The following is a 56,416-nucleotide window of genomic DNA, read 5'->3' as shown; positions in this document are numbered from 1 at the left end:
TGGGGGAAGATGCTTTTGTGAACCACAAAACACCCATCGACCTAGCCGCCTGGCCACGTCGGGAACATTTCGACCATTATCAAACCCGTGTTCCGTGCACTTACAGCGTGACGGTCCCGCTCGATGCGACCCTTTTTGTAGCCGCACTGCAACATACCGGCAGAAAAATCTATCCGGCACAGATCTGGGCGATCGCCTCCGTCGTGAACAATCACGAGGAATTTCGGATGACTGTCGACAAGGAGGGCCACCCGTCAATTTGGAATGTTGTGCATCCGGCGTTCACTGTGTTGAATCCCGACCGTGAGACCTTCGCGAGCGTCTGGACCGACTATAACCAGGATTTCTCACAGTTCTACGACCAGGCGGTGGCGTTGCTGTCGACACATCGAACGGCGACCACAATGTTTCCTCAAGGCGACGTGCCAGAGAACATCTTCGACATCTCAAGTCTGCCCTGGCTCTCGTTCAGTGGATTCGAGTTGAACATCGCCCATGGACACGACCATTACCTGCCTATCTTCACCCTCGGTAAGTACGTCGAGCGAGCGGGGCGAGTGACGCTCCCGTTCGCCCTGCAGATCCATCACGCTGCCGCGGACGGGTTCCATGCCGCCCGCTTCATCAACGAGCTTCAAGACGTTTTCAACGCCTCCGCAAACTGGCTCGCATAAGCTCAGACACCGCTTCCTGCAGAAGGTTCGGCTTACGGGCGGAAATGCGAGCCAGCCCGGGCAACCCAGGCGGATCGATGCTCACGTCATTCGCTATCAGTCGGGTTCTGTAACCAACCATGCTGCCCAGTTAATATTGACTCATGATCACCAGCGGGACCGTAGAAACCCAACACCTCTGTCTGCGGCCCGTCATCGAAGAGGATTCCGACTCGGTGTGGCTCTTGCACTCGGATGCGCGCACGAACAGATACAACCCAGCCGGCCCGATGACCGACCGTTCACAGGCTGAGGAGCAAGCACGAGCGTGGGCGGCCAACTGGGCGATTGACGGGCAAGGGTACTGGACTCTCGAAGAATTGCACGTGCCTCAGGTTGTCATCGGTTTTGGGGGCATTCGGGCGACAAATTGGCGCGGTCGCCAGGTCTACAACCTGTACTACCGACTGGCGCCGGCAGCATGGGGCAAAGGATTGGCCAGCGAGTTAGTTGCGGCCGCTGTCGAGCGATGGCATGAACTCGGCGAGCATCTCCCGCTCGTCGCTTACACGACGGCAGAGAATCTCCCCTCGCAAAGGACTGCACTCAAAGGTGGCCTGACGAGACGACGCGACCTGGACGAAGTGACAGGCGCGTACACGGATGTCGTATTCGCTCTGGGTCTGGACTAATCGCCCTACGAGTTCCCATTGAGGGAAGAGGAAAAACGCGCGACTCAGGAACTCCAGTCCCGTATGAGGTTCGGCTACCGGGACACCGTGTGTGCCGCGCGGTCGGGCCAGTCACGGTGAGATGCTAGTTCTGTGGAATTGAACCAGAGCACCGATGCGCAAGCCGTTGTCATCCGTCCCTATGGTCAAGCGGATGCCGCAGACACATTGGCAGTATTCCTTGCTGCGGTGACCGAGACCGCTGCCGCCGATTACTCGCCGGAGCAGATTCAGGCGTGGGCTCGGCCAGAAGCGCGAGATCTGCCCACCTGGCATGCGTCGATGCAGGAGCGGAACAGTTACGTGGCCACCGTGGATGGTGCACCAGCCGGCTTCTCCGATGTGAACCCTGCTGGTTATATCGACATGCTGTTCGTTGCCCCTCGATACCAGCGACAAGGGGTAGCACGACAACTGATCGGACGCGTTGAGGTCCACGCGCGTCAGGCGCAGCTGACAGAGCTGATAGCCGACGTCAGCATCACTGCCCGCCCCTTCTTCGAGCGCCGCGGATTCACCGTCGAGGTAGAACAGCACCCGGTGATGGGCGGCGTTTCGCTGACCAATTACAAGATGAAGAAGAAGCTCCTCGACAGCGCGGTGTGTCTGAGCGGGCAGCTTGTCTGCCATACCCAGGACCAGGCGAACACTGTCCGGGATCACCTACCACTGCACCTTGCCCTGACCCGCGCCGAACCGGGATGCCGTTCGTTTAACGTCACCGCGACGAGCGATCCGCTGGTGTGGCAGGTCGAGGAGCGCTTCGAGCATGCAGCCGCCTTCAAGGCTCATCAGGACCGTGTCGCCAGCAGCGAGTGGGGTCAGGCTACCTCAGGCATCGAACGCCGTTACTCCGTGATCGGACTCTAGCCCTTCGCCCGTCTCAGTACCTGATCCTGCACCGGGAACCGGACTTGTCCCGGTCAGCGTTCGACTTGCGGGACGGTTCAGAAGCTCTACGCGTATGACGTTTTGGCGCTGTTAAGAGGCGTACTCGGAACGTTACACCGTGCGTCAGCGGCGCGTTTCCTGCCCTCTCACGGCGGTTCAGGAAACCCTACATGGAAAGTTCGACGCCAACCGCAATCTGCCTCAAGGCTCGAATATGTTCGTCAAAGACGCCCTTTCCGTCGTCTGTGAGACGAAGCCATGTCATTCGCCGCGCGTCCGTCCGTGTCGCAGAGGCGATCTTTTTTGAGCTCACAAAGCCCGCTGTAGCGAGCACTTTGAGGTGCTTCGATAGGGCGGCGTCACTGATGCCGAGGGTGTCTCGGAGAACGGCAAAGTCGAGTTCATCAACAGCGCGCAGGAGACCGCAGATTCGCAGTCGTATCGGCTCATGAACAAGTTCGTTGAAAGAGCCTTCAGGGGGCATTGCTGACGCGTCCTCGCATGGAAGATGCTCCTAGCAGGGCAAGGCCCGTTGCGGCCACGAAGCCAGCGATCACAGGGGCCATGATCCACCAGGGGAACCCGCTGGCGGCAAGTCCCAGCGAGACACTGAAAAAGAACAGGGTGGTCACAATAGCTATAGCGAAAAGCGCACCTTCACGTAGGCGAAACCCTAGTAGCTTAATCCCAGTCACCCATTGATAGCCGAGCACTAGGAAGATGCTCATCATGACGAGGAAGGTCAATACGAACCCGCGGTTAAACGATTGCGGCAAGGCCGGAGTGGAGATGAAGATTGCAGCTATTGCACCGAGACCAGGGGCGAACCACCTCGTTTCCTTTAGTCGCTCAGTTAGGCCCGCGCGGTCGGACTTGAGACAACCTAGGAGAAGGGCAGCATCGTTCCGCTGGTCCGGTCGATCGGAAGGCAAGTTGTTTTCCATAGAGGCAAGTCTATAAGTGACTTCCTCTAGGGGCAAGTGAGTTGCTCGCATCGGACCCTGACAGCTGAAGAAAGTTAACAGAGAGCATCAAAGACGACTGCTGTATTTCTGTTTGAAGTGCTGTCCCGCAAGACGTTCCTGAAGCGAAACACGGTACGAGCGACGATCAGCCGGGCATAGAGCGCTTTCGCGGTTCAACCTTGCTTCATGATCGGAGCGCGCTGATTCACCGCAGTGTCGACGTTCGTCGGAGCAAAACGCGATGGAGTATCGGGTAGAGTGCTGGCCGCGCGGACGGGGAGAGGGCGCGAGCCCTTCAATGCGTCTCATCTCTCTCGCTCTGGAACGACCGAGACAAGCGCTGGGCAGCTCGCCTCTCACCACGCACGTGGGCAGTCCGGGTTAGCTGGCATCCTCGGATTCTGTGAGGTTCCCCAATGCCACTCTCCCGAGATTTCGAAACTTCGCCGAGTTGGTGCCGAACCCTGCGGCCGCAAACGTCCCGCTACCGGGCACCTTCCTCTGGCGAGCTACTGCCTAGGGCGGCCTGAATTCTCCGAATGATCGACCCGAGGATGCCCGACGCGAGAAGTCCTGAACCGAGTGGGCCCGCGGAGTCCTCACCAAGTGGTGGTAACTGCCGAAGCGCCGCCCTGACTGGGGCATTCATGTGCTCGAGTTGCCAGGAGATCTCACCGGAGACTGCCTTGGCCTGATCCGTGGCGGCCAGCCCGGCGGCTTTCGCAGCGTAAGCGGCTGCGCCGAGTGCGTGCGCGCCCATGTGAGCGACGCCGGCAGCTTGTCCAGCAGCCCGAGCGGCTGCCACTGCCGAGGGCGAGTTCACGGCTTGCGCGGCCCGGTCAGCAACGAAGCGCCTACGAATTTCGCCGGCGGTATCAAGTTCACCCTGAGCAAATGCCCGAGTACGAGCGATGGCATCACGTGGTCGGCCGTCTGTTGGGGCCTCCGTCTCAAAAAAGACCAAGACTCGCTCGGCACAGTCCGCGGCCCACGCTGTGACGAGGCGTCGGTCAGCTTCGCTGAGTGACTGCGGGGAAGGCATGTCTCACCTGCTCGTGCGGCTGTGCCCTGGCCGTCGTAGGCCGAGCACAATCGGGATGATGCCGACGATCGCGAGGATGAGCCCGATGGAAAGCCACATCCGGTTGCCCGTCATGAAACTTCCCGGGATCAGATTCAGGCCCTGCCCGCCCCAGACTCCACCAAGGATTAGAGCGATCACGCCGATGGTGATCAGGGCGATGCGTCCGCCACGGCTAGTTACATTGACCAACGTACCCTGACCGACTCACCCGTCGCCAGGGAGGGGTTCCCGTATTGGAGTTCGACGTAGACCTCGCGCGTGGGGGCTCGATCACGTCCGCTGATCTCGGATCGGTCAACGCAACTCGACCACTTCGGTTGCCGGGACAGGCCCGGACTGGGAAAATGCTTGCCTGCGCAAGGACGAAGTGGGCCTCATCAGCCCACTGCATTGTGAGAGGGAGGTCGAGAAGTGCGAGATGGGTTGCTCGGATCGATCTGGTTCCGTGCTCTGTCGAGCGGGGATGCGGCCTTGTTGCACGAGTTGCACGGTGATCCGATGACGAATGCGCACAATCCGCTCGGTGCCTCACCAGACCTCCGCGCGAGTGAGGAGATGCTCAAGAGCTGGTTGCAGCACCGGATGGATCATGGCTTCGGCTACGAACTGGCTTTCGAAGGCAACCGACTTGCCGGGATCTGCGGCGCTCGGCGTGATCTCTAGCGCGACATGCCGGTCATTAATCTCTATTGGCGCCTCCTCCCCGACTACTGGGGGAAGGGACTCGCAGGCGATCTCGGCTGGCACGCTCTGGACATTGCACGCTCAGTTACGCACCTGGCCGATGAGCTGATCGTGGCGAGGATGCTACCCGGAAACGCAGGCTCCGTGCGCGTCGCCGAGAAGCTCGGCCTCACCCGTTGCAGCGACTTGGACGGCGAGGCGTACGGTGTGCGCTGGATCCTCTACACGGCCGCCGTCATGGTCCCGTAGTTCCGTTGCTCGCGTCCGACCTCAACGGCGGGTGGCCTCTGCCGCATGCTGGCGCAACTGCTCGCGCGTGGGGATAGGCCCGTCGCCCACCAGCATGGCTTCGTTGACGGGTTGCCCCATAACGAGCCGGTTGAACATGGTGGCGGACCGGGTGGCGTCCTCGATATTCAATAGGCTCCTCTCGCGGAGGGAGGTGAGCGCGGCGGCAAGCGAGTCGATGGCGCGGCCTGGCCCGTTCTCGAACAGTGCACGCGCGCGGTCGCGGAACCGAGCGACCTCGTCCATCACGAGTCGGCGCAGCTGCAGCTCTTGACCACGCTCGGATGCCCGTAAATGGTACCGCTCCAACAGCAAACAGCTGAGGGGTCCCTCAGCAGACGCTGTTCGTCAACGTAGTTGCCCACCGGTTGATGTGCTGCGCGATTCGACGCCAGCAGGCGTGCGTGCGTTGCGACGGTTCGTTGAGCCACTTTCTCTGGTGGGGATGCGCGAATCCGATCGTCCGGTCCGTAGCCGTTGATGAACGCCGCGATGCGCACTGCAGCGCGGTGAGGTTCCATGGCCACGTCATTGAGGATGATCGTCTGTGCCGCGTATGCGAGATCCCAGAGCCGAGTGCATCGCTGGCAGCGGAACCTTGTATCGGCGGGGCGTAGAGATCAATCCAAAGCGAACTCTCGAAAGCTCGCGGCGAGTGATTGGCGGGGGCACCCGGCACGGCAGAGACGCGTGAGCGGTCAGTTCTATTGCGGGGGCGCTGCCGGAGCTGATCAGCGTGGCGCCACAGGTGCCGGAATTGGCGTAGAGGATGTGGGTTGAGGCTCAGTTCCAAAGGTTGGGGCAAGATCGCGTTCGGCCCCCGAGATGATCATCCTTAGTCCATGCTCGAAAACGTCTTCGCCCAGCGGGTCCCCTCCGGTCTGCATGGCCTCCACAAACGTGTCGAGCGTCGGGCCACTGAGTAGATCCATCGGATTCATCATGCCGGATGTATCGTTGCGTCGCGCATCGATAGCGGCCTGCTCTTTCAATACGAATTGCGAGGGGAATGTCTGGCTGACGGTGTTTCCGGCGATATTAGTAGGATTCTGCGGCCAGCGAGCGGTCTCGGAAGGTGATGACGAACGGGTTGAGAGCTGGCTTCTTTCGCATAGTCCACCGCATTCGACCGACCCTGGTTCTGCCGCACTGTGACTGTGGGCGCGGGACCTCCTCGCTAGAGTGTGGGCACGGCGCCTCATGCCCGTAAATCTGCCGGTGTCTGATTTCGTTACCGACTCCGTGATCGGGGTCGACGGGGCCAGCGACGATGCCCCCAGCGCGTGGCTGTCATGAGCGATGCCCAGTTCGTGGCCGGCAACCCCGACAGCGATCTTGTCGCAGGCGCTCGACGCACGCTGCAGGCAAATCGTGGCGGCAGACCCGGATGTCTTGTTTATCGACGGAGACTTCGTCGACAAAGGCTTTGTCGAAGATTTCGCCCTCGCAAAAAAATCCTCAACGAGAAACTCGACGGCACGACTTTTCCGTACTATTGCATTCCCGGCAACCATGAAATCATGCGTACCGATATGGCCAACTTCCGTTCGGCCTTCGGGGACACCTCCCGGGTGGTCGACCAAAACGGCACCCGATTCATCACGCTCGACTTCTCGACCGGGCGTCTGTCAGGTGACTTCACGCAAGTGCAGCTGCTACGCGCCCGACTCGATGACGCCGCCGTCAACCTCGCTATCAGTGGCGTCGTCGTGCTCCAGCACATGCTCATTAACGAACGGATCGTGAATAAGGCCAGCCAGCTCGCCAGCCGCCTCGACGCCGAAATGGAACAGGACTGGCTTGAGGATTTCCGGGAGGAGAGCGGTAAATCGGTCGCCTTCGTTTTTGGGCACGTCGAGGTTTTCCAAGCCTCCCGCGAAAACGGCATTTCATACCTGATCAATGGCAACTCCGGCAAAACACCGGCCGGTTCATCGTTCGGCGGCTTCACCGGGGGACCAGGCTGGGCATCGACCCGGCAGCGGGAGCGTGGCAAACGGCGGATGCGGCGTGGCTTGAATCCGACGTGTAACCGCACGTCAACGCGGTGAATATCACCACCCCGAGCACCTCACTTGAGTTGGGTGCGCGCTTTGACCTCGACCCCGCGATCGCCCAAGACGGCGACCGTACCGTCGACGTCGCCTGGCCGATGAGCTACTCCTGGCTGCGCACATCTGGTGTGCACGTCGGGGCCATAGATGATGCACCGACGGATACCACGGCATCGGTCGACCCGACAACCAACGTTTTGACTGCGCTGCGTGCGGGAACCGGTTCGGTAGGCCTTCCCGTCAATAGCGAGGTGGCATCGATTTCTTTCACGACCGTGGGCAGCACGGTAGATCTGACCGGCGACCCGACGTTCGGTCAAATCCTGACAGCCGACATCTCCCAGCGGGTTGGTGTTCAGAACGCGACCGCGGTCACCTATCAGTGCCTTCGAGCGGGCGAGCCGATCGAAGGCGCGGTCGGCTCGAGCTATGCCCTCGGGGTTGACGATGTGGCAACGGGGATCTCGGTACAGGTGAGCGTCGCGGCCGACTCGCGAGAGACAGTCACATCAACCAGCAGCGAGAGCACACCGATCGCCGCGGCAATTCTTGCTCCGGCGGTTCCGATCGTCACCGGAACGGCGCAAGTGGGAAGCGAACTGTCAACCGATCCTGGAGAGTGGACTCCGGCGTCGGTCGATCTGACCTACCAGTGGAACGCCGACGGGCAAACGATCCTGGGTGCTTTAAATGCCGCCTACCAGCCGACAGCCGACACCCTCGGCTTCGAGCTAAGCGTGACGGTCACCGGAACGAAGCCGGGCTACGCCACTCAGTCCCAGAGCAGCACAACGACCTCAGCGGTAGCGTCGGCCGACGTTGTGACCCGACGCTCACAGCGGAGTCCACACGCATCAAAGCCGGCGACGACTTGACCGTCGTGGAGAACGACTTCACGGCTGGGTCGCACATCGAGGTGTGGCTGCACTCCACTCCGGTGCTGCTTGGTCGGACCACCGTCGGCACAACTTGGTCGTTCAGCCTTACCGTGACGGTGCCGCTGACCACGCCGCCGGGAGCACACTCCCTCGTCGTTACCGACGGCGTAACCGGACTCGAGGCACGAGTCGGGCTCGACGTAGCTCCGGCAATCATTACCAGTCCAACCGAATCTGGGTCGGCCCCCGACGATCTGGTTTCAACAGGTGTCGATGCCAGTCTCGGCTTCGTGGGTGCCATCCTCTTGCTGCTACTTGGAGGTCTGGTGCTCATACGTCGGCGCAAAGCCACAACCAGACAGTTGTAGGGGTCAGCTCACGAAACGAAATAAATATCACGGTAAGAGTTGAACCCGCTCGTCCCTTGTTTAAACGTCATCGATGGCGTGCTGGAATCCAGCAGTAAAGCGTGGAGATTGAGACGCCGAGGTCTGTGTGGCGGCGTCGGTCGGGGATGAGCCGCTGACGAGAAGGTTTTTCGCTGATGCGATTTTGTTATCTGTCCTGAGGCGTTTCCGGCCGGGAAGGTGACCTCCGGCCCGAGCGGCGGCAAAGCCGACCTGGGTGCGTTCGATCCTGAGTTCTCACCCATTTATGCGAGCGAGGCCATTAGGCCGAAGAAGCACCACCCAACGCGTGTCGTGGTGTCGATCTGGTCAGTCGGCGAACAGAAACCCCACCATCAGTGTGGAGTTATTCGGTGAAGTCGATGAGCTTATTCCCCGTCCGACCGCATTGTTCCGCTCGTACTGGAGCCTCTAAGTGCATGGATATTTGATATCGGTCTGCGCGATAGGTGGAGATTGAATATTCGATGGGCGTGCCCTGTCCGGTGAAGGAGCTGCGGTGGAAGAGCAGTACAGGGGCGCCTGATTCGATGTCCAGTAGTGCAGCGGTTATTTCCGGCGCCGGAGCGGCTTCGACTGTTTGTTCCACACGTTGGACAGGGTGCCCGCTCGCGGAAAGGATCCGATATAAAGATCCGTTGAGGTTTTCTGACAGCAAATTGGGTAACAGCCGGATAGGCAGCCACGATTCGTCCACGCTGACTGGTGCGCCATTGCCTAGGCGCAACCTGCGGATGTGGTGGGCTTTGCTTTCTGGAGTCAATCCCAGATGTTCGGCGGCTGCCTCTGGAGGAATTGTCGTGGTGGCGGAAATAATGCGAGTGCTGGGCTCAATACCAGCGGCCCTCATATCTTCGTTGAACGAGGCGAGGTGCAAGGTAGAGCGCACCATTCCGTGGGAAACAAACGTTCCTTTTCCTCTGACTCGTACCAGGGCTCCGTCGTGCACGAGGTCGGAAATTGCGCGACGTACCGTGATGCGCGAGACCCCGAATTGTTCCTCAAGTTGCCGTTCACCTACTAGAGCGTCTCCTGGTCGCAGGCTGGCCGCCACCAGTTCCTGTAGTTGCCGGCGCACCCAGACATGTTTGAGCTCATTCTGTGTTCCCATCGATTCAACTCCCCACCAGTTCGAAGAGAAGTTCACCTGCTTCAACCCGCGATCCGATGCTGTCAGTGAGTACAGCACCTGGTTTGGTGTCCAAGACCACGACAGGGCAGCACGGGCTGAGGTTTTTCGAGATTATCAATGCGACATCGACGCTGATCATGCGGTCGCCAGCTTCCACCTGGTCACCCTTTTGGACGTGCACGGTGAAGCCTTCGCCTTTGAGGTGGACCGTGTCGATCCCGACATGGACCAGGACGGCTGGCCCGGAGGCATGCTGCACGATGTAAGCGTGCGGCATCACTTTGGCCACCCGACCGGTAATCGGCGCGACGGCGGTAAGCACGCCAGCATCACTGTCCGGCACGACAGCAACTCCCTCGCCCACCAATCCCGTGGCGAAAACCGGATCGGGTATGTCTGCCGCCGCGATCACCCGACCGGGCAAAGGCGAGACCACGTAGATAGCACCGTTCTGGGTCGCAGTGCTCACATCAAGTCCTGGATGTCCTCAGCCAGATTTTCAGCCTCGGGCCCGACCACTACTTGAACGATCGTGCCCGCTATCATCACGCCGTGGGCACCGGCAGCTTTCAGGGCGGCTTGATCGACGCGGGCGGCGTCCACTACTTCGGTGCGCAAACGCGTGATGCACCCTTCAATTTCTTCCACGTTACCCGCGCCGCCCAGCGCTGCCAGGATGACTTCTGCTTTGGACATGTTCTGCTCCTCACTTTCGTTGATGTGGTGTTTCGCTGTGCCGTACTCTTCTGCTCGAGCTCTGGGAGCCTGTCCGGTTGACAACAACCGCGTTTAGCCGTCACAGTGATTACAGCCACTGGTTATAACCAGCTAGTTCGACCGTACAGAGTCCGTTCGATCCACACAAGCACTGCACCTTTTCGAGATGGGAAACACCATGTCAACGGAAAACACCGGCAAGCCTGAGGATGCCGGCTCATCAATCGCACCCGACTCCGGCAAGGCCAAGGGCACCGGCAAGGCGCTGCAGAACCTGCAGCGTTTCGGGCGTAGTCTCATGCTGCCAATCGCCGCACTTCCGGCCGCAGCCCTTTTACTACGGCTCGGCCAAGATGACCTGCTGGGTCGGTTTGAGTCCCTGACTACGGCTGCCCAGGTCATCGGCGCAGCGGGCGGAGCGTTATTCGAGAACCTTCCATTGCTCTTCGCCATCGGCATTGCCTTCGGGTTTGCCCGCAAAGGCGACGGCTCAACCGCGCTTGCCGCCGCCGTCGGGTACTTGGTCATGATCAACGTGTTCGAGGTTATGGCACCGCTTGTCCTCGGTGCCGCGCCAGAGGGTGGCGAAGAGCCCGTCATCAACTACGGCGTCCTAGCGGGTATCATCATGGGCCTCACCACAGCGTTGTTGTGGCAGCGCTTCCATCGCACTAAACTCCCAGACTGGCTGGGCTTCTTTGCCGGCCGGCGCCTGGTACCGATTCTGACGGCTCTCGCCGGCATCGTCATCGGCGTCGTTATGGCACTGATCTACCCGATCTTCGACCGCGGTCTGACCAGCGTGGGTAACGCCGTCGCGGAGAACACAGTAATCGGCAGCGGTGTCTACGGTGCTCTCAACCGGCTACTTATTCCCCTCGGACTGCACCACATCCTGAACTCGATCGTCTGGTTCATCATCGGTGACTACGAGGGCACCAATGGAGACCTGAACCGGTTCTTCGCGGGAGATCCCACCGCGGGCGTCTTCATGACCGGATTCTTCCCCATCATGATGTTCGCCCTGCCCGCAGCCGCCCTGGCGATCTGGCAGGAAGCAAGGCCCTCGCAGCGCAAGATCGTGGGTGGTGTCATGCTCTCTACTGGCCTGACGGCCTTCCTCACCGGCATCACGGAACCCCTCGAGTTTTCTTTTATGTTCGTCGCCTGGCCGCTATACGTCATACACGCCATTCTGACCGGCACGTCGTTCCTGGTGGTGAACATCCTCGACATCCATCACGGCTTCGGCTTTTCGGCGGGAGCGATCGATTACCTGCTGAACTTCGGCATTGCCGAGAAACCGCTGTGGCTGATACCGATCGGGCTGATCTACGCAGCCATCTATTACGTACTGTTCCGCTTCGTCATCCGCCACTGGAACCTCCGTACCCTCGGCCGCGAGGACGAAACCGAAGGAACCCCGTCCATGACTACGCCTGATGCAAGCTGATTCAGCAGCGGTGTTCCCCGAAACACCCGTTCGTGTCTTTCGGGGCCGCCTCATCACCGGACAGCCCGGTGAAGACGTCATCGAGGATGGCGCAGTCTGGCTGGACGGCGGACGTATCCGCTGGTGCGGTCCGGCCGTAGACCTGCCTGCCGAAATCAACACTCCACTCGAGCGGGTACCCCTGATCTTGCCCGGTCTGGTGGACGTACACTGCCACGGTGGAAGGGGCCACACCTTCGCCTCGGATCTTGAAGGCGCATATCTTGCCGCAAATTATCATGCTGTCCACGGAACCACGTCCGTACTCGCCTCACTCGTCGCGGCGCCGTCACCCGTACTTCTGAAACAAATTACGGTACTGCGGGAACTGGTGCAGGATGGCACCCTGGCAGGGTTGCACTTGGAAGGACCGTTCCTCGCGGAGAGCATGTGCGGTGCGCAGGACCCAGCCGCGATCATCGACGGCAACCCAGCACTTCTAGAGCAATGGCTAAAAGCCGGCCAAGGCGCGGTAACATCCATCACTCTCGCCCCAGAAACCCCCCACTTCGCGGAGTTAGTGGTCCTGTGCCAAGACTACGACGTCGTTCCCTCTTTGGGGCATACTGCCGCCACAGCAGCCCAGACACGCATCGCCCTGGCAAGCATGTCCCCGGAAGACTCGCAGCCTTGGTCGGCCACGCACTTGTTCAACCGCATGCCACCACTAGGTCATCGTGTGCCTGGGCCGGTCGCGGTCCTATTGCAGGCCGCACAGCGCACGCCTAGCCGAATGATTCTGGAACTGATCGCCGACGGCGTGCATCTCGACCCGGAAATCGTCCGTATGGTCTTCGCTTTGGTCGGTCCGCAATCAATCGCGCTGATTTCCGACGCGATGGCGGCGACCGGGATGAACGACGGGGCATACTCCCTCGGAAGTCTGGACGTGATCGTTCAAGCTGGCATTGCCCGGCTAATACCGGCCGACCCAAATGCACGCGGGGCGATCGCAGGAGGGACGAGCACGCTGCTAGAAAACGTGCGTCACTGCGTCGAGTGGGGAATACCTCTGGTTGACGCCGTCACGGCTGCATCATCCACTCCCGCGCGGCTGATGGGTTTCACCGGGCGGGGCACCATCACCGAGGGCCACCGCGCTGACCTGCTGGTAACCACGGAAGACCTCGAAGTACTGCAGGCCTACCGCGCCGGCATTCCCATGAAGATTGAAAGGACAGATCGTGCAAATTATCTTATGTGACTCACACGAACAGGTCGGAGCCCGGGCCGCTGATGTCGTGGAAGCCCGACTCCGGCAAGGTCCTACAGTTCTGGGGTTAGCAACCGGCAGTTCTCCAGCTGGCACCTATCGGGAACTCATCAGGCGTCACCGTGAGGAGTCGTTGAGCTTTAACCAGGTCACGGCGTTCACCCTGGACGAATACGCCGGGTTGAAACCCGACCATGAGCAGTCCTACTACTCAACCATCCGGCGTGAATTCGTGGATCACATCGACCTGCCCTTGGAGCAATTGCTGACACCCAGCGGGGACGCAGCGGATCTAGCAGCCGAAGCTGACCGGTACGACGCAGCGATCGTATCCGCGGGCGGAATCGATATACAGATCCTCGGAATCGGAGCCAACGGGCACATCGGGTTCAACGAGCCCACCTCTTCCTTGGCATCACGTACCCGGGTCAAAACTCTGTCTGGGGCGACACGGGCGGACAACGCCGGATTCTTCCCTGAGGGTGAGGTCCCTAGGCTGTGCCTGACCCAGGGTTTGGGAACGATTCGAGACGCCAAACAAGCAGTGCTTGTAGCACTGGGCGAAAATAAGGCAGACGCCGTCCGCTCCATGGTTGAAGGACCTGTGAGTGCCTACTGCCCAGCATCGGTCCTGCAACTGCACCGCAGGGCCGTCGTCATCCTGGATCCGGAAGCCGCTTCGAAACTAACGCTTCTCAATTATTACCGGGAAGCCCAAGAACTCAACGATCAACTGTGACCTGCACAGGAAGGGGGTCTCACCTTTCGCCGGCGGGGCACATTTGACGCGTCCGTCATCACTCTCGGCTTGATAACCGCCAAGGCCTCACCATGTCACGGGCGACGATTGGCCGCCACTTGAACCTATTGCGCCAGCCACTATTGGCCAGACCCCGATACTTACACGCGACCAAGCGACTAAACCGGGACGTCGTGGTTCACTCGGCGGCAGGGGCGAGGCCCTCCGCCAACCGGGCGAGAGTACCCGCCGTGATCGCGGTGTAGAGCGGAATTGCATCGGGGGTAGATGAACTCATGACGCGCATGGGCGGCCGGTTCCACCCGCGGTCGACCATGATAGACACGCGCGGGTCAGTGCTTTCAACGGCGTCAAACGCTGCGTCGACCCGAGCCATCTCCTCGGGATCCTCGATGCGAATGTCGATGCCGGCGACTGCCGTTCCGGCCACGACGTTGGTGCCAGATCCCCCGGAAATTCATCCCACATTGATGGTGGTGCCGCGCTCTGGCTCGGCGATGCCGATCACCTCGGTAACGAACGCCGCGAGAGCATGGATAGCGCTCGCGCCGTCGGTCGGGTTGAGCCCGGCATGAGACTCAACACCCGTGGCCGTGGCCGTGGCTGTAAAAATGCCCACCCCCTTGCGACCGGTCTTGACGGCGCCGTCAGAGGTGGGTTCAAGCACCAGTACGGCATCCGCTATGACGGCGGCCGCCTCGATGATGGGGCGAGAGACAAGAGAACCGATCTCTTCGTCACCATTGAGGTGAGTCCTTCGCGCGGGGGTGCAGATGATTTAGATGCCGAAGGGGATACCTAAGGCATACCAGATGAAGAAAAATGCGATCCAGACAACCCACACCACCATAGCGAGCGGGATGGTGAATGAGGCGAGTGTGCCGATGCCAGCGGACGTGCGATAAACCTGAATGTACCCCAGGGCCATGACGAAGTACGGGCTCATCGGGGTGACCGAATTGGTCACCGAATCAGCGATACGGTAGATCGCCTGGGTGGTCTCTGGAGGAATGTCAAGCAGCATGAGCATGGGAACGAAGATCGGTGCGGCAAGTGACCACATGGCAGAACCGCTCGTGATCACGAGGTTCATAAACGAAATCAGGATCGCGATTCCAAGCAGGATAAGCCAGCTCGGAGCGTTGATGTCATCGAGGGTGCCCGCTCCGGTGATGGCAAGCACTTCGCCGATACCGGTCCATTTGAAATAAGCCAGGAACTGGGCAATAGCAAAGAAGAGCACGAGGATGGGCGCCATGGTCTTGATGCCCTTGATCATGGCGGCGATAGCGTCGGCGCTCGAGGTGAACGTGCCCGCCACACGCCCGTAGACCCAACCGATGATGCCGAAGAAGAGCCCAATAATGAAGGCCATGCCCGCGATCACCGGCGACGCCAGAATGCTACCGCCCTCACCGCGCAGGAACGAGTTGGCCGGAATCATGGCGATCGCGACCGTCACGAGGAACACGAGGGCGGTCAGGCCAGCCGCTCGCATACCCTTGCGCTGAGCCGGCGTGATCTCCAAGTCAGTGAGGCTCGTCGTCGCGGGGTTGTTGGCGACGTCGTCGGCGAGATCAGGACGCTTGGAAAGCACCTTTTCAACGACGATTGTGATGGTGACGGCAATTACCACCGACGATGCGAGCCCGAAGAAATAGTTAGCCAGCGGGGTGACAGTGATCGAAGGATCAAGGGTGGTGGCCGCGGCAGTCGTGATCGAGGACAGAAGGACGTCAGTCGTGGTGAGCACCGGCGACGCGTCATAACCGGCCGAGATCGACACGAACGCCACGATTGCACCGAGCACCGAGCACCGGGCTCTTACCGACGGCACGAAAGACTTGGGCACCCAGCGGAATCAGCGTGACATAGGCAGCATCACCGGCGACGTGACCGGATCATGGCGGCCATCGAGAGAGCGAACGTGACGTACTTCGTGGGCACCTTCGTGACCGTGTCACGCAGGACGGCATCGATGAGCCCGCTGCGCTCGGCGATGGCGATGCCGAGCATAGTGGTGAGGATGGTCGCCAAGGGCGGGAAGTTGGCGAAGTTGGTGACGGCTTGGCCGATCATCACCTGCATTCCCTCCGCGCTCAGCAAGCTGCGCACTGCAACGGTGTCACCGCTGGTGGGATTTACGGCCGACACTCCGCTGTACTGCAAGATAGCGCTCAAACCGATAAGCACGCCGGCCAGAATACAAAACAGCTAAAACGGATGCGGAAGCAGGTTGCCAACTCGTTCAATGGCCGCAAACGTGCGGAAGGCCGCGCGCATTGCCCTGGATTGCGGCTGGGCCACGTTCGCCGTCGTCGTCATTGACCATTTCCCCTGTATTGCATCAAAAAGCCTTGACGAAAACAGTATTGCAGAATCTTTGCGATATCACGATGATCATGACTCTCCTGACTTTTCCGTAGGCTACATCCGGCAGAAGAGCACGGGTTTGTGCCCAAGAAAACATTCGGGTTCAAGACGCCAGCCGCCGCCAGGAACGAATAGCTGCTGCTGCAACGCCATCACGACCACCAGCTGAATCCGCCCAAGGTGTTTCGGCGGCGTCGCCGAGGTACTGCCACCGATTCTCCGGGTTCAACACACCCAAATCCACCAGCTCCCGCGCAGAACGATGATCACCACGCTGATCACCAGAACGCGGATACCGCGGCCACACCCGCTCACCCGGCGCATTCGCATCACGAAACAACGGCCGGCTCGACACATCCACCCGCTTCACACGACGCCGCGGAACAGAATTTATGGTGGCGACTTCGGCCTGCCAGCATTCTCAAACCTCTCGTTCGGACTGATACCGATTCGCTCGATCCAGGAGCAACGCAGCCACCCCGACGAAGCGAGCGGCCACATCACGCAGATCCCACTTCGCCCGCGCCCACCCGTCTACATGCTTCACGATCAAATCGGTGCCGACGCAGACGATTAAAAACCGTGGCGGTATGACGGATGCTACTAATGAAAAACGCCGGAAACACCGTTAGCGAGACACTTCCTATGCCTCGTACTGGTTGGAAAAAGCCTGAGTCGGATCGCCGGTTGTCGGATCTGGTCTCCGTCGGCGTCATGACGACGGTGTTCGCACCGGGTGTTGTCGATGAGGTGATCGCCGCGTGTGGTCGCACGGAGAAGCGTCGTCGTTCGTTGCCGACGAGATCGATGGCTTATTTCGCGACGGGGATGGCGCTGCATTCGGATGGGTCCTATGAGAACGTGTTGGCGGTGATCTCGGATGGGTTCGCCTGGGCGGATCGGGCCGAGCACTCACCGAAGTTGGCTCGCCGGGCGGCGAGGGTGCGGCGCTGCCCGGCCCGCACAATCACGGCGCCCTGAGCGTCACATCGAGCAAGGATCGGGGTCGAGCCCCGTTCTGCTTGATACTGGCGACGAATTCACGCAGCAGGTTCGCTTCGGTGCGCACGTTGGCCTCGACCATGATCATGTTCGGGTCGACGTGCTCGACAATACCCATCAGGGAGGCAGATCGATGTGCAGGTGATCCGGGTATTCGTCGATCTCTGCGATGGGCATCCGCTCAGGCCGGTAACCAAGATCGATCATGCGGTCCGCCGGAGTGGCCCCGAGGGCGGCGCGGCGCGGCGTGCGGATGCTTCGCCACGAACGCCGGCAACCAATGCCTCGCGATAATGCCGGGCGAACAGCCGGGTGCTGCCGATGGCGATCACATAGCCCGCCCTCCGCTCGCCCGTGTCGACGACGAACGCTAGCTCGGGTTCGATGGCCCGGTATGGTTCGGCGAAGATGTCTGGTATCACGTTGTCGTTTGCGTGGAGGCCGGTTGCGTCTCCGCCGCCCGTGCCCGTCATCACGCATACCCGGTATACATCGCTCCGGTCGGTCGGCTGGTATCGACGAATGACGCTCATTTATCCATCATGTCTAATGCGGGCGCCAGTAGTCCTCGTTTCCGTGAGTGCCTCCCCGCGCCTGTCCTTGACGGCGCTCAAATATAGGAGTGGTATGGAGTTACTGCTTTCACGTGACGGTCGCCGTCAACTGACAGCGTCACCACATGACCGGAACATTTTGCACCGATTCCGGAAGCGTCCGCGAATACATCGCCGAATAGACGGAAAACACAATGTCAGGTAAAAACTTCACGACAAACAATGCCGGTATCCCGGTAGCCAGCGACGAACACTCGTTAACGGTTGGCTCAGACGGTCCGATCCTCCTGCAAGATCACTACGCCATCGAGAAGATGGCGCAGTTTAACCGCGAACGAGTGCCTGAGCGGCAGCCCCACGCCAAGGGCGGTGGAGCGTTCGGCCACTTCGAGGTGACGAATGACGTCAGCGCATACACGAAGGCCGATCTCTTCCAGCCTGGACGTAAGACCGACCTGCTGATCAGGTTCTCCACGGTGGCGGGCGAGCGTGGGAGCCCCGACACGTGGCGGGACCCTCGCGGCTTCGCCATAAAATTCTACACCGAGCAGGGCAACTACGACATGGTCGGCAACAACACCCCGATCTTCTTCATGCGTGATCCGATGAAATTCATGGACTTTATCCGCTCGCAGAAACGCCGCGCGGATACCAACCTGCGTGACAACGACATGCAGTGGGATTATTGGAGCCTCTCGCCGGAGTCTGCGCATCAGGTCATTTGGCTGATGGGCGACCGCGGCATCCCGCGTACCTGGCGGAACATGGACGGTTTCTCCAGCCACACGTACATGTGGGTCAACGCGGCAGGTGAGCAGTTCTGGGTGCGCTATCACTTCAAAACGAATCAGGGTATTGAGTTCTTCACTCAGGCTGAAGCGGACGCGATGGCCGGCACGGATGGGGATTTCCACACCCGTGACCTTCACAATGCCGTTGAGCGCGGCGATTACCCGAGCTGGACCCTGAAAGTACAGATCATGCCATTTGAGGCCGCCAACGATTACCGGTTCAACCCGTTCGATATCACCAAGATTATCTCCCAGAAGGATTACCCGCTGATTGAGGTGGGTCGCATGACGCTTGACCGCAACCCGAGTGACTATCACACGGAGATCGAGCAGGCGGCGTTCGAGGTGAGCAACATGGTGCCGGGTATCGGTCCGAGCCCTGACAAAATGTTGCTAGGCCGGATGTTCGCCTATCCGGATGCGCACCGGGCCCGGATCGGTACCAACTACAACGAGTTGCCGGTCAATACCCCGCATAACGAGGTCCGGTCCTATTCCAAAGACGGCCACATGCGGCATCTCAACCCGGGGGACCCGACTTATGTGCCTAACTCAAAGGGCGGACCAAGCGCGGACACGGAGCGCTTCGGTGAGCCGGCCGGATGGCACAACGACGGTGACATGGTTCGTGCGGCCGCCACGCTGCACGCAGAGGACGACGACTGGGGCCAGGCTGGGACTCTGGTCCGCGACATAATGGACGACGCTGCCCGGCAGCGGCTGGTTAGCAACATCGTAGGCCAGCTTCTCAACGGCGTCAGCGAACCGGTCCTGCTTCGTACCTTCGAGTACTTGCACAACGTGGACAATGCCCTGGGCGACAGAGTTGAGCGCGGCGTGCGCGCCGGATAAAAGCATCCGTTCACAAACTGTTGCTCATGCGGACAATTGTTCCTGGTGTGTGGGCAACAGCTGCCTGCTTCGGCGACACTTGCTAGGGGTGCTCTCAACGGAGTAGGCAAAGTGGTTGTCACGCCCTAGTGGTGGTGTTAGTCATTGGGTTCTCTCTCCATCCGTTAATTTTTTTGCCTGTCTGGCACGAGGAGAGAGAGCCAGAGAGAGAGCCAAAGTGCTGGCCTTCTCGAACGAAATAAGAGTGCCGGCGACCGCGTTCGACAAGGCCGGTAACGAAGGCGCGAAGCGAACTACGGTGACCGGTCAGACAGATAAAGAATTGACAGACAGCAACCGCACAGCGGTCCACGGCCCAAAGGGCCTACCTGTGAGGGCTGAACGTATCAGGGGGTGGCTCGCGAAGCGAATTCGTCGAATATCCGACGCTAAGGCTTTGTGGCGTTCGGTGATGATCCTGCGCAACAACGCTACCGAACCAGCGGGCTGAACCTCGTCCCGCAATCAGGCCCTGGAACCCGGACTACCTCGACCACACCATCACCGGCCTCAACTTCGACACGAGTACCATCGACAGGGAAAACACAAGCCCCTGAGACGCCTGAGGGGACGCTAGCGTCGGATATTCGACGAATTCACGAGCCACCTACTTAGCCCCGCGCCGACCAAGTCGACCAGCCCGGCAGTCTATGAGTTCAGGTTCGTGACGCGAATTCGCTGGTACCAGGCGCTTAGGTATACTCATCTCCAGCGACACGGGGTGCTGACTGTATGACGGTCGGCTGAGATGACACCCGTTGAACCTGATCTAGTTCGAACTAGCGAAGGGATGTCACGGAGAATTACGTGCACCGCATAGGTGCCGGATCTCGTCCTTTCGCCTTACCCAAGGTGAAAAAAATCATGCAAATAGCAGAACAGATTGTCCTGGTCACCGGCGGTGCACGCGGCTTGGGCAAAAGCATCGTGCACGCTTTCGCGGCTCAGGGCGCCCGGGTTGTCATCAACTATCGCAACAGCGCCGCAGCGGCGGAAACCCTGGCTGCCGGCTATGGGCTTGAACACGCTTTTGCCGTACGGGCCGACGTCACCGACCCGGCCCAGGTCGCGGCAATATTCACGCAGGCTCAGGCACATTTTGGGTCCCCTGTGACAACGGTGGTCAATAACGCGTTGGCTGATTTCCGTTTCAACGGCGATGCCCGCTCCGGCGCTGCCGACATCAGTTGGGACGAGTTTGAGGCGCAATTCTCTGGCAGTGTCCGCGGTGCCCTGAACACGACCCAGCAGGCGCTGGCAGGCATGCGCGAGGCCGGGTTCGGCCGCATTATCAACATCGGTACGAACCTGTTCCAAAACCCGGTGGTGCCCTATCACGACTACACTGCCGCCAAGGCCGCCCTGCTCTCCCTGACCCGCACTCTTGCCTCAGACCTTGGCCTGCACAACATCGCCGTGAACATGGTCTCCGGCGGGCTGTTGCGCACCACGGATGCCAGCGCGGCCACCCCCGTGGACGTGTTCGACTTCATTGCCGCGTCCACCCCGCTACGCAGGGTGACAACCCCGGCCGAATTTGCGGATGCGGTACTTTTTTTTGCCTCCCCCTGGGCGCGGTCGGTCACCGGGCAGAACCTGGTGGTCGACGGCGGCCTGGTGATGAACTAGGGCCGCGCCGGTCGTGTCAGCCCCGCGCCAGCTTCACTTCAATGCATTCCTCATGGGTTGTGGCCACCACACGGTGCCGCTTGGCGGCGGCCGCAGTCGCCCATCGAGCAGTTGGGAGACATCAGTTTCTACGAACGGCTCGCCTAAAGCGCCCAACGTGGCCTCTTTGACGCCGTGTTCTTCGCCGACGGGCACGCCGTCGATGATGTGAGCACCGGCCCGTGGTGGTTTCTTGAGCCGTTGACGGCGATGGCCGCGATGGCGCGGGCGACGAGCCGGATCGGGCTGGTCAGCACCGTCTCGGCGACCTTTTACACGCCTTTCCACGCGGCGCGCATGCTTGCATCGGTGGATCACATCAGTAGGGGGCGTATTGGCGGGAACGTGGTCACCCCCATGTTGGCTGCACGATCGAAGAGCCGGTGAGACGGGCGATCGAGACTGAGACGGGGCATATGGACGCCGGTTGCGCTCGCCCTGTTCGCAGTGAGATCACCGAAACTGAACTATCTCAGTACCGAGCCGAGACGCGGCAGACGAGGAACGGTGACTGAGGATGAGGCGCCCGCATCTGGCGGTACGATCACCACCTGCCTGGCTGGTATGTCGCGGCCTGCGGTTCGCACGAGAAGTTCGGCCGTTGGATCGGTGCCTCGTTTTATGACCGCGAGTGCGATCGGCCCTAATTCGAAGTGCCGGGCAACAGAGGTCACCCGGCCAATAGTCCTGTCCTGGCCGTCTCTGTTTGGCGCCACGACGTCGTCTCCGTGCGACGGCAGCACGGTATCTGTATTGTCCGGGTAGAGCATGACGAGTCTGCGCGGTGGATGGCCGATGTTATGAACCTTGGCCACCGTCTGCTGTCCTCGATAACCGCCTTTGCTCAGGTGCACGGCTGTGCGCAACCAATCCAGTTCATGGGGAATGGTTTTGTCATCGACTTCGGTGGCAAGGCTTGGACGCCAGGCGGCGATGCGCAACGCTTCGAGAGCGAGCAACCCAGCGACAGAAATATCGGAGGCGGCGATGCCGGCAAGTTTTGTTCGGGGCAGCAGCAACTCGCTGTAGGTCCAGCTCGCGGCCGGATGTCTGGTCGCTTCCGCGTACTGGTGCCCACCTTGGCTCACGTTCATCCACGGGTCGCGCCAAACCAGTGGGACGCCATGCGGGGCGGCAACCGGAAGCTCAGGTTGGCCGAGGGTACCGATTGTCGCGAAATCGACGGATCGATTGGCTAGTTCCACCCGCAAGGCGAATTGCATGCTGCCCAGCCACTGCAGCAGCCCGGATGCTTGTTCCCGCTCTAGCAAGAGCCACAGCTCGGTACCATCATCGATCAAACGAACCGCATATTCGATCCGACCAGTCATATCGAGCAATAGGGTCTCCGTGGATTCGCCTGGTGCCAGGTGGCTGACACTCTGACTGGTCAGCGAGTGGATCCAACTCAGCCGATCGGGGCCTTCGATGGTGATCACTGCCCGGTGGGAGAGGTCAACGATCGCGGTCCCTGCCGCCAGTTCGTGCTGCTCTACGATCGGGTTCCCGTAATGGGCGGCAACCCCAGCAGCTGTGGCCTTGCCAGCCGGTGCAGTACCGGTTGGTACGGCGCCGGGCCTGCTGAGGAATTCACTCGACGTCAGCGAACCGCCAGGCAGTGCACGTGTCATGATCAGTACATTCCGAGCTGAAGCCTGGCGGCTTCCGACATCCGGTCCTGGCCCCAGGGCGGTTCCCAGACGAGTTCGATATCGATCTCGCCGACGCCGGGAACCGATTGGATTGCGGTGTGGGCGTCTTCCTTGAGCACATCACCCATGCCGCAGCCGGGAGCGGTCATCGACATTTTGACTTCGACCCGGTGGGAGCCATCGGGCAGCCGCTTCGCCTGGCACAGATAGATCAAGCCAAGGTCTACGACGTTAATGGGGATTTCTGGGTCGAAAACGTTCTTGAGTTGCGCGAACACCTGGTCTAGTTCGAACGGGCCCTCGGTTATAACCTGTGTTTCGGCGACGTGCTGGCTCAGTCCGAGCGCGGCCGAGTCCGCGGCACTGATCCGCACGAGGTATCCCATAGCGGTTTGGACGGTCACGCTGTCACCGAGGGTCTGCGTGATGACGACCTCTTCGCCGGCCTGGAGCAGCATCGGCTGCCCGCCCGGGATCACCGTGGCTTGGCAGTTCTGGTTGAGTTCAATTATGGTGTACCTTCCTGAGTCCATGGTCGTCTACTCCTTCTCGCCCCGGCGGTCGCCGTCTTCGAGGGCGTTGCGCAAAGCTTGCCAGGCTAGAGTGGCGCACTTGACCCGCGCCGGGTATTCCCACACCCCCGACAGCACGGCCAGCTTGCCCACCTCGACGAGTGCTGCTTCATCTACGGTTTCGGTGGTGAGCATGCTGTGCACGCGGCCGAAAAGGGTGAGTGCCTCACCGTGTGGCAGACCCTTCACCGCCGCGGTCATCAGTGATGAGGACGCTTGCGAGATGGCGCATCCGCTGCCCAGGAAGGCAATGTCGGCCACGGCACCATCGGTGAGGTTCAGATAGAGGGTCAACTGGTCTCCGCAGAGCGGGTTGACCACGTGGACCGTCCGGTTCGCGCCTGTAAGTTCTCCAAAATTTCGAGGATTGTGCGCGTGGTCGATGATCATTTCCTGGTAAAGGCCGGCCAGGCTCTCACGCACGTGCCCCCTCACGATTCGACCGGACGGTCGTCTTTCCTGAATCGGCCGGCGACCAGCGGTTCCAGCTGCTTGCGCAGCGGCGCTAGGTCAATCCGATCAACCATCTCGTGCACGAACGCGTAGATCAGCAGACCGCGGGCCTCCTCCAACGGTATTCCGCGTGCCTGCAGGTATAGCAGCGCCTCCTCGTCCATTTGGCCGACCGCTGCACCGTGCGTGCACTTCACGTCGTCGGTGTAGATCTCAAGCCTTGGCCTGGTGTCGACCTCGGCGCGGTCGGAGAGAATCAGGTTTTTGTTCTTCTGGTTCGCATCGGTTCCGTCGGCACCATGGCGAACCATGATGTGCCCGTTGAACACCCCGTGTCCGTGTCCGTCCAGCACGCCTTTGTACAGCTGGTGGCTGGTGCACTTGGTCGCGGCGTGATCGATGAAGATCGTATTGTCGTGGAGTTGATCGCCTTGCGGCAGGTAGACGCCGTCGAGGCTGACCTCGGCGCCGACGCCGTCCAGCAAGACCTGCACCTCGTGGCGGGCGATGCTGGCGCCGAGCATGACGGAGCGGGAGGTGAAGCGGCTGTTGCGCCCTTGACGCACGTCGAGCAGTGCCAGATGGAACGCGGTCACGGGTTCGAGCTGAACCTTGTAGTGCGCAATCTGCGCGTCATGGGCCAGGACGAATTCGGTAACGGCATTGGTGAGATACACGTCGCCATCGATCCCCGCGTAGGTCTCGACGATCGTTGCGCGACTGCCAGAATCGGCGATGATCACCGACCGTGGACTTGATATCAGGGGGACTTCGTCGGCATTGGAGAAGAATACGAACTGGATCGGCGCGTCCAGAATTACCCCGGACGTGAGGTGGATGAATGCACCGTCCTCGGCGAGTGCGTCGTTGAAGGCGGCGAACGCGTGATGTTCGCCGGGTGTATGCGAGAAGAAGGGTTCGAGGCGATCAGACCCCGCGGCCAGCACCGCGGCGAGAGTCGTCACGACAGAGCCGGCTGGCAGGCCGGTCAACCGCGAAAGCTCGGGCGCGAAGTGTCCGTTGACGAAGACCAACCGCGGACCACCGAGGTCGACCGCTGCTGCGTCGATCATTTCTGCGGTTACCCAGTTGCTGGAGGTCACGGTGGCGGCTTCGAAGGGCACAGCGAGGATCGGGGCCAGCGCTGTGTACTTCCAGTCCTCATCCTTGTGGGTCGGAAAGCCGTGCACGCCCACCCATTCGAGGGCGGCCAGCCGCGCTTCGTGGAGCCAAGCGGGATCGCGGTCGTCGCGGTGGGCTTCGCGGCCGGCGAGCACTCCGCCGGCTGCACGCGTCAGCGTCACCTGGCCACCCCCACCGGTGTCAGACGCCCGGCGTTAGCTTGTTTCGTGCTCGTATAGCCGTGCTCTTCGAGCTCGACGGCCAGGTCTTTGTCGCCTGAGCGCACAATTTGACCAGCGGTCATCACGTGCACCCGGTCGGGAACGATGTAATCCAGGAGCCGCTGATGGTGCGTGATGACCAGCATGCTGCGGCCGGCGCTGCGGAGGGCGTTTACGCCGTTCGCGACGATCCGAAGGGCGTCGATGTCCAGACCGGAGTCCGTCTCATCCAGGATTGCGAGTTTAGGTTCCAGGATCGCCATCTGCAGGATCTCGTTGCGTTTTTTCTCACCACCAGAGAATCCCTCATTGACCGACCGGCTCATGAAGCTTTGGTCCATCTCGACTAGCTTCATTCGCTCTTGGGCCAGCGCCAGAAAATCCTCCGGATCCAGTTCTTCCTGCCCGCGTTGGCGGCGCAGGGAGTTTAACGCGGTGCGCATAAAGTACATGTTGCCAACGCCCGGAATCTCGACCGGATGCTGGAAGGCCAAAAATACACCAGCGGCAGCACGCTCCTCCGGCGACAGTGCCAGCAGGTCTTGACCCTCATAGGCGACGCTGCCCGAGACTTGGTAGCCGTCTCGGCCAATGAGCACACTGGCCAACGTGCTTTTCCCCGACCCGTTAGGCCCCATGATCGCGTGCACCTCGCCCGCGTTCAGCTCAAGATTCACTCCCCGCAGGATTTCTTTGTCCTCGATACTGGCGTGCAGTTCTTCGATTTTCAGCATTATCCAACGCTTCCTTCCAGGCTTACGGTTAACAGTTTTTGCGCTTCGACGGCGAATTCCATCGGGAGCATCTTGAATACTTCACGGCAGAAACCGTTGACGATCATCGAGACCGCCTCCTCTTCCGGAATGCCTCTTTGGCGGCAGTAGAGGAGTTGTTCCTCACCGATTTTGGAGGTGGAGGCCTCGTGTTCAACCTGCCCGGTCTTGTTCTTCACCACGATGTAAGGAAGGGTGTGTGCCCCGCTGTCATTGCCGATTAACAGCGAATCGCATTGGGTGAAGTTGCGGGCGCCGACGGCCGAATGCCGCATGTCCACCAGCCCCCGGTAGGTGTTCTGGCCGTGACCGGCCGAAATCGCCTTCGAAATGATGGTGCTCTTGGTGTTCTTACCAATGTGCACCATTTTGCTGCCGGTATCGGCCTGCTGACGCCTGGCTGTTAATGCCACGGAGTAGAACTCCCCGACCGAGTTGTCGCCCTTAAGAACGACGCCGGGGTACTTCCAGGTGATCGCCGAACCGGTTTCGACTTGAGTCCAGGAGATCTTCGAGTTCTTGCCCGACGCCATGCCACGTTTGGTCACGAAGTTGTACACACCACCGTTGCCGTCCGCATCTCCCGGGTACCAGTTCTGCACAGTGGAGTACTTGATCTGAGCGTCATCGAGGGCTACCAGCTCGACCACTGCGGCATGCAGCTGGTTCGTATCCCGTACCGGAGCGGTGCACCCCTCGAGGTAGCTGACATAAGCGCCCTCCTCGGCAATGATCAGGGTGCGCTCGAACTGACCGGTATCCGCAGCGTTAATGCGGAAGTAGGTGGACAGTTCCATCGGGCAGTGCACTCTTTTGGGGATGTAGCAGAACGAGCCGTCGGTGAACACTGCAGCGTTCAGGGAAGCGAAGAAGTTGTCGTTGTACGGGACCACCGATCCGAGGTATTGACGCACCAGGTCCGGGTAGTTCTGAACGGCCTCCGAGAAGGAGCAGAAGATGACACCGACCTCAGCCAACTTGTCCTTGAACGTGGTCGCCACCGACACCGAATCGACAATGGCGTCCACGGCGACGCCGCTGAGCCGCTCCTGCTCGCCGAGGGAAATGCCGAGCTTGTCGAACATCTCCCGCACCTCCGGATCGACCTCGTCGAGGCTCGCCAGATTTTTCTTCGGCTTGGGGGCGGCGTAGTAGATGATGTCCTGGTAGTCGACCGGTCCGTAGGAGACGTGCTGCCAGGTGGGTGGTGTGAGCGTGATCCAGTGCCGGTAGGCGCGAAGTCGCCACTCCAACAGCCATTCCGGCTCGTTTTTCTTGCTCGAGATCAGCCGGATGATGTCCTCGTTCAGCCCTCGGGGCGCGACGTCGGTATCGAGATCGGTGACGAACCCGTACTTGTACTCTTGATTCGCTAAATCCCGGACCTCGTCGGAGATACCAGTCGTGGTCGTGGGTGCGCTCATCTTCGTCTCCATATCAGTTGGTAGTAATTACGGGCGGCCAAAAAAGTGTCGGCCAGAAAGGCATGCCGATCAGTGCCCCTGCGGGGGCAGGCTCGCCACGAGCGGGTGATCCTTGGCAAATGCGCCCACCTTGGCCGCTCCGCCGGGGGAACCGATGTCGTCGAAGAAGTCGACATTGGCCCTGTAATAGTCGGCCCACTGCTCCGGCACGTCATCCTCGTAGAAGATCGCCTCGACCGGGCAGACAGGTTCACAGGCGCCGCAGTCGATGCACTCATCGGGGTGGATGTAAAGCGAGCGTTCGCCCTCATAGATGCAATCGACCGGGCATTCGTCAATACATGCCCTGTCCTTGACATCCACGCACGGCAGCGCGATCACGTACGTCACAGTGCCGCCCGCACGAAGTGCTCCAGGAATATTTCCTGACAGAACTTCATTAGGCTGCCACCCCAAATACCGCGGGCACCTGATCGAGAGCGTTCAGCAGCGCGTTGACCTCAGCCACCGTGTTGTATGCGGCGAAGCTGGCTCGCGTCGTCGCCGCCACGTTCATCCGCTGATGCAGCGGCCAAGCGCAATGGTGGCCAACCCGAACGGCGACCCCGGCATCGTCAAGGATTTGGCCGACATCATGCGCGTGCACACCGTCGACCAGGAACGAGACCACGCCAGATCGGTCCTGGCAGTCGACCGGCCCGATGACACGGACCCACGGACGTTTCGCGAGTCCGGCGAGCAGAACCTCGGTAAGGGCGTGCTCATGGGCGCTAACCCGCGACATACCCAAACGGGTCAAGTAATCGCAGGCTGCGGCCAGGCCTACGGCCTGCGCTGCCACCGGAACACCGGCCTCGAAGCGTTGCGGCGGCGCGGCGTAGGTCGAGCCTTCCATGCGGACGGATTCGATCATCGAGCCCCCGGTGAGGAATGGGGGCATGGCTTCCAGGAGAGCATAGCGGCCCCAGAGGACGCCGACCCCCAGGGGACCGAACATCTTGTGGCCGCTGAACGCCACGAAGTCCACGCCGAGATCGACCACGTCAATGGCTAAGTGCGGCACCGACTGGCTGGCGTCCAGGACGGTCAAAGCACCGACCATCCTGGCTCGATCCACAATGGCTGCAACAGGATTGATCGTACCCAGAACGTTCGACACCTGGGTGAATGCGACCACCTTGGTATGGTCGGTGATCACCGTCTCCAGATCAGTCAGGTCAAGGCGGCCGTCGTCAGTGACACCAATCCAGCGCAGGGTTGCGCCGCTGCGCCGGGCAAGTTCCTGCCACGGAATGAGATTGGCGTGATGCTCCATCTCGGTGACCACTATCTCGTCTGTCGCGCCGAGCGCGAACCGCGCCGCAACATCCGCGTCGACGCCGTCCATGGCCCCCGCCGCCGCGGCATTACTGAAAGAATACGCCACGAGATTCAGCGCTTCGGTCGCGCTTTTGGTGAACACCACCTCCTGAGTGTGGGCACCGATGAAACGGGCCATCGTCTCTCGCGCTGACTCAAACGCTTCGGTGGCTTCCTCGGCCAGCTGATGAGCACCACGGTGAACCGCGGAGTTGTGTTGCTCATAGAACGCGCGCTCGGCATCGAGCACCTGACGCGGTTTGTGCGACGTCGCCCCGGAATCCAAGTACACCAACGGTTTCCCTCCACGCACGGAGCGCGACAGGATCGGGAAATCGCCACGTATGACGGCCGACTCCTGGGCCGTGAAGGCCCCGGCGCTTTCAGAGCGTGTGGCTCCCGTCAAGCCCGAGTTCGACCCTTGGAGGGCTCTCATAGATTGGACCTTTCATCAGAGTTGTTCGTTTCGGGTGCCGTCTTAATTGGGAGAGCGTCCAGGGGGACGAAAGTCGTACAGACGTGCTCACCCCGGACAAGAGTCGTTCGTCGTTCAACGTCAACCCCGAGCAGTCGCGAGAACGCTTCGGTCTCAACGTCGCAGAACACCGGGAACTCGGCCGCAACATGTAAAACTGGGCAATGCCCCTGGCACAGGTGCACGCCGGCCACGGGCAGGCCTGCCCCGGCCGGCCGAATCGACGCTGCGAAACCGTCAGCGCTCAATACCGACGCCAGTGCCTCCGCGCGGGCGCGCACATCTCCACCTGTCGATGGCAGCTGCGCGGCATACCGTCGCTCGAGCTGTGCGCCGCGTTCACGGGCGAACTCGCCCACGGCATCCGCACCGGCGTGTTCTGCGAGATAGCGTAAGGCGGAGGTGGCCACATCGGCATAGTCACCACTCATTCCGGCATGACCAGCCTCGGAGAGAATGTACGCGCGGGCCGGCCTGCCGCGACCACGACCACCTGCCGGGGCGAGCTCGCGTTCCTCGATGGCGCCTTGTTCGGCGAGCAGGTCAAGGTGGCGGCGTACGGCGGCGGGCGTCAACCCCAAACGTGAGGCGAGGTCGGCAGCGGTAAGCGGGCCATCCTCGGCGAGCAACTGCTGGACCCGGTCCCATGTGCGGGTCTCAACACCATTCGGTCCGGGTGTCGACCCGTCTGTACCTTCGGATCCGCGGCGGTGGGTTATTAACATTACATAAGCATGTCTTAATTAGACGCGGCTATCAAGTCGGCGCGTCGACTCATAAAAACCTCCGCGTGTGGTGGGCTTTCGCAGTTTGACCTGGACTCCCGTCGCGTAAGCAGGGAATAGCTACTGGATCATTTCGGATGCTTTTTCGTGAATGCCCACCGCTCCCCGTTTTGGGACATCAAGGTCCGGAACTATTGAGAGAGACAGGGCGGCGTGCAGAATGCCGGCTTCTGGCGGTCTTTGCTCGGTGTCGAGAAGATGGTCGTGGAGGTCCAATTTCGATGACGTGCGCGACAGATGGTCTGTCGGCAGGACAGAGGGGTGTGGAGGCTGCGCTCACCGGGAATACGACCTGTGGCCTTGCGCAGGCGTCGCGTGCCCCGGGAAGTGGATGGATCCGGGTTTGGTTGGAACAGGCGCGCCTGAATCGACTCCCACCGTGGCATCCGCTCGCCGCAGGTGAGTATCGTGCTCTTACTCTTCGCCGAACCGAGATCTAGGTCGCTCCCGACGCGCACCGAATGGTTTAGATCTCGGTTCGCCGCAGGATGGTGGAGGAGTTAGAAGGGCAGCAGGGGTTGACTGCGACTGCGACTGCGACTGCGACTGCGACTGTGACGAAGAGAAGCGTGAGGTATGCGATCGAGCCGTGGAAGACGCGCATGGGCGACAAGCGCTCGTGATGGATGGCCGGTAGAGGCGGTGTGTCTCATAGATGAACCACCCGCCGGTCAAAACCGCTGTGAAGGTGAAGACCAGCCCCAAGTTCGCAATTGGAATGATAAGCAGAGAACACGCGACGATCGCTCACGCGTACATGATGACCTGTAATCCCACCTGGGTGCGGCCACGAATAATGGCGAGCATCGGCACGCCGGCGGTCTGGTGGTCACTGCGATACTTCATCGACAGCGGCCAGTAGTGCGGTGGTGTCCAGAGGAAAATGACGGTGAACAGGATGAACGGCGGCCAGGCAAGGTCCCCGATCACGGCGGCCCAGCCGATGAGCACGGGCATACACCCGGCGACACCGCCCCAGACGATGTTCTGCGCGGTGCGGCGTTTGAGGATCATCGTATAGAACACGACGTACAGGAGAAGCCCCTAGAGAAAATGCCGCGGCGAGCCAGTTGGCGAAGGCACAGAGCCATGCGACGGATGCGACGCCGAGCGCCCACGCGAAGACGAGCGCCTGCCGATCGGTCAGCTCGCCCGTGACCAGGAGCGCCCCTGAGTGCGGCGCATCACCCGGTCGATGTCGCGGTTGATATAGCAGTTGGAAGCTCCGGCTGACCCGGCGCTCAATGAACCGCCAACGAGCGTCGCGAGCACGAGCCAAGGGCTCGGAGCACCGTTTTCAGCGAGAACATCGTCGGAACGGTGACCGGGAGAAGCAACTCAATTACCCGAGGTTTCGTCAGTGCAATGTATGCGTTCAGGGTGCTGCGGATGCTCCGCGGTCCGCTCCAAATGGGGAGTTCTTCGGCAACGTCCACAACTTCTCTGACACTGTGTAAGTCACGCCAATCGCAGATCAAGCCCGCTACCGCGCCCGAAGCGACCCGTTGGCCGGCGTGGATACTGGTTCAATCTTCGAGGGCTTCGCCCTGTTTCTCGGGGAGTCCGAAAGCGCCGAGGGCCGCGACCACGAAGAACATGGCAAACACCGCGAATAGGAGGCCGGTCCCGCCCGTCTCGCGCAGCGACGGCACGGCCAGCGGCGCCAGGATTGCGGCGATCCGCCCGATGCCGGCCGCCCATCCGGACCCGGTGGCTCGGATGCGGGTGGGGTAGAGCTCGGGGGTCACGGCGTACAGCGCTCCCCATGCGCCGAGGTTGAAGAAAGAGAGCAGCATGCCGGCACCGATCACCTGGGTGGCGTCTCCGGCGACCCCGAAAAGCGCCGCCGAGAGTGCCGATCCGATGAGGAACACGGCGAGGGTGCGGCGCCGCCCCCACCGTTCGATCAGGTACGCCGAGGCGGCGTATCCCGGCAGTTGAGCCACGGTGATGATGAGCGTGTACGCGAAGGAGCGGACAAGGGAGAATCCCGACGCGACCAGGATGGTCGGAAGCCAGATAAAGGCGCCGTAGTAGGAGAAGTTCACGCAGAACCAGACCAGCCATAACGCACCGGTTCGGCGACGCAGGCCAAGCGACCACAGCGCGGTGAGGCGCGTTTTGGCCGCGGGAATGGTCGGTCCTGGACTCGTCACCGCAGGCAGTGTCAAATCATCGGGTGCAGCGGTGACTCCGGCGGACTTTTCGAAGCGTCGGACGGTCGACTCCGCGTCCTGGAAGCGGCCACGCGATTCGAGGAAGCGAACCGACTCCGGCAGCCGCAGCCGCACGACCACCGCGTACACGGCCGGAGCCGCTCCAATAGCGAGCGCCCAGCGCCATCCGTCGGCCGAAGACGGTACAACGAGAAACCCGATCACGGCGGAAAGGGTCCAGCCGATGGCCCAGAACGATTCGAGGAAGACGATGATTCGGCCACGAATTCGTGGCGGCGCGAACTCGCTCACGAGCGTCGAGGCGACCGGAAGCTCACCACCGAGACCGAGCCCCACGACGAATCGCCAGGCAATGAGTATGGCCACGGACCCGGACAATGCGGACGCTCCCGTCGCGAGTCCGTAGACGAGCAGTGTGAGTGCGAAAACCTGGCGTCGACCAAGGCGGTCGGCCAGCAAGCCGCCGAGAACTGCGCCAATGGCCATGCCGATGAACCCTGCGGACGCGATCCAGGACAGCTCCGCGTCTGTGGCATTCCATTGCACCGCCAATTGGGCAAGGACGAAGGAGATGAGTCCAACGTCCATCGCATCCAGTGCCCAGCCCAGGCCGGAACCAACGAGCACCCTGCGGTGCTCCCGGGTGAACGGAAGCGCATCCAATCGCTGGGAACGACTGGAACGTGCGCGAGCTTCAACCATCAGGTGTCCACTTCAGCGTTGGCGGCAATGCGGCGAATTGAGGGTGAAACGTCCACCGGATGATCGAACTCTATTGCATGCCTTTCCCTCGTCTCCCTCGCGGCGGGGTTGTTACGCTGTCGCGGGGCGGTGCGGGCCAGGTAGATTTCCCAGGGGATCGCACCGAACTGGATTTGGTCGTACGGCACCCACGTTCTGAAAACTAGGGCCGCCGCAACGCAACGCGGGTGCATCGAATCCATGAGCACGAAGATCAGATTCATCGCCCGGGTCGCCATCGGATGCGGCCACCGAAGCCCCATCGCCCTGGCTATCATCAACTCGGCGGCCACGAATCCTCCCTAGCCATCCGAAAATAACCCACGGATGTGTCGGGCTGGTTAGAAAAGCGTAGAGCTTGTCTAAATTCTTGTGCAAGCGAAACCGCACCAGGGTGATAGCCCAGTTTGAGAACCCAGCGAAGATAGCACGGAGGAGCACCATGACCGCCACCATTGCCACTAGTACCACATCCCATGGCGTTGGCCTCACTGAGGCCGCTGCGCAGAAGATTCGTAGTCTGCTCGCTCAGGAGGGCCGTGACGACCTCCACCTCCGCGTTGCCGTTCAGCCCGGTGGTTGCGCCGGCCTGATCTACCAGCACTACTTCGACGAGCGTGTGCTTGACGGTGATGCCCTGGTCAACTTTGACGGTGTTGGGGTCGTCTTGGACAAGATGAGTGTGCCCTACCTTGAGGGGGCGTCCATCGACTTGGAGGACACCATTGCGAAGCAGGGTTTTACCATTGACGACCCGAACGCGGGCAGCAGTTGCGCCTGTGGAGAATCCTTCAGCTAGTCGCGATTCACACGCTTTCCGGGGAGATTATCCGCAGGGATGGTCTCTCCATCGCGTTTACTCCACGGGAATTCGGTCCTCCTGACTGAAAATGCAGGTGGTTTGGGTGCTCCTCAGCGTGGCGCGTACTGTTGAGGATTCTGGCGGTCAAAGTTGGGAAATATTTGGAGTGGAACGACCTCACTTGGCGCGACGACGGGCGCCAAGAGATCGAACGCCTCCACGCCACCAACAACTTCCCCGAATTCACCGGCCGCTCTGCCCTGCCCCGTGCACGCACGTATACGGGCCGCGTAGTCACGGCGCCAGGACGCCGCCGTCGTCGGACTCTGGGTCAGGCGCGGCTGAAATGCACCCGCCGGAACTCCGGGCCTCGTTCGATGTAGCTCACTTTGAAACGGGACTGCCCCGGGTTTGGTGGACTCCTGGTCTGTGGAGATTCGTCTTCGCTGGAAGGACGTCATCATGCCCAAGCCCTACTCACTCGAGTTCCGCCGTGATGTTGTCGCGGTTGCCCGGAAGCACGACGCCCCGCTGAATCAGATCGCGAAAGACTTCGGAATTTCGGAGTCCTGCCTGGCGAACTGGCTGAAGAAGGCCGACGTCGAGGGGGCGTCAAGCCGGGCGTGGCCGGGAAGGAGTCCGGAGAACTGCGGGAGGCGGAGAAACGTATCCGGCTGCTCGAGCAGGAAGCCGAGGTCATGCGCCGTGCCGTCGCCTATCTTTCCCGGGACGTCAACCCAATGATGTACCCGCTGGTCCGTGAACTGGCCGTCGACGGTGTCCCCGTCACGGTGACCTGCCGGGTGTTGCCCTTTTCCAAACAAGCGTTCTACCAATGGAAGCGCAGCCCCATTTGCCAGCGCGACTGGGACGACGCCCACCTCACCAACGCCGCCTGGGATATCCACCGAGACGACCCCGCGTTTGGCTACCGGTTCATTTCCGAAGAGCTCGGTCAAGCTGGCCTCACCGCGGGTGAGAACCGGGTCTGGCGGCTGTGCTCGCAGCAGCGGTTCTGGTCCGTGTTCGCGAAGAAACGCGGCCTCACGCGCAAGGCCGGCCCGCCCGTCCACGACGACCACGTCAAACGGAAATTCACCGCGACACGCCCAAACCAGCTCCGGCTCACCGACACCTCCGAACACCGCACCGACGAGGGCAAGATCTACCTCTGCGCGATCAAAGACATCTACTCGAACAAGATCGTCGGCTACTCGATCGACTCCAGGATGAAGGCGTCCCTGGCCGTCGCAGCCGCTCGGAACGCGATCGGCCAGCGCACCATCGACGGCACGATCCTGCACTCGGACCGAGGCTCCCGGTTTCGCTCCAACGCGTTCCTGCGGGTGCTGATGAACAACGGCATCACCGGCTCGATGGGTCGCGTCGGCGCATGCGGCGACAACGCCGCCATGGAGTCGTTCTTCGCGCTGCTACAGAAGAATGTCCTTGATCGGCAGCGGTGGTCAACCCGGGAGGAATTGCGCTTGGCGATGGTGGTTTTGATCGAGCGGACTTACCACCGCAAGCGCCAGCAACGCCGCCTCGGCAAACTCACCCCGATCGAGTTTGAGACAATAAACGTGGCCCTCACGGCCGCCTGAAACCACTATCCCTTTGAGTCAACTAAACTCGGGCCAGTCCCAACGTCTGCCTCGGACAGGGCGGCCAGGTTGAGCCCGGTCAGGTCGATGATGTCGACGATGGGTACTTGATAGGTGCGGTACGGGCCGAGCCGCGAGGGGAGTACCATCAATTCGGGCCGGAGCGCGGACCGTGTCGAGGTCGATGTCTTCTAACTGTGGACTTTGGTCGAGGACGAACCCGGCAGCGTGAAGAAAGGTTCGGGTTGAGTTCGTGAATGAGCAGCTTTCTTTCACGGGCGATGATAACGCGATGGCGAACCTGCTTTTGAACGTCATGGGAGCGTTTGCTGAGTTTGAGCGGTCTTGGATTCGTGAAAGCGTGGCGTTTACCGTGGTCGTACCCCGTCACTGGACTTGGTCCGCGCGGTCGAGCTGCGCGAGAAAGCTGCCGCTGGCGTACTGAAGTCTGTGCTTGCTCGAGAGTGCTGGATCAGCCGCGAAACCGTCTATGTCTACCTCCGCGCGAAGGTCTGAGCAGGCTTTCGAGGATTCGGTGTGGTTAGAGGTGGATTCCTGCGGTGTCGATCAGTTCGACCCAGCGCGTTCGACGGTCGGTGCCTTCCCGGATGGCTGGGGTCGGGGCGTAGACGTCTGCTTCGGATAGGGCGGTCAGGTTGAGCCCGGTGAGGTCGATGATGTCCACGACGGGTACTTGATAGGTGCGGTACGGTCCAAGCGGTGGGGGATTACCGTACATGCGGGCTCGAGCGCGGACCGTGTCAAGGTCGATGTCTTCTAACTGTGGACTTTGGTCGAGGACGAACCCGGCAGCGTGAAGAACGGTGGAGCCTTGCATGGTCGTTGTCCATGCCGCGATCTTCCAGAACGCTTGCGGGATCTTCACGCCGCGATATATCGGATCCTCGGCTGAGAGCACGGGGGCGGTGAAGACGCTGATGCGGTTACCGTTGGTGCGTGCATAGGTGAGGACGTGGTCCTCGAGGCCGATCCAGAGTTGTTTCGATTGGTTAAAGGCTTCAGCTTGCGGGGCGGCGTTGGTGTAGGCGAAGGTATCGTACTTCGCTCGCCGGGCTATCGTTTTGTCGCCCCAGACCGGGTCCTGGCGCCGGACGAGGTGCCCGCGGTCGAGATCGTTTCTGGCGTAGACGCCCTCCCCGGCCTGTTCATAGAGCGGGATACGCGAGTCGAGGTGCCAGTCGTCGCCTCGGTCAACGGTAACGAGCTGTTCACCGCCGATGTTGACGCCGGTCGCGATCGCGAGGCGCCGGGCGGGATCGAGGAGCACGGTGAAATGTGCGTAGAGCAGTTCACGAATCAGGGTTCCCGCGGGAGGGGCCGGAAGCGGCAGACGAGTCGTAAGGAACTCGGCGTTGTATCCAGCAGGATAAAGTAATGCGGCGTTCATGATGATAGTCAACCAGCCAGAGCCGACAATTGGGGCTTTCGGATTTATATGGCGGTGTTGTTGGGGGAGATCCCGTTCGCTGGTGTTTTTTATTGGTCACAGACACGTGTGGCCGAACTGGGGATATTGCTGTTCCTTGTGGACTGCATAGCGTTAGAAACCTGAGCAGTCCAAGGAGCTGTATGAATAAAAGGACCGTGACATTACGACGCCGATTTGTGAAATCGTCGGTGATCGTTCTCGTCGGCGTGAATCGGTGCGGTCAGCTACCTGCCGTCCTCATCGATCCTGTGGATTGCACAGGGCGGGTCATGCACGGTGTGTGGCTGGGCGGCAGCGTCGACGACGGGCCTGATGGCACGACGTACTACAGAGTGAAGCGGGTCGCGCGGAGACGCTGACCAGGAGCGGATCGGCGGTAAGACTCACAACCGCAGCCATAGCAACAGTCACAGGCGCCAACGTTAGCTCTACGACGTTCGAAGCTGACGAATTTGAAGTTGTTGAGCTCTGGGTATGTCAACTTTTTTAGGACCCACCTGTGCAATCTAAGCGGAACCCACTTGGCTTGCATCTTTGATGATGAGGTGACTGTGGGTGGTGTTTGGGGCAGAATCGGATAATGAATTCTGAGGGTGTGGCGCGGGATCCGCGCGATGTGGAGTTGGAAGCTTTGCGTACGGAAGTGGTGAGCTTGCTTGAGCAGCTTGAGGTCGCCCGGCGCGGGGGCAGGCAGACCTGGTAGTTCGGCTGTTATTTGTGGTTCCAGACCTTAACGGACGACAAGAGAAGGAACAGCACGAGCAGCGGGATGAGGACGATCGAGGGCACCACGCCGAGCGCGAGCCCGCCGAGGATGGTGCCGGTGATCGATCCGATGGTCATCGCGATCAGGAATCCTTTGTTCTGGCCGAGGACGGTGAAACTTTGGTCGCGGCTGAACCGAGCGAAGGCGACGAGCATCGTCGGCAGTGACACGGCGAGGGAGAGGCTGCCGGCGATCTTGATGTCGGTGCCGTAGAGCAAGATGATGGTGGGAATGAGCAACTCCCCGCCGGCGACTCCCATCAGGGCTGCGACGACGCCGATGATTATCCCGGCAGCGATGCCGAGGATCGTGCGCGGGACGGGAGCGATGTTGAGCGGTTCGACGGCGAAGAAGTGGGTGACGAACACCAAGATTGCGATCAGCACCAAGAGAACGGCGATGATCCGGTAGAGGGTCTTTGTCTTCAGCTTCGTGGCCCAGTGCGCTCCGATCCAGGCACCGACCAGGCTGCCGGCGAGCAGGTTGACCACGATGTAGAGGTGCGGCGACAGGTCCGCTAAGGGGACGCCGATGAGGCGGGCGGGGATTGCGGTGATGACGACGATCAGGCTCATGGCTTTGTTCATGATGATGGCTTGCAGGGCGGCGAAGCTGAATACCCCGATGAGAAGTGGGAGGCGGAACTCGGCGCCGCCGAGGCCGATCATGCCGCCGAGGATCCCGATTGCGGCCCCGGCGAGGAATGCGAGGGCCAGATTGCGGTTGCGACCGCCGGTGTCGGCCAGGGCGGGGTGCAGGTTCGGGGACGTCACAGTTTCAGGTTAGTGCGCGGCGACCGTCTCCGGCCCGCAGTGTTTAGGCAAGCGTCTGGTGTGTGCGGGTGCGGCTGTGGGCGAAACGGTAGGAGTCGGTCCCGGTCTCGATGATGGTGCCCATGAACGTCAACCGGTCGACAATCGCCGCGCAGAGCCTCGGGTCGGTGAACGTCTTCGTCCAACCAGAGAACGACTCGTTAGACGCGATCGCGACGGAATTGTTTTCCTCCCGCTTGGTGAGGACTTGAAACAGGAGTTCGGCGCCGCGGCGGTCGAGTTCCATGTAGCCGAGTTCGTTAATCATGAGCACGTCGACGCGGCCGTAGCGAGCGGTGGTGCGGGCGAGGTTCTTCTGTTCCGCGGCCTCGACGAGTTCATTCACCAGCCTGGTCGCCAGGGCGTAGCGGACCCGGAAGCCCTTCGCCGCCGCCGCGGTGTCGAGACCGACGAGCAGGTGTGACTTCCCTGTCCCGGAGTCTGCGGCCGTCGAAGACGAGCACTTCCGAAGCCCAAAGGAACACGCGGACCGTGCGGCCGATCATCCGTGCTGGGACCGAGTACTTCGCCATCCTCACCGTCACCAGCCCCGACCGGTCCACCCGCGGTGTCAATGACAAGCCCGGCTCGAACCGCTCGGCCGGAATCGACGCGAGCAGCGACCGTTCCCGGGCGAAGTCCTGCCCGACCGTCCGGATGCGGTCGCCGATGCGACGGTCCTCGTCCTCGAGATCCCACCGCCGGATCTGCTCGTTCAGCTGCGCTAACGAATCGAGCACCGGCATCGGCGACAGGTGAGTGCGCCGGAACCTTCCGACCTCGCCCTCGACGCCGCCCTTCTCGTGCGCGTCTTCGATCCCGGGCTGGCAGTAGAACGCGTCGAACCCGTCGTAGTGCGACCGGAAGAGCACCCGCCGCTGGTTCTCCACTCGCTGCCGGCCCGTGCCGTAGATCACCTTCACCACCGCATCGGTGAGGTTGTCGTATCGGATATGTCGGGTCGGGATCCCGCCGATATCGTCGAACGCATCGATGTGGCCCTCCAGAAACGCCTCCTGCTCCTGAGTGGCATAGACCCGGTGGATCGCCTTCCCCGACGACGAGAGCCGGAAGGTAAACATGTGGCATTTCGTCTTCACCCCGGCCAGCACCACCCAGACCTCCCCGAAGTCGACCTCGGCTTCCGCGCCGGGCGCATGCTCTTGCGGGACGAACACCGCCGGGAGCCGGCCACCTTCGACATCGATCTCGGGTCGGCGGCGGCGGACGTAGTTGCGGACCGTCGAATACGACAGCTCGGTCGCAGCGTGCTCGTCTGCAAGCCGCGCGAAAACCCGGCGCGCGGTATGACGCTGCTTTCGGGGAGCGTCAAGATCGGTGCGCAGCATCTCGTCGATGGCGCCCTTGAACGCATCCAACCGCGGCGCCGTGCGAACCCGCACCTTCCGCTCCGGCGGCTCAGCCTGCTTCAACGCCAGACGGACTGTCGGCCGGCCAACACCATGACGGCGGGCGAGCTCCCTATTCGAGAGACCCTCCACCCGCGCATCACGCCTAATCCGCGCGAATAACTCCACCCTAGACTCCATCCAGACCTCCACCTTGAGCAATCGAAAACGATGCATCAACGGCGAGGGAGGGTCCGGCTTAAACTGCCCCAGACACCCCGGAAACGTGGAAGTGGGTTCCGCTTAGATTGCCCAGGTGGGTACTAAAAAGGTTGCCATAGTCAGAGCTCAAAGATGAAGTTTACTGGCGCACAGTCTGGGCCGCCGTCGCCGCCTGTCTGCTGCGTGTAGAACTGCCATGACAGCGCACATTCCCGATTCCCCTGCTTTCTCCCGAGACCTTCACCCCGTATTTGGCAGGATATTCGCCAGTTTTTTCCTGCCGATGGAAGTCAGGCTGGGATGTTGTCGACGCTTGCTGGTCAGGGTGAATTGCGGTCCGCGCGGAACAGAGCCATGAAGCTCGTTGGAGGGCGGACGGCTTGGCGGATTAGAGTCGGGGATTACCGAGTGATCTTTGACGTGGTCACCCCGCGAGACGCTCAACACGCTGAGCTGGCCGTCATCATTGTGCGAGCAGTCCACCGACGCGGGGTTTAGGACCGTTATCGACTTCACGCAAGGCCCCGACGAAGGGGCGATCATGTGCCTTGAAAGGAGTCCTGTTATGAACGAACGCCGCGCGATGCGGTTTACGGAAAGTCAGCAACATGAGCGCCGGGTTGCCCGATTAGAAGCACTCCGGGATTATGGAAGGTTTGCCGCCTCTGTTGACTCTACCGACGGCGTCGTCGTCGACTCCGAGCTGCCCGCCGGAAACGTGGAGAGTACCGATCCGGCCAGCGGAGCCTCTGTCAGCCGCGGCACCCGGGTCACCGTGTCCTAGAGCAACGGCTCTGGAGTGGTGGGTCCCGAGGGCCTCAAGCAGCCAGAGCCCACCGCGGCGCCACTGACGCAGAGCACCCTGTGCAGGGAATCCTCTCGAAGTAGTCATCTGGGTCTCGAGCATTCGCGTCAATCCAGGACTGAGCTTAACGACAGGGAGGGACCGAACTCGCGAGTGCAGTCCCTCCCTGTCGTTCATCCATGTGCGCATTGGCTAGCTACGCGGTGACGATGTTGATGCGTCGCCGGTGGCGTTCTCGCACTGCGGCCGCAGTGAGTGAGGCCGCACCGAGGAGCGCTAGGGGTATTCACCGCCCGTGTCTGGCTAGGCGGCCGGGTTGGTGATGAAACCTTCGTCGATCATCCAGGCATAGGCCACATTTGCGGGTTCGTCACCGTCGACGTCAACTTGACGGTTCATGCCGCGCAGAACTTCGTCGGTGAGTTTGGACGATATCTCGGCGAAGATCTTTTCCAGGCTGGGGTGCGCCTTGATTGTTTCGGTGAAGAAGATCGGTGCCACGTTGTATGCGGGGAAAAATGCAAGGTCGTCGGTCAAGACGGTCAGGTCGAGCGCGTCGAGGCGACCGTCAGTCGTGAAGACTTCACCGAAGTTGCAGGCCCCGGCGTCGGTCGCGCTGTAGATCGCACCGGTGTCGTAGATGCCAATGTTGCTGTCGGGCACGCCGTCGGCGGCGCCACGTTCCAGTCCGTAGTGGGCGAGCATGGGGTTCATCCCGTCTGGCCGGGAGTTGAATTCGGCCTCGACGCAGAAGGTGCGGTCCTCGACGGGCAGCGCTGCGAGTTCGGACATGGCTGTGATGCCGCCGAGTTCGGCGACTGCCTCACTGCGTACAGCTAGGGCGTAGGTGTTGTTCATTGGTGCCGGTGCGCCCCAGGTGACACCGTTGGTGAGGTCGATGTCGTGCACGGCTTGCCACATTTCTTTCTGGTCGGTGATCACCTCAGTCTGACCGAGGTAGGTCAGCCACGCGGTGCCGGTATATTCCCAGAGCACGTCGGCCTGGCCCGAGAGAATGAGTTCGCGGGCGGGCTGGCTTCCGGGCACATTGCTGAGGTCAGTGACGTCGAATCCTGCGGCGGTCCCGGCGAGCACGGCGATCTTGCCGAGCAGGAGCTGCTCGGTATAGTTTTTGGACGTGACCGTGAGGTCGACGCCCTCGGCACCGTCGAGCGGGGTGATCGACCCGGGTCCAACCGCGGGGACGTATGAGGTCGCTGGCTGCAGTCCGCAGCCGGTCAGGGCGACAGCGGACAGAGCAAGGACAACCGTTGCTAGAGCCCAGCGGCCGTGGTGCCTGCGACGGGTGTGAGAGGAGGGGGAGTGCATCTAGGGTCCCTTCGGGCGGGCGACGTGTTCTGCTACGCGGCCGACCCAATCGATGAGGAGGGCGAGCAGGGCCACGAGTAGGGCTCCGGTGACGAGCACGGGGGTGAGGCTGAGATTGACGCCGGTGGTGATGAGGATGCCGAGTCCGCCGCCGTTGACGAACGTGGCGAGGGCTGCGGTGCCGACTAGTAGAACGAGGGCGGTACGCACGCCCGACAGCATGACTGGCACGGCGAGAGGTAGTTCCACGCGAAAGAGCACGGCCGTGGAGCTCATGCCCATACCGCGTCCAGCTTCGATGAGGCGGGCGTCGACCTGCTGCAGGCCCACCATGGTGTTGCGCAGCACCGGGAGCACCGCGTAGAGCACGAGGCTCAGCGTCGCCGCCCAGAAGCCGAAGCCAACCCAGAATGCGAGGAGGACTACGACGCCGATTGCGGGGGCGGCTTGCCCGACGTTGGCGATTGCGATCACCGGAGCGGTCAGAAACCGCAGGGGCCGCCGGGTCAGGGCGATTCCCAACGGAATTGCGATGACCAATACGATCACCGCGGCGAGGAGGGTGAGTTGGATGTGCTCCACGGTGTAGACCCAGAGCGCGTCCGGGGCGAGGGTGGTGAGTTCGATCGGCGAGAGGTTGGCTGTCAGTAGCCAGATGACGAGCGCGAGGAACGCGAGCAGGATGCTGGCCAGCTGGTAGACCAGTCCTCGCCAGGATTGCCATACCGCGCGGGCGTGACTGACCGGTGCGGCCAGGTCGCCGGGTGTTCCGACGGCGGAGTCGCCGCCGGCAATGCCGGCTTCTGTCGCCAGGGCGCGGGTGCTCATTGACTGGCCCGCGCGTCGGCGCCGTTGCTATCGGTCTCATTCAGGTCGGCGTCGGCGGCAGGCGCCTGCGCTTGGAACACGCCGGTGTTCAGTCCGACGGGCGCTTGGTCCGACTCGAGCACGGCAGCGGTCTGTGACCGGGTAATGGCGTCCATGACGGTCTGTACGTCGATGACGCCCTTGAACATGTCGCGGCGGCCGGTGACGAGCGCGGCCCCGGCGCTGGAGACGAGCATTGTGTCGAGTGCGTCATTGAGCGTGGCACGGTAGCCGACGACCGGAAGTTTCGGGTCGGGAACGTTGCTGATGACCTCGAGACGGCCGAGCTTGCGCCGGGAGAGCCACTGGATGGGACGGTGACGCTCATCGACGATGACCGCGTGGCCGTGGCCGGCGTCGATGAGGCGGGCCAGGACATCCGCTGCCCGTTCGCCGGGGCTTCCCACGACGGCGTCGCCGAACCCGACCTCTGCTACCCGGGTGAGGGTGAGCTGTTTGAGGCCAGCGCCGGACCCGATGAAGTTTTCGACGAACTCGTTGGCCGGGTCGCCGAGGATGCGTTCCGGGGTGTCGTACTGTTCGAGCTGGGCGCCCTCGTTGAAGATGGCGATCCAGTCGCCGAGCTTGACGGCTTCGTCGAAGTCGTGGGTAACGCAGACGATGGTCTTCTGCAGTTCTTCCTGGATGTTGAGCAGTTCGTCCTGCAGGCGTAGGCGGGTGATCGGGTCGACGGCGCCGAAGGGCTCGTCCATGAGCAGCACGGGCGGGTCGGCCGCGAGGGCGCGGGCCACGCCGACGCGTTGCTGCTGACCGCCGGAAAGTTCCGTGGGGTATCGGTTTCGGTAGAGCGCCGGGTCGAGGGAGACGAGCTCGAGGAGTTCGTCGACGCGGGCTGCGATGCGGGCCTTGTCCCAGCCGAGCATTTTCGGAACGAGGCCGATGTTGGTGGCCACCGTCATGTGAGGGAAGAGTCCTCCAGCCTGAATGACATAGCCGATGCCACGGCGCAGGGTATCGCCATTCATATTGGTGACATCGTCACCGTCGACAACGATGCGGCCTTCGGAGGGTTCGATGAGTCGGTTGATCATCTTGAGGGTGGTGGTCTTGCCGCAGCCCGAGGGGCCGACGAGCATGACGATCTTGCCGGCCGGGATCTCCATGGTAAGACCGTCGACGGCGGGGCGCGCCTGGCCGGGGAAACGCTTGGTGACGTGGTCCAGCAGGATGTTCGTGCCGGTGATGCCGGTCGGGGTGGTGGAACCTTCGGTGCTGGTGGATTCAGCGCTGTTGGCTGCAATGAGTTCAGACACGGATACCTCGGGGTGTGGTCAGGCGGCCGAGGCCGACGAGAAGGAGATCAAGAATAAGGGCGAGCGCGACAACGCCGATGACGCCCGTCATCACCGACTCGAGGGAGTTGGCGCCGCCGAGGCGGGACAGGCCGGAGAAGATGAATCCGCCCAGGCCTGGGCCGAGGGCATATGCGGCGATCGCTGCGATTCCCATGACCATCTGAGCGGATACCCGAATGCCTGTGAGGATGATTGGCCACGCCATCGGCAGTTCCACCTGCAGGAGCGTGCGGAACCGGCTCATACCAATGCCGCGGGCGGATTCCACGATCGACGGTGCGATACCCGATAGGCCCACGACCGCGTTGCGCAGAATGGGGAGGGTAGCGAAGAACGCCACGACGATGACGGCAGGAACGACGCCGAAGCCGAGTGGCGCGATGAGCAGCCCGATGAGCGCAAACGATGGGATGGTCAGGCCTATGGCCGACACGGAGTTGGCGATCCCGGTGAGCGCGGAACTGCGGTAGACGACGGCGGCCAGCACGACGGCGATGACAGTCGCCAGGACCAGGCATTGCACGACGAGGCTAAAGTGCTGCCAACTGCTGAACAGTATCTGCTCATACTGATTCCCTACAAATTCCCACACATCAAAACCCCTTCGCTTCGATCACACATGGATTCACCGCCACCGGCACGGGGGCAACTAGATGCGCCGATGCGGAACTGGATGGGGACGCAGGCTGAGAGCCGTAGGCAGAGATGATTCCCCAGTCTTGCACGGCTACTTCCTTGTGGACGCAGCGAGACGCTACGGTCTAATCACGTGCGCCTGCGCCCCCGCGAATGAGGACGAGGACACTTGCATGACGCTGATCAGCACCGGGCTGCGCGTCTCCGAAGCCACGGCCTTGACCTGAGCCGACCTGCAGCTGTCGCGGCCAGCCCGCGCGGTCTGCCACGGAAAAGGACACGCAGACTCCATCACCCCGCTAATCCCGACACCTGCCGGGACAGGCTGGCCTGGCAGAAAGAAAACCGCACTCCTGAACTCCCGCAGCACCGCGATTCATCTGTGCGACAACGCGCGGTTCGGGCCGGCGGACGATCCGGGCGCCGTCATCAACCAATACGGGCACGTGCACGGTATCGATGGGTTGCGCGTCCCCGACACCTCAATCCTGCCAACCACGCTCGTGCGCGGACCGATCGTGACCGCCGTTCTCACCGGGGAAATCGTCGCCGACTTCATCCATCGTGGGTTCGGGGGCGTGTCTCCTACTGCGTTTACCCAAATGATTATCGCTCGGAAAACGACTCCGCCACGGAGAACGGTGGACCCGTCACGAGCCCTGCGCAGGACCGCGCCCACAATCAACGCCCCTGGCCGACCTCTCTCCCGGCCGGGAGCGTTTCTGCATCTCGGTATCAGCAGGGCTTGTGCTGACGCGTCGGCGTTAGACCCGAATGAGCGTCCTGAACCTAAACGACGGGGGAACGATGAGCCGAACCGAATTCGAGGCGGCACTTCCCTCAAGAAGTGCGCCGAAACGGCAGTACATCGAACTGCCGGCTACGAGGGCGGCTACTCAGCAATGGCTGCCCTCGTTGACGGGGCGCTGGAACGAGAACTTGCACGGCCCGCAGTTGAATTCAACAACGGTGAACCCTTCCCCCGAAATGTCGGTGGATTCCGGCAAGGAAGACCCCTCGGGAGCTAACGCAAAGCTGGAGAGGCGCCACCGTGCACCACACGCCACTACAGAAGCCTTCGCGGAGGCCGGATCCTGATTGAGCCGCTGTGCGGCGCTGTCAGGGTCCCTCGTTTAGCTTGTCTGTCTGATCATCGTAGCTTCCTTGCGTGCCGGCGGTCCGGGCTTTCGCGGCATATCCTCGCGGTGTTCCGGTATTCCACGACCCGGTACTCCGGCACTGACGGTCGCTATCGATTTCTCTTGCCAGCCAGGCAAAAAAATTGTTGGTGGAGGGGAAGCACGATCATGAGTGAGATGGTGACGGTGTACAGCAAGCCAGCGTGTATCCAATGCACGATGACCTACCGAGCACTCGACAAAGCAGGCGTGACCTAGACAGTTGTCGATGTTACCGAGAACGCAGCGGCTCTCGAGTATGTCGCTGAAGACCTCGGCTACAGCGCAGCACCCATCGTGGTCGTCGACGACCATAACCATTGGGCCGGCTTCCGCCCCGACTGCAGTATTACTTAGCACAGGGCAGAGCCCTCGACGGGTAGACCCGTCACGAGTCCCGCGTAGGAAGGCTCTTGAGCTTTACCATCAAGGCGTCTGGCTGTTTTCTCTTCCGGCGGGGCGCTTCTGTATTCCAGCACGAGAAATTTGCTATGCGGAAACGTTGGTGCCGGGCCAGACTGAGGGAAATGGATCTTGACAGCGGGGGAGTGATGAGTCAAAGCACAGTCAAGGATGTTCTGTCCCGTGTCGTTGCAGGACAGCTCGTCACCACTGCCGGAGCCGTTCTCCGCGCCGTTGCGCTTGGAGACGCGGCGAATTCAGTGCCTGGCTCGGACGCTCACGTTGACGCGGTCAAAGTAGCCCACTTCGTCTTTGCTCCGCCCGACCAAACGATTGATGTCGGGGTCCTGTGAGCGGGTCGGCGTGCCCCTCTTGCGGCACCGAGATGAACGTCGAGGTCATAAGTACTGAGAATGGTCTCAGAGGTTGTGAGCGTTGCCCCCAGTGTGATTTCGTGTCTTTGCTTCCAGACCTGTTCACAACGTAAAACCGCGGCAACAAGCTGGTGCCGCGCCGCATCACTCACGATCCGCCCTGCCCAGTCGTATTGCTATTTTCTGAAGTCGTCTGCGCAATGACCCCCGTGGTTTTGGGGTTGTGCACGCGCGGATGAACACTGGCTTTTCGTACTCTTTCGCACCAATAGTGCTTGTGTTCCTACTCCTCTGCACGAGCAAGAGGCGGCGGGTGGACGCCGAATCTGCGCATTGCCGAGTCCGGCACGGTGACGATGCCGCAGTCTTCGTGAGCTCCGACGGTGCCGCGTAGGAGCAGAGTTGGTCGGTCTTTCATTTTGTTAGAACTTATGTTCTAATTTGATCATGCGCGCACACAAACAAGACTCTGGCCTCCCGCAGCAGCTCGCCCAGATTGCAACGGACAAATATCGGCCCGTCGAGCCCGAGCATCTCAATTCGACTTCACCCACGCCGATCAGCCTGACATGGGAAGAACGCGGCGGCGCCGGAGACCCATCCCGTTGGCGACCGAGCCGATTTCCGTGCTCGTCTGGGTCAGATATCCGAAAATCAGCACCCGCGTCGACGGGCATGCTCTCGCATGGACGCGCCGAGCTGTTTACGTTGAATGGCAAAACAGGGGAGTCCATCAGCACCCTCACCGCTCGAGGGAAGCTCGCAATGGTGTCAGAACTAATGTTCGCGAACCTGCTCGGAATCAAGATCTGGAAAAGAGTTTTAAAATGAACAAGGATTTTGACACCGTTTTCGGATACTGCCCGCTAGGGCCACCACTACGGTCAAGGCATGGCCAAGACTCGTGCGCCCATCGCTGACGATTACTCCCGCCTTCTCCGATGGCTTCCCGATGCCGACGCACTCCACCTAATCGCTGGACCAAGCCTCAGTTGGCCCCCGACCGTCGAACAATTCGAGGAGATTGCCAACCGACCAGGTCTGATCCCATGGATGGTCGCCGAGGAGAACGGCCGTAAACGATGGTTTCTGAGCTGCTCTTTAAGCTCGAGTGCGAGGTCGGGAATCTTGGTGCGATGTCCATCGGTCGAGGGGTCAAAACCCGTGGCCGAAATCAAAAACAGCCGAAACACCGATGTAGCCGTTTTGATCGCGTCTTGATTGCTCGAGATCGCGTCTTGATTGCTCGAAATGGACTGGTGAAGCAGCGGATTTATAATCTGTGGTCACGGGTTTAGGTCCTGTTCGCGCACTCTGCGGTGCGGTCCCAGCGCCAATACAGTGCTCAATATGGGACTTGCTTCAGTGATCGTAAATCTTGGGATCTTTATTGCAACGGTGATAGCGGCTGTTATCGCCTTGCGCTCGGTCAACGACGCTCGTCAGTCCAGAGACGAGGCTTTCGCGCACGAGCTCACTGCCCTCGATGCCGCTGCTCGATCAGCATTGGCAGCCGAGGTCGCCGTGCGGCATCACGAACGAACTGCAGACACTTTGGAAAAGCAGATCGCGCTCCTTGAATCGGCGGCTACGCGTCGTGAGGAATGGACACTTGAACCTCTCACAGATGCGAGCATCGATCAGCGATGGAAGGCAACAAACAAGACGGGATACGACGTTATGCACGTCTCTATTGGCACTCCGGACGGCATCAACGAGCAATGGATAATGCCCGACGAGAAGGCGGTAGTCGACGTGCCGCGTGGTGGAAGTATTTTCTTTACCTTTGTTCGACGTCTCAGCTCGCCGACGAGTCGAACGATCTGGGTGCTCTGGACGCCGGCGGACGGTTCGGCGCAACAGAAATTTGTTACGACCGTTTCCTAGACGTCGACTTCAGAACGTGTAACCCGCGCAGAGATCGCGACGTGTCGTTTTAATGTGTGCCCCAACTGGCACATGCCGCATGCTCCTGCAAGAACCGTGCAGTGCATGCACGGCAATGAAGCTCCAGGGTCGCAATCCCTGCGACCCTGAAGAACGCATTGGCGCGAGCGGAAAATTAGCCCATCGTGTTGACGATCAGGCCGATGTGGGTGAAGAAGTTCAGCGCGCCAAAGAGCAGGAAGGCCAGACCGGACAGACCCCAGACAAAGCCGACGATGATCTGGAGTGCACCGGGCCTGGCCTTAGAGGAAAAGCCTCGGAGGGCGAACGGGAACAGTACAGCTCCCACGCCGACGAGGGCGAACAGCCCGGACATGAAGATCGCCTCGATCCACGGGTACGCGGCGAAGGCACCCGAGATTGGTTCCTCCGGCGGGGCTGCGAACAGCTGGAAGGTCACGCCGGCCGCCGCAATAGCGAACAAGGCAAGTCCAAGTCCGAAGATGAACACTCCGAGCGGCTGAGCGGTGCGCGCCAGAAGGGCACCGACGTCGTCCGACACGTCGATCACCGCGGCGCGCCTCCACAGATAGAACGCAGCGGCGAGGAGCAATACGCCGAGGCCGAGGCTGGTCTCTCCGAAGATGATGTTGTCGAACGGGAAATATTTTGCGAACGGCCAGGAAAGCGTCATGTGGGCGCCGGTGAGGGTCAATATCACACCGAGTACCCCGGCTGCGAGCGACCATGACTCCGCGCTGAATTTCTCCCTGGACGTCAGCGCGCGCCCGAGCAAGACGAGCAGGATCAGGCCGGCCCCCGCGGCAAGCGACATGATTGTGTTGTAGGTGGGCATCTGCGTCCAGTCGATGACCAAGCCACCCGTTTCGAGCGCAAACATTCGCATTTGTCCAATGATTTTCCCACCCGACTTTCGGGTACTCTCAGCTGTATAGCGGTAGAGACTACGCTCCGAACTGTCCACTCCTCTGTACGGGTGCGAGCGCATCCGCTCGAAAAGTAAAAACGTACCGGTACGTTGTTGTCAAGAATTCAAGTTGCCGTGGTGACTACGTGACGGTGTTTGCACATCCTTGCGGTCCCACGCACCAGAGATTTTCGGTTGTGAGTGTCCGTTCCACGTGTCCTTCGTTCCTCCCAACGGTCATGTCCCATTGAAATGGTAAGTTACTGACCGCGCGGGAGAAAAATTGCTCCTGCACCACCTCGCGAACGGGATCCTTCTTGATCAAATCACGATTCCCGTGGATCCCCAGAGCGACCCGTGGCCACCGCTAAAGAAGCAGCCCGGTGCATTGCCGCTTTGGATGCGGACAGGTTCCGCGCCGAGCGAACGGTCGCAGCGACTTACATTCCCTACGAACCGAGGCGCAATGTCTCATAACCCTCATGTCTCATAACCCGTGGGCGCTATCACTTTTGTTGGGTCAGCTGCTGGCACGCGAAACGTGTTGCGATACGTGCTTGGCGATACTCGAAGGGCCGCGTAGAGGTGTTGACGCAGGGACGTTGCGGTCCCAAATCCTGCTTCGAGAGCTATCTGGTCGATGGACAGATCAGTTTCCTCGAGCAATTGTCGGGCAAGATCAATCCGCTGCTGATTCAGCCATTGGAGTGGTGAGACTCCGACTTCTTGACGAAAATGGCGAGTATAGGTTCGAACGCTCACGGACTCTTGCTCGGCTAGGTCGTTGAGGGACACGGGCTCGTCGAGATGCTTGAGAGCCCACATTCTCGAAGATCCTGTATTACCAAGCTCGGTCTCTGGGACCGGGTGTCGGATAAATTGGGCTTGTCCGCCATCGCGGTGAGGGGAGACGATTGTTCCGCGGGCAACGTCGTTGGCGACGGATGAACCATAGTCACTGCGGATCATGTGCAGACAAAGATCGATGCCCGACGCTACGCCCGCCGACGTTAATATTCGACCTTCGTCTGTGTAAAGGACGTCGGGGTCCAGGTCCACGGCGGGATACAGCATGCGGAATTGGTCCGCGACTCTCCAGTGTGTGGTCGCTCGCAAGCCGTTGAGGAGGCCCGCTGCCGCCAGCACAAATGAACCCGTGCATATCGACGCAATCCTGGTCGTCGGACGGATCAGACCGAGCGCATCGGCGAGCGGCGAGCTGAGTCGATCGTGGTTGTGGGGTTCGTAGTCCTCATCAGATGCTGGAACGATGACCGTATCGGCTTCGCTCAAGCCCGCGGGCCCGTTTGTGACATTCACCGTGATGTCAGTGTCGGTGCGAACTTGACCTGGGACGAGCGTGCATGTCCGCACTTCGTACAGGAATTCCCCCTCGGCGGATTTGGCTTGTCCAAACAGGCGGTGTGCTATGCCCAATTCGATCGGAAGGACCCCGTCGCGCACTAAGACAGCCACGCGGTGTCGGTTTGGATGCATGAAAGTGCTCATGGCCTGAATCTTACACATGTTGGCTTTCCAGCCACTCATGGAGATTGCCGCTGGTCCCCAAGATGGGATCTGTGACACAAAACGTGAAGACTACAACCGGCTCCCGGGAACCGCGCTTGCATCGCGCTTGGGTGGTCGCGGGCATTTCTTCCGTGGCCATCATTGCCGCTGGCACGTTCACAACCATGTCGGGATTACTGGTGGACCCTCTGCACAATCAATTCGATTGGTCTCGAGGCACGATTGGGATAGCGGTGTCCGTCAACATGGTGCTTTATGGGCTCGCGGCCCCCTTCGCCGCCGCGCTGATGGACAAAGTGGGTATCCGCCGCGTCATAGCCGGCGCCCTGCTCATCATCACCGCGGGCTCCGCGCTCACCACGGTCATGACGGCGTCCTGGCAATTTGTGCTCTTCTGGGGCTTCCTCGTCGGCTTGGGCTGCGGTTCCGTCACCATGGTGTTCGCCGCCACCGTAGCCAATCGGTGGTTCGTTAAGCGACGGGGGCTCGTCACCGGTCTCCTCACGGCGGCGAGTGTCTTTGGCCAGTTCGTCTTTCTTCCTGTGCTGTCCTCGATCGTGGACCAGCACCAGTGGAGGGCCGCAATCTTGACTAGTGCGCTGACTGCACTCATCGTCGTGCCATTCGTGTGGCTACTCATGCGCGACCATCCTGCCGATCTCGGAATGAAGGCTTTCGGCGCGCGGGACTTCGCTCCGAAACCCGGGACGGTACCCGGGGTAGCCCGGCGCACTTTACGCGTCCTCGGCACCTCCGCCCGAACGGTGCCGTTCTGGCTACTGGCCTTCACTTTCGCGATCTGCGGGGCGACAACGAACGGAATCATGTGGAGCCACTTCGTCCCTGCCGCTAGCGACCATGGAATGCCCATGACTGTGGCCGCGTCGTTGCTGGCGATGATCGGGATCTTTAACGTTGTGGGAACCATTACCTCAGGCTGGCTTACCGATCGAATGGACCCTCGACGGCTGCTGAGCGTCTATTTTGCAGTCCGTGGGGCATCGCTCCTGCTCGTGCCCATGTTGATGTCGTCCACGGTCCAGCCCGAGATGATCGCGTTTGTCATCTTCTTCGGCATTCTCGACGTCGCCACCGTGCCCCCGACGATAGCGCTCTGCCGCGAATTTTACGGCGACGACAGCGCCATCGTCTTCGGCTGGATCAATGCCTCACACCAGATTGGAGCCGGCCTAATGGCATTCCTCGGCGGCGTCGCACGAGACACAACCGGGTCCTACACCATCGTCTGGATCACGGCAGGGGTCCTGTGTTTTGTCGCTGCGCTCATCGCCAAGACAATCGTTCGGCACACGTCCTCTGAAAAACCAATACTCGCTCCGATGCCGAGTCTCAGAGAATAATTTCAACATTTATTAATGCCTACCTAATTGAAAGACCAATGGAACTGAGCGAACTCCTGCAACTCGGGGATGACGTCTGGAGTGAGCCGCTAGACGAATCGACCCAGCGGACAAGAGCCGTGGATATCAATAGCAGAGTGAATATTTTCCTCGTCTCGGCCGCAACGCATGCAATCGTTCTACGAAACCGTGATTTCGACAATTCGCGCGGGCCGCTCTTCCGAAGAATTCTCCTCGACCTGCTGCGTCAGCTTAGGGACCAAATGGAAGAGGTTTTCCAAGCGCTTGAGATTGCGTTCGATCAACGCGTGGGATGTGTGCAGGTCGCGCTTCGTCCACACGACTGGGCTGACAGTTGGCTCGGCGATTTGCCGCCTATCGAAAGCGTCAGTACGTTGTCATGACTTCCAACAGAGTTGGTAGACCACGGATGGAACAAAGAGCAGGAACAAATCGGCGGAACGAAAGTGGATATGTTCTTCGAACATCTCACAGCTCCGTGCCGGCCTGCTGCGGGAGTGTTTTCTTGTCGGATGTTTCCCAGCGCCTCGCCAGCCTCCGCGCTTAACCTGCGGGGCGAGCGGATCCCGACTCTCCGTTGCTGTAGGAGAGACTTAGACGATGCCGAGAACGATTTTTCCGTGGAACGCATCACGGCTGGCGCTGGTCCGTCGTCGTCTCCAACCTCCGCGATTCCTCCAGGTCACCAAGATCGCTGTTGCTGTGGCGATTGCCTGGACACTGTCCCCTTTCCTCCCTGGAGACGCTCAGGAATTACGGTATTACGCGCCGCTGGGCGCACTTCTGAGCATGCACCCAACGCTTATGCGTTCGCTCCGCAGCGCTTTACAAACCATCGCTGGGCTCGCCGTCGGAATCGCCCTCGCCGGGGCCGTGCTCCTCCTGAGCGAGCCTAGCGTTTGGACAATCTCCCTGGTCATCGGCCTCGGCTCCCTTATCGGAGGAATGCGATGGCTTGGTGTGGGCGGGGAACAAGTACCCCTGACTGCTCTCTTCGTTCTTATCATCGGCGGCCCGGAAGCCGATGATTACTCGGTCGGTTATCTCGCCCAAGTCTGTCTGGGAATAGTGGTGGGACTCTTGGTCAACTTGCTAATTTTACCGCCGCTTGCAATCGGCACGGCTGTCGAGCGGTTGATCAGTTTTCGAGGCACCCTCGCCACGCACCTCAACGATATTAGCGTGGCCCTGGTCGAGAGCTGGCCTCCCGAGCGTGAACTCTGGGCCACCAGGGGCAACGCACTCACCGACGCGGCCCGAGACGTCAGGTCGGCTGTGCAATACGCCGACGAGAGTCGTAAGGGTAACCCTCGCGCTCGGTTCAACCGCAGAAATCTTGTTGTTGACTATGAGGACCTCGCGGCTCTGGAGAACGTGACCTTTCACGTGCGCAACCTGACTGAGGTTTTTGCGGGCATGATCTGGGGTAAACCGATTCCCCTTGAGCTGCCGCCCGAACTGCGGCCGGTTCTTAGCGCTGCCCTGCACGCGGTCGCTGAAACCCTGCGTGCCACGGACGACGGCCCGTGTGATAGCGCACCCTTTGATGCCGCCGTAGCGGCAGTCGAGGCGATTCTGCACGGCATGCAAGAGTTGGGTGCCGGGGCGACATCGCTCAGCCCCACGGCCGCGATCGTCATCGATCTGAAGCGCATTTTGGTTGCGCTTCGCCCTGGGACGGAGAGAGATTCTGAAGGGTCTCCCTCGCCCGTCGTTTAGCCCGTCTCATCGCTTGTTCACGCTGCTGAGGTTCCGCGCGCAGGTACCTTCACGTTCCTACGAGTTTTTCTTTACCCGGGTTGACCTTGGATCAGCCTTCGGTACGGTGAATGGGGTTGCAGAAACTATTTCATCCGTTGAATTCGTATTAGGAGGTCATCATGCCCAACGCCATCGAGACTGTCGACGTCAACGTTCCCGTCACCGTCGCTTACAACCAGTGGACAAAATTCGAGGAGTTTCCGAAGTTTCTAAGTTTTGTTGAATCCATCACGCAAGTAACCGACACTCTCACCGAGTGGACGGTTAAAATCGGCGGCGTGGAGCGCACGTTTGAGGCTCGGATAACTGAGCAGCACCCCGACGAGCGTGTTGCCTGGAACAGCACCGGTGGCCAGGTCGACCACGCGGGAGTTGTCACGTTCCATAAGTTGGCCGCGAACGAGACGCGTGTGACGGTTCAGCTTGATTGGGAGGCAACAGGGCTGCTTGAGAAGGCTGGGGCCGCTCTCGGTATCGACGACCACGCCATCAAGAAAGACCTCACGAACTTTAAGGAGTTCATCGAGGCGAAGGGAACCGACGATGTCGGATGGCGCGGAGACGTGCAGGCCTGACGCTGCTGGAAGACCAACTTACGGATCGTGATGGTCCAGACACCGCACACCGGAGTCCGGCCACTGGGGGTGACGGTACGCTCGAAGCGCTTGGCAAGATGTCAGATACATGCGACAGCATGGAACAAGCGGGGATTGCTTTACAATCTCACCGCCTAATGGGCCACGCGGCTCAGCGGACGGGTTCTGCACAACTTTGGACGCTTCATCGCTATGCCTTTGCTCGCACACTCCGAAGTCATCGTCATTCTTCGATCCGCGCAGTTGCATAGCAATGTGTTTATGTGAGGGGGAATGGTTCTCAGCGTACGTCGGGTGCTTCAGTTCGTTTGATTCGGCGCAGTGCCTGCGGATTCTGTATTGGTCCTGCGCAACAGGAGAGGTTTGTTCTGAGCTGCCGGCTATCTCTTCCACGTAATTCTCAGCGGTTGGACGTTGCAGTGAACGATTCGACGGCGCTGTGAAACTGATTGAAGGTCAGGTGTCGGCGGGGCGCTTCTATATTGAGGACTTCGAATAGCGATCCGCTCTGGTTGATGTAGCCGAGGACTTTTTCGGGTGATTGCTCATCTTGTCGCCGGTCAGCTACCCGCCATTCATGGTCTGAAAGAATACACAATTCGAGGTCTGCTGCCGCGCATGGTTCATGTTGATTATTCGACATTCATCTCCTTCACCGCGGGGTGATTGGACGTGCCCCGGCGGGTTTCCGGCTCGGTGGGTTCGTTCCCACCATGATAAAACTCACCCTGGTCCGCGCATCTGTCACAGCAAATCTCGGGAGGGTCGGCGAAGTGATGTTTTCGTAGCAACGCTTCGATGAGTGGAGTGTTTCATAGTCAATTTGTTTTGTGCTGGTAATTGGAGTGAATTCGTTGATTTGGTGTGTGGAAAAATGTCACTGTGTAGCTCGCGGCCTGGCGTGAAGCACCGTCCAGCCGTCCTAGAGCAGACCGGATTTGCTGCGCACCTCTCACCGGACACCCTGATACCAGCTGCGCGTATCCGGATTGAGCGGCGACTTGCCGAAGAGACGGGCGGTGGCGGCCCGATGGCACGCCGGAGACTGCCGCCGCACGGATTTGCCCATAACAGCGTATTGAGGGACACGCTCGGCCCGAGCGATTCATTTCGCAATAGTAGGGTGCCTGCCGTGCTTTGCCGCTCGTAGTGGTCCCCGTCGTGGAGGGCGCCAGCGCCGGTCATCGCGAGCACCTGTTCTGTGCAAGCGAACCACACGGCTTCGTCGATCGGGCATGTTCGTCAGAATGTCGGCGCGGGTGCGGTGGTCCTTGATGCCGAGGATTGTCCGTCTCGGGAGAACGCATTTCTGGCGCTTCGTACTACGCAGGACAAAAAGATTTTCAGTCGGCGATCACGTGCGCTGGAACTCCGAGGCCGGCCATGTGCACGGCACCATCGCAAAGGTCCATACGAAAGACGTGGAATACAAAGGCCA

58 protein-coding genes, 7 pseudogenes and 1 riboswitch (1 of these 66 cut by a window edge) are annotated in these 56,416 nt (G+C 60.8%); of the genes and pseudogenes, 28 read left to right on the top strand and 37 right to left on the bottom strand.

Annotated elements, in window-relative coordinates; all coding sequences use genetic code 11:
- The 3 genes from catA to E3N85_RS17155 form a co-directional block, all read left to right on the top strand.
- Positions 1 to 674 carry the 3' portion of a type A chloramphenicol O-acetyltransferase gene (gene catA / locus E3N85_RS09640; RefSeq protein ID WP_134462648.1) on the top strand. 1 nt of this gene lie to the left of the window's left edge, so only the last 674 of its 675 coding nucleotides appear in the window; its start codon straddles the left edge of the window (only 2 of its three bases are visible, at positions 1 to 2); its stop codon occupies positions 672 to 674.
- A gap of 143 nt (positions 675 to 817) precedes the next feature.
- Positions 818 to 1,345, top strand: a complete 528-nt coding sequence (locus E3N85_RS09635; RefSeq protein ID WP_134462646.1) for a GNAT family N-acetyltransferase — start codon at positions 818 to 820, stop codon at positions 1,343 to 1,345.
- A 132-nt stretch (positions 1,346 to 1,477) separates the two neighbouring features.
- Positions 1,478 to 2,254, top strand: a complete 777-nt coding sequence (locus E3N85_RS17155; protein ID WP_370289200.1) for a GNAT family N-acetyltransferase — start codon at positions 1,478 to 1,480, stop codon at positions 2,252 to 2,254.
- A 187-nt stretch (positions 2,255 to 2,441) separates the two neighbouring features.
- Here the strand turns inward: E3N85_RS17155 and E3N85_RS09625 are convergent, their stop codons facing one another.
- The 4 genes from E3N85_RS09625 to E3N85_RS09610 all read right to left on the bottom strand — a co-directional run bounded on the left by E3N85_RS09625 (position 2,442) and on the right by E3N85_RS09610 (position 4,513).
- Positions 2,442 to 2,759: a transcriptional regulator gene (locus tag E3N85_RS09625; protein WP_134462644.1), complete on the bottom strand. Its 318-nt coding sequence runs from the start codon at positions 2,757 to 2,759 to the stop codon at positions 2,442 to 2,444.
- Positions 2,749 to 3,219, bottom strand: a complete 471-nt coding sequence (locus E3N85_RS09620) for a hypothetical protein (RefSeq protein ID WP_134462642.1) — start codon at positions 3,217 to 3,219, stop codon at positions 2,749 to 2,751. The genes E3N85_RS09625 and E3N85_RS09620 overlap by 11 nt, the downstream gene beginning before the upstream one ends.
- A 505-nt stretch (positions 3,220 to 3,724) precedes the next feature.
- Positions 3,725 to 4,282, bottom strand: a complete 558-nt coding sequence (locus E3N85_RS16785) for a putative immunity protein (RefSeq protein WP_134462640.1) — start codon at positions 4,280 to 4,282, stop codon at positions 3,725 to 3,727.
- 3 nt (positions 4,283 to 4,285) lie between these two features.
- Positions 4,286 to 4,513: a hypothetical protein gene (locus tag E3N85_RS09610; RefSeq protein WP_198412094.1), complete on the bottom strand. Its 228-nt coding sequence runs from the start codon at positions 4,511 to 4,513 to the stop codon at positions 4,286 to 4,288.
- 309 nt (positions 4,514 to 4,822) lie between these two features.
- Between E3N85_RS09610 and E3N85_RS16335 the strand changes: the two genes are divergently transcribed.
- The gene (locus tag E3N85_RS16335) at positions 4,823 to 4,987 is read left to right on the top strand and encodes a hypothetical protein (RefSeq protein ID WP_166783921.1); all 165 of its coding nucleotides are present in this window, start codon (positions 4,823 to 4,825) and stop codon (positions 4,985 to 4,987) included.
- Between the two features lie 6 nt (positions 4,988 to 4,993).
- Positions 4,994 to 5,257: a GNAT family N-acetyltransferase gene (locus tag E3N85_RS09605; protein WP_134462638.1), complete on the top strand. Its 264-nt coding sequence runs from the start codon at positions 4,994 to 4,996 to the stop codon at positions 5,255 to 5,257.
- Between the two features lie 21 nt (positions 5,258 to 5,278).
- Here E3N85_RS09605 and E3N85_RS09600 read toward each other — a convergent pair whose 3' ends face one another.
- A complete protein-coding gene (locus E3N85_RS09600) occupies positions 5,279 to 5,611 on the bottom strand; it encodes a TetR/AcrR family transcriptional regulator C-terminal domain-containing protein (RefSeq protein WP_134462636.1) in 333 nt (110 codons plus the stop codon).
- 995 nt (positions 5,612 to 6,606) lie between these two features.
- On the opposite strand from E3N85_RS09600, the gene E3N85_RS09595 reads away from it, so the two are divergent.
- The 3 genes from E3N85_RS09595 to E3N85_RS09585 are packed head-to-tail and all read left to right on the top strand — an operon-like array spanning position 6,607 to position 8,596.
- The gene (locus tag E3N85_RS09595) at positions 6,607 to 7,347 is read left to right on the top strand and encodes a metallophosphoesterase (RefSeq protein WP_206751241.1); all 741 of its coding nucleotides are present in this window, start codon (positions 6,607 to 6,609) and stop codon (positions 7,345 to 7,347) included.
- Positions 7,344 to 8,225, top strand: a complete 882-nt coding sequence (locus tag E3N85_RS09590; RefSeq protein ID WP_134462632.1) for a hypothetical protein — start codon at positions 7,344 to 7,346, stop codon at positions 8,223 to 8,225. Before E3N85_RS09595 ends, E3N85_RS09590 begins: the two co-directional genes overlap by 4 nt.
- Entirely contained in the window at positions 8,222 to 8,596 is a 375-nt protein-coding gene (locus tag E3N85_RS09585; protein WP_134462630.1) for an LPXTG cell wall anchor domain-containing protein, read from the top strand. Before E3N85_RS09590 ends, E3N85_RS09585 begins: the two co-directional genes overlap by 4 nt.
- Positions 8,597 to 8,981: 385 nt before the next feature.
- Here the strand turns inward: E3N85_RS09585 and E3N85_RS09580 are convergent, their stop codons facing one another.
- Genes E3N85_RS09580 through E3N85_RS09570 form a run of 3 tightly spaced genes read right to left on the bottom strand, consistent with a single transcriptional unit; the run spans position 8,982 to position 10,487 of the window.
- Entirely contained in the window at positions 8,982 to 9,782 is an 801-nt protein-coding gene (locus tag E3N85_RS09580) for a GntR family transcriptional regulator (protein ID WP_241978416.1), read from the bottom strand.
- Complete coding sequence (locus tag E3N85_RS09575; protein WP_255453884.1) at positions 9,751 to 10,203, bottom strand: PTS glucose transporter subunit IIA; 453 nt, start codon at positions 10,201 to 10,203, stop codon at positions 9,751 to 9,753. Before E3N85_RS09575 ends, E3N85_RS09580 begins: the two co-directional genes overlap by 32 nt.
- 29 nt (positions 10,204 to 10,232) lie before the next feature.
- Positions 10,233 to 10,487: a glucose PTS transporter subunit EIIB gene (locus E3N85_RS09570; RefSeq protein WP_255453883.1), complete on the bottom strand. Its 255-nt coding sequence runs from the start codon at positions 10,485 to 10,487 to the stop codon at positions 10,233 to 10,235.
- A gap of 175 nt (positions 10,488 to 10,662) precedes the next feature.
- On the opposite strand from E3N85_RS09570, the gene E3N85_RS09565 reads away from it, so the two are divergent.
- The 3 genes from E3N85_RS09565 to nagB are packed head-to-tail and all read left to right on the top strand — an operon-like array spanning position 10,663 to position 13,928.
- Positions 10,663 to 11,937 (top strand): PTS transporter subunit EIIC, encoded by a 1,275-nt coding sequence (locus E3N85_RS09565; protein ID WP_134462622.1) that lies wholly within the window; start codon positions 10,663 to 10,665, stop codon positions 11,935 to 11,937.
- Positions 11,927 to 13,180, top strand: coding sequence for an N-acetylglucosamine-6-phosphate deacetylase (locus E3N85_RS09560; protein WP_134462620.1), 1,254 nt, complete (start codon positions 11,927 to 11,929; stop codon positions 13,178 to 13,180). Before E3N85_RS09565 ends, E3N85_RS09560 begins: the two co-directional genes overlap by 11 nt.
- A complete protein-coding gene (nagB, locus tag E3N85_RS09555; RefSeq protein WP_134462618.1) occupies positions 13,161 to 13,928 on the top strand; it encodes a glucosamine-6-phosphate deaminase in 768 nt (255 codons plus the stop codon). Before E3N85_RS09560 ends, nagB begins: the two co-directional genes overlap by 20 nt.
- Positions 13,929 to 14,127: 199 nt before the next feature.
- Here the strand turns inward: nagB and E3N85_RS16550 are convergent, their stop codons facing one another.
- The 4 genes from E3N85_RS16550 to E3N85_RS16975 all read right to left on the bottom strand — a co-directional run bounded on the left by E3N85_RS16550 (position 14,128) and on the right by E3N85_RS16975 (position 16,142).
- Complete coding sequence (locus E3N85_RS16550; protein ID WP_198412092.1) at positions 14,128 to 14,379, bottom strand: hypothetical protein; 252 nt, start codon at positions 14,377 to 14,379, stop codon at positions 14,128 to 14,130.
- Positions 14,380 to 14,406: 27 nt separating this feature from the next.
- Positions 14,407 to 14,616, bottom strand: a complete 210-nt coding sequence (locus tag E3N85_RS16545; RefSeq protein WP_198412091.1) for a peptidase dimerization domain-containing protein — start codon at positions 14,614 to 14,616, stop codon at positions 14,407 to 14,409.
- 111 nt (positions 14,617 to 14,727) lie between these two features.
- Entirely contained in the window at positions 14,728 to 15,759 is a 1,032-nt protein-coding gene (locus tag E3N85_RS09545) for an AbgT family transporter (protein WP_255453878.1), read from the bottom strand.
- Between the two features lie 71 nt (positions 15,760 to 15,830).
- Entirely contained in the window at positions 15,831 to 16,142 is a 312-nt protein-coding gene (locus tag E3N85_RS16975) for an AbgT family transporter (protein WP_255453877.1), read from the bottom strand.
- Between the two features lie 58 nt (positions 16,143 to 16,200).
- Between E3N85_RS16975 and E3N85_RS16330 the strand changes: the two genes are divergently transcribed.
- Together E3N85_RS16330 and E3N85_RS09540 are read left to right on the top strand one after the other, a co-directional pair.
- A complete protein-coding gene (locus E3N85_RS16330) occupies positions 16,201 to 16,491 on the top strand; it encodes a hypothetical protein (protein WP_166783917.1) in 291 nt (96 codons plus the stop codon).
- A gap of 476 nt (positions 16,492 to 16,967) precedes the next feature.
- Positions 16,968 to 17,261 (top strand): annotated as a pseudogene (locus tag E3N85_RS09540) (transposase domain-containing protein); the annotation flags it as partial.
- Positions 17,262 to 17,289: 28 nt separating this feature from the next.
- Here E3N85_RS09540 and E3N85_RS16325 read toward each other — a convergent pair.
- Both E3N85_RS16325 and E3N85_RS09535 read right to left on the bottom strand, forming a co-directional pair.
- On the bottom strand, positions 17,290 to 17,442 hold the full coding sequence (locus tag E3N85_RS16325; RefSeq protein ID WP_166783919.1) for a hypothetical protein: 153 nt from the start codon (positions 17,440 to 17,442) through the stop codon (positions 17,290 to 17,292).
- An 85-nt stretch (positions 17,443 to 17,527) separates the two neighbouring features.
- Positions 17,528 to 17,857 (bottom strand): hypothetical protein, encoded by a 330-nt coding sequence (locus E3N85_RS09535; protein ID WP_134462614.1) that lies wholly within the window; start codon positions 17,855 to 17,857, stop codon positions 17,528 to 17,530.
- Between the two features lie 215 nt (positions 17,858 to 18,072).
- Between E3N85_RS09535 and E3N85_RS09530 the strand changes: the two genes are divergently transcribed.
- The 3 genes from E3N85_RS09530 (at position 18,073) to E3N85_RS16780 (ending at position 21,615) form a co-directional block, all read left to right on the top strand.
- A complete protein-coding gene (locus E3N85_RS09530) occupies positions 18,073 to 19,521 on the top strand; it encodes a catalase (protein WP_134462612.1) in 1,449 nt (482 codons plus the stop codon).
- Between the two features lie 746 nt (positions 19,522 to 20,267).
- A riboswitch (TPP riboswitch) is annotated at positions 20,268 to 20,368 on the top strand.
- Positions 20,369 to 20,424: 56 nt separating this feature from the next.
- Positions 20,425 to 21,189 (top strand): 3-oxoacyl-ACP reductase, encoded by a 765-nt coding sequence (locus E3N85_RS09525; RefSeq protein ID WP_134462610.1) that lies wholly within the window; start codon positions 20,425 to 20,427, stop codon positions 21,187 to 21,189.
- 174 nt (positions 21,190 to 21,363) lie between these two features.
- On the top strand, positions 21,364 to 21,615 hold the full coding sequence (locus tag E3N85_RS16780; RefSeq protein ID WP_241978412.1) for an LLM class flavin-dependent oxidoreductase: 252 nt from the start codon (positions 21,364 to 21,366) through the stop codon (positions 21,613 to 21,615).
- An 80-nt stretch (positions 21,616 to 21,695) separates the two neighbouring features.
- Here E3N85_RS16780 and E3N85_RS09515 read toward each other — a convergent pair whose 3' ends face one another.
- The 12 genes and pseudogenes from E3N85_RS09515 to E3N85_RS09460 form a co-directional block, all read right to left on the bottom strand.
- A complete protein-coding gene (locus E3N85_RS09515) occupies positions 21,696 to 22,859 on the bottom strand; it encodes a folate-binding protein YgfZ (protein WP_134462608.1) in 1,164 nt (387 codons plus the stop codon).
- A 2-nt stretch (positions 22,860 to 22,861) separates the two neighbouring features.
- Positions 22,862 to 23,413, bottom strand: coding sequence for an iron-sulfur cluster assembly protein (locus tag E3N85_RS09510; RefSeq protein WP_134462606.1), 552 nt, complete (start codon positions 23,411 to 23,413; stop codon positions 22,862 to 22,864).
- A 6-nt stretch (positions 23,414 to 23,419) separates the two neighbouring features.
- A complete protein-coding gene (gene sufU / locus E3N85_RS09505) occupies positions 23,420 to 23,875 on the bottom strand; it encodes a Fe-S cluster assembly sulfur transfer protein SufU (RefSeq protein WP_198412090.1) in 456 nt (151 codons plus the stop codon).
- A gap of 8 nt (positions 23,876 to 23,883) precedes the next feature.
- Positions 23,884 to 25,209: a Fe-S cluster assembly protein SufD gene (gene sufD, locus E3N85_RS09500; RefSeq protein WP_198412089.1), complete on the bottom strand. Its 1,326-nt coding sequence runs from the start codon at positions 25,207 to 25,209 to the stop codon at positions 23,884 to 23,886.
- Positions 25,206 to 25,982 carry a Fe-S cluster assembly ATPase SufC gene (gene sufC, locus E3N85_RS09495; protein ID WP_134462604.1) on the bottom strand — a complete coding sequence of 259 codons (777 nt, stop codon included), beginning with the start codon at positions 25,980 to 25,982 and terminating at the stop codon, positions 25,206 to 25,208. Before sufC ends, sufD begins: the two co-directional genes overlap by 4 nt.
- Complete coding sequence (gene sufB / locus E3N85_RS09490) at positions 25,982 to 27,445, bottom strand: Fe-S cluster assembly protein SufB (RefSeq protein ID WP_134462602.1); 1,464 nt, start codon at positions 27,443 to 27,445, stop codon at positions 25,982 to 25,984. The genes sufC and sufB overlap by 1 nt, the downstream gene beginning before the upstream one ends.
- 69 nt (positions 27,446 to 27,514) lie before the next feature.
- A complete protein-coding gene (gene fdxA / locus E3N85_RS09485; RefSeq protein ID WP_134462600.1) occupies positions 27,515 to 27,835 on the bottom strand; it encodes a ferredoxin in 321 nt (106 codons plus the stop codon).
- Between the two features lie 49 nt (positions 27,836 to 27,884).
- Positions 27,885 to 29,240 (bottom strand): SufS family cysteine desulfurase, encoded by a 1,356-nt coding sequence (locus E3N85_RS09480; protein WP_134462598.1) that lies wholly within the window; start codon positions 29,238 to 29,240, stop codon positions 27,885 to 27,887.
- The gene (locus E3N85_RS09475; RefSeq protein ID WP_134462596.1) at positions 29,237 to 30,004 is read right to left on the bottom strand and encodes a metalloregulator ArsR/SmtB family transcription factor; all 768 of its coding nucleotides are present in this window, start codon (positions 30,002 to 30,004) and stop codon (positions 29,237 to 29,239) included. Before E3N85_RS09475 ends, E3N85_RS09480 begins: the two co-directional genes overlap by 4 nt.
- 807 nt (positions 30,005 to 30,811) lie before the next feature.
- A pseudogene (locus E3N85_RS16775) lies at positions 30,812 to 31,336 on the bottom strand (UbiA family prenyltransferase).
- 254 nt (positions 31,337 to 31,590) lie between these two features.
- The gene (locus tag E3N85_RS09465) at positions 31,591 to 32,943 is read right to left on the bottom strand and encodes an MFS transporter (RefSeq protein WP_134462594.1); all 1,353 of its coding nucleotides are present in this window, start codon (positions 32,941 to 32,943) and stop codon (positions 31,591 to 31,593) included.
- Positions 32,943 to 33,275: a hypothetical protein gene (locus E3N85_RS09460; protein ID WP_134462592.1), complete on the bottom strand. Its 333-nt coding sequence runs from the start codon at positions 33,273 to 33,275 to the stop codon at positions 32,943 to 32,945. Before E3N85_RS09460 ends, E3N85_RS09465 begins: the two co-directional genes overlap by 1 nt.
- A 149-nt stretch (positions 33,276 to 33,424) precedes the next feature.
- On the opposite strand from E3N85_RS09460, the gene E3N85_RS09455 reads away from it, so the two are divergent.
- The 3 genes and pseudogenes from E3N85_RS09455 to E3N85_RS16770 form a co-directional block, all read left to right on the top strand.
- Positions 33,425 to 33,781, top strand: a complete 357-nt coding sequence (locus E3N85_RS09455; RefSeq protein ID WP_134462590.1) for an iron-sulfur cluster assembly accessory protein — start codon at positions 33,425 to 33,427, stop codon at positions 33,779 to 33,781.
- Between the two features lie 465 nt (positions 33,782 to 34,246).
- Positions 34,247 to 35,388, top strand: a pseudogene (locus tag E3N85_RS09450) (IS3 family transposase).
- Between the two features lie 232 nt (positions 35,389 to 35,620).
- Positions 35,621 to 35,904 (top strand): annotated as a pseudogene (locus E3N85_RS16770) (recombinase family protein); the annotation flags it as partial.
- 25 nt (positions 35,905 to 35,929) lie between these two features.
- Here the strand turns inward: E3N85_RS16770 and E3N85_RS09445 are convergent.
- The 4 genes and pseudogenes from E3N85_RS09445 to istA form a co-directional block, all read right to left on the bottom strand.
- Positions 35,930 to 36,796, bottom strand: a complete 867-nt coding sequence (locus E3N85_RS09445) for a DNA/RNA non-specific endonuclease (RefSeq protein WP_134462588.1) — start codon at positions 36,794 to 36,796, stop codon at positions 35,930 to 35,932.
- Between the two features lie 753 nt (positions 36,797 to 37,549).
- The gene (locus E3N85_RS09440) at positions 37,550 to 38,377 is read right to left on the bottom strand and encodes a sulfite exporter TauE/SafE family protein (RefSeq protein WP_241978411.1); all 828 of its coding nucleotides are present in this window, start codon (positions 38,375 to 38,377) and stop codon (positions 37,550 to 37,552) included.
- Positions 38,378 to 38,420: 43 nt separating this feature from the next.
- Positions 38,421 to 38,858 (bottom strand): annotated as a pseudogene (locus tag E3N85_RS09435) (ATP-binding protein); the annotation flags it as partial.
- 1 nt (position 38,859) lies between these two features.
- A pseudogene (gene istA / locus E3N85_RS09430) lies at positions 38,860 to 39,966 on the bottom strand (IS21 family transposase); the annotation flags it as partial.
- Between the two features lie 586 nt (positions 39,967 to 40,552).
- Between istA and E3N85_RS16320 the strand changes: the two are divergent.
- A complete protein-coding gene (locus E3N85_RS16320) occupies positions 40,553 to 40,771 on the top strand; it encodes a PASTA domain-containing protein (protein WP_166783918.1) in 219 nt (72 codons plus the stop codon).
- A 324-nt stretch (positions 40,772 to 41,095) separates the two neighbouring features.
- Here E3N85_RS16320 and E3N85_RS09420 read toward each other — a convergent pair whose 3' ends face one another.
- The 4 genes from E3N85_RS09420 to E3N85_RS09405 are packed head-to-tail and all read right to left on the bottom strand — an operon-like array spanning position 41,096 to position 44,896.
- Positions 41,096 to 42,121, bottom strand: a complete 1,026-nt coding sequence (locus E3N85_RS09420) for a glycine betaine ABC transporter substrate-binding protein (protein WP_134462584.1) — start codon at positions 42,119 to 42,121, stop codon at positions 41,096 to 41,098.
- The gene (locus E3N85_RS09415; RefSeq protein ID WP_134462582.1) at positions 42,122 to 42,949 is read right to left on the bottom strand and encodes an ABC transporter permease; all 828 of its coding nucleotides are present in this window, start codon (positions 42,947 to 42,949) and stop codon (positions 42,122 to 42,124) included.
- A complete protein-coding gene (locus E3N85_RS09410; RefSeq protein WP_370289195.1) occupies positions 42,946 to 44,262 on the bottom strand; it encodes an ATP-binding cassette domain-containing protein in 1,317 nt (438 codons plus the stop codon). Before E3N85_RS09410 ends, E3N85_RS09415 begins: the two co-directional genes overlap by 4 nt.
- Positions 44,255 to 44,896, bottom strand: a complete 642-nt coding sequence (locus E3N85_RS09405) for an ABC transporter permease (RefSeq protein WP_134462580.1) — start codon at positions 44,894 to 44,896, stop codon at positions 44,255 to 44,257. The genes E3N85_RS09410 and E3N85_RS09405 overlap by 8 nt, the downstream gene beginning before the upstream one ends.
- A 277-nt stretch (positions 44,897 to 45,173) precedes the next feature.
- Here E3N85_RS09405 and E3N85_RS09400 point away from each other — a divergent pair, with 277 nt between their 5' ends.
- The 3 genes and pseudogenes from E3N85_RS09400 to E3N85_RS09385 all read left to right on the top strand — a co-directional run bounded on the left by E3N85_RS09400 (position 45,174) and on the right by E3N85_RS09385 (position 48,781).
- Positions 45,174 to 45,968 carry a GMC oxidoreductase gene (locus E3N85_RS09400; protein ID WP_134462712.1) on the top strand — a complete coding sequence of 265 codons (795 nt, stop codon included), beginning with the start codon at positions 45,174 to 45,176 and terminating at the stop codon, positions 45,966 to 45,968.
- Between the two features lie 288 nt (positions 45,969 to 46,256).
- Positions 46,257 to 46,475 (top strand): annotated as a pseudogene (locus tag E3N85_RS16765) (glutaredoxin domain-containing protein).
- A gap of 1,769 nt (positions 46,476 to 48,244) precedes the next feature.
- Positions 48,245 to 48,781, top strand: coding sequence for a hypothetical protein (locus E3N85_RS09385; protein ID WP_134462576.1), 537 nt, complete (start codon positions 48,245 to 48,247; stop codon positions 48,779 to 48,781).
- A gap of 175 nt (positions 48,782 to 48,956) precedes the next feature.
- Here the strand turns inward: E3N85_RS09385 and E3N85_RS09380 are convergent, their stop codons facing one another.
- Positions 48,957 to 49,682, bottom strand: a complete 726-nt coding sequence (locus tag E3N85_RS09380; RefSeq protein ID WP_134462710.1) for a DUF981 family protein — start codon at positions 49,680 to 49,682, stop codon at positions 48,957 to 48,959.
- Positions 49,683 to 50,189: 507 nt separating this feature from the next.
- Entirely contained in the window at positions 50,190 to 51,218 is a 1,029-nt protein-coding gene (locus E3N85_RS09375; protein ID WP_134462574.1) for a GlxA family transcriptional regulator, read from the bottom strand.
- Positions 51,219 to 51,280: 62 nt separating this feature from the next.
- Between E3N85_RS09375 and E3N85_RS09370 the strand changes: the two genes are divergently transcribed.
- From E3N85_RS09370 to E3N85_RS09355, 4 genes are all read left to right on the top strand, one after another.
- A complete protein-coding gene (locus E3N85_RS09370) occupies positions 51,281 to 52,600 on the top strand; it encodes an MFS transporter (protein WP_134462572.1) in 1,320 nt (439 codons plus the stop codon).
- Positions 52,601 to 52,638: 38 nt separating this feature from the next.
- The gene (locus tag E3N85_RS09365) at positions 52,639 to 53,004 is read left to right on the top strand and encodes a hypothetical protein (protein WP_134462570.1); all 366 of its coding nucleotides are present in this window, start codon (positions 52,639 to 52,641) and stop codon (positions 53,002 to 53,004) included.
- 229 nt (positions 53,005 to 53,233) lie between these two features.
- A complete protein-coding gene (locus E3N85_RS09360) occupies positions 53,234 to 54,340 on the top strand; it encodes an aromatic acid exporter family protein (RefSeq protein WP_370289204.1) in 1,107 nt (368 codons plus the stop codon).
- A gap of 161 nt (positions 54,341 to 54,501) precedes the next feature.
- A complete protein-coding gene (locus E3N85_RS09355) occupies positions 54,502 to 54,957 on the top strand; it encodes an SRPBCC family protein (RefSeq protein WP_134462566.1) in 456 nt (151 codons plus the stop codon).
- 421 nt (positions 54,958 to 55,378) lie between these two features.
- Here E3N85_RS09355 and E3N85_RS09350 read toward each other — a convergent pair whose 3' ends face one another.
- Positions 55,379 to 55,621: a hypothetical protein gene (locus E3N85_RS09350; protein ID WP_134462564.1), complete on the bottom strand. Its 243-nt coding sequence runs from the start codon at positions 55,619 to 55,621 to the stop codon at positions 55,379 to 55,381.
- 631 nt (positions 55,622 to 56,252) lie between these two features.
- On the opposite strand from E3N85_RS09350, the gene E3N85_RS09345 reads away from it, so the two are divergent.
- Positions 56,253 to 56,416: DUF2945 domain-containing protein (locus tag E3N85_RS09345; RefSeq protein ID WP_134462708.1), on the top strand; the 164-nt coding region annotated here is incomplete at its 3' end.

The sequence above is a fragment of the Cryobacterium sp. Hz9 genome, from assembly GCF_004402825.1.
Lineage (GTDB): Bacteria > Actinomycetota > Actinomycetes > Actinomycetales > Microbacteriaceae > Cryobacterium > Cryobacterium gelidum.
Note: the sequence above shows the minus strand (reverse complement) of the source record. Positions and strands in the feature narration are given on the sequence as shown.

Bases quoted from the DNA above. Each gene is read 5' to 3' on its own strand.
- E3N85_RS09635 (WP_134462646.1), top strand. From the start codon at position 818: ATGATCACCAGCGGGACCGTAGAAACCCAACACCTCTGTCTGCGGCCC.
- E3N85_RS09625 (WP_134462644.1), bottom strand. From the start codon at position 2,759: ATGCCCCCTGAAGGCTCTTTCAACGAACTTGTTCATGAGCCGATACGA.
- E3N85_RS09620 (WP_134462642.1), bottom strand. From the start codon at position 3,219: ATGGAAAACAACTTGCCTTCCGATCGACCGGACCAGCGGAACGATGCT.
- E3N85_RS16785 (WP_134462640.1), bottom strand. From the start codon at position 4,282: ATGCCTTCCCCGCAGTCACTCAGCGAAGCTGACCGACGCCTCGTCACA.
- E3N85_RS16335 (WP_166783921.1), top strand. From the start codon at position 4,823: ATGACGAATGCGCACAATCCGCTCGGTGCCTCACCAGACCTCCGCGCG.
- E3N85_RS09605 (WP_134462638.1), top strand. From the start codon at position 4,994: ATGCCGGTCATTAATCTCTATTGGCGCCTCCTCCCCGACTACTGGGGG.
- E3N85_RS09565 (WP_134462622.1), top strand. From the start codon at position 10,663: ATGTCAACGGAAAACACCGGCAAGCCTGAGGATGCCGGCTCATCAATC.
- E3N85_RS09560 (WP_134462620.1), top strand. From the start codon at position 11,927: ATGCAAGCTGATTCAGCAGCGGTGTTCCCCGAAACACCCGTTCGTGTC.
- E3N85_RS16330 (WP_166783917.1), top strand. From the start codon at position 16,201: ATGGCCGCAAACGTGCGGAAGGCCGCGCGCATTGCCCTGGATTGCGGC.
- E3N85_RS16325 (WP_166783919.1), bottom strand. From the start codon at position 17,442: ATGGGTATTGTCGAGCACGTCGACCCGAACATGATCATGGTCGAGGCC.
- E3N85_RS09535 (WP_134462614.1), bottom strand. From the start codon at position 17,857: ATGAGCGTCATTCGTCGATACCAGCCGACCGACCGGAGCGATGTATAC.
- E3N85_RS09530 (WP_134462612.1), top strand. From the start codon at position 18,073: ATGTCAGGTAAAAACTTCACGACAAACAATGCCGGTATCCCGGTAGCC.
- E3N85_RS09525 (WP_134462610.1), top strand. From the start codon at position 20,425: ATGCAAATAGCAGAACAGATTGTCCTGGTCACCGGCGGTGCACGCGGC.
- E3N85_RS09515 (WP_134462608.1), bottom strand. From the start codon at position 22,859: ATGACACGTGCACTGCCTGGCGGTTCGCTGACGTCGAGTGAATTCCTC.
- E3N85_RS09510 (WP_134462606.1), bottom strand. From the start codon at position 23,413: ATGGACTCAGGAAGGTACACCATAATTGAACTCAACCAGAACTGCCAA.
- sufC (WP_134462604.1), bottom strand. From the start codon at position 25,982: ATGCTGAAAATCGAAGAACTGCACGCCAGTATCGAGGACAAAGAAATC.
- sufB (WP_134462602.1), bottom strand. From the start codon at position 27,445: ATGAGCGCACCCACGACCACGACTGGTATCTCCGACGAGGTCCGGGAT.
- E3N85_RS09480 (WP_134462598.1), bottom strand. From the start codon at position 29,240: ATGAGAGCCCTCCAAGGGTCGAACTCGGGCTTGACGGGAGCCACACGC.
- E3N85_RS09475 (WP_134462596.1), bottom strand. From the start codon at position 30,004: ATGTTAATAACCCACCGCCGCGGATCCGAAGGTACAGACGGGTCGACA.
- E3N85_RS09465 (WP_134462594.1), bottom strand. From the start codon at position 32,943: ATGGTTGAAGCTCGCGCACGTTCCAGTCGTTCCCAGCGATTGGATGCG.
- E3N85_RS09455 (WP_134462590.1), top strand. From the start codon at position 33,425: ATGACCGCCACCATTGCCACTAGTACCACATCCCATGGCGTTGGCCTC.
- E3N85_RS09445 (WP_134462588.1), bottom strand. From the start codon at position 36,796: ATGAACGCCGCATTACTTTATCCTGCTGGATACAACGCCGAGTTCCTT.
- E3N85_RS16320 (WP_166783918.1), top strand. From the start codon at position 40,553: ATGAACGAACGCCGCGCGATGCGGTTTACGGAAAGTCAGCAACATGAG.
- E3N85_RS09420 (WP_134462584.1), bottom strand. From the start codon at position 42,121: ATGCACTCCCCCTCCTCTCACACCCGTCGCAGGCACCACGGCCGCTGG.
- E3N85_RS09415 (WP_134462582.1), bottom strand. From the start codon at position 42,949: ATGAGCACCCGCGCCCTGGCGACAGAAGCCGGCATTGCCGGCGGCGAC.
- E3N85_RS09385 (WP_134462576.1), top strand. From the start codon at position 48,245: ATGGGACTTGCTTCAGTGATCGTAAATCTTGGGATCTTTATTGCAACG.
- E3N85_RS09380 (WP_134462710.1), bottom strand. From the start codon at position 49,682: ATGTTTGCGCTCGAAACGGGTGGCTTGGTCATCGACTGGACGCAGATG.
- E3N85_RS09375 (WP_134462574.1), bottom strand. From the start codon at position 51,218: ATGAGCACTTTCATGCATCCAAACCGACACCGCGTGGCTGTCTTAGTG.
- E3N85_RS09370 (WP_134462572.1), top strand. From the start codon at position 51,281: ATGGGATCTGTGACACAAAACGTGAAGACTACAACCGGCTCCCGGGAA.
- E3N85_RS09365 (WP_134462570.1), top strand. From the start codon at position 52,639: ATGGAACTGAGCGAACTCCTGCAACTCGGGGATGACGTCTGGAGTGAG.
- E3N85_RS09355 (WP_134462566.1), top strand. From the start codon at position 54,502: ATGCCCAACGCCATCGAGACTGTCGACGTCAACGTTCCCGTCACCGTC.
- E3N85_RS09350 (WP_134462564.1), bottom strand. From the start codon at position 55,621: ATGTCGAATAATCAACATGAACCATGCGCGGCAGCAGACCTCGAATTG.